The sequence below is a fragment of the Myroides odoratimimus genome (genome assembly GCF_004337635.1).
Taxonomy (GTDB): domain Bacteria; phylum Bacteroidota; class Bacteroidia; order Flavobacteriales; family Flavobacteriaceae; genus Flavobacterium; species Flavobacterium odoratimimum.
Genome location: NZ_CP037427.1, coordinates 403,700 through 461,370 on the forward strand (window position 1 = coordinate 403,700; position 57,671 = coordinate 461,370).

At 34.0% G+C, this 57,671-nt stretch carries 57 protein-coding genes, 6 tRNA genes and 1 pseudogene (2 of these 64 running past the window's edge); 17 read left to right on the forward strand and 47 right to left on the reverse strand.

The genetic code is table 11. The annotated features are described in order from the left end of the window. The 3 genes in view from nirK to E0Z07_RS01910 are tightly spaced (at most 17 nt apart) and all read left to right on the forward strand, a layout consistent with a single transcriptional unit that may run on beyond the window. Window positions 1-893 carry the 3' portion of a copper-containing nitrite reductase gene (nirK, locus tag E0Z07_RS01900; protein ID WP_006260290.1) on the forward strand. It extends 607 nt beyond the left edge of the window, so only the last 893 of its 1,500 coding nucleotides appear in the window; its start codon lies off the left edge, out of view; its stop codon occupies window positions 891-893. 1 nt (window position 894) lies between these two features. Continuing rightward, window positions 895-1,674 (forward strand): formylglycine-generating enzyme family protein, encoded by a 780-nt coding sequence (locus E0Z07_RS01905; protein ID WP_131540178.1) that lies wholly within the window; start codon window positions 895-897, stop codon window positions 1,672-1,674. Window positions 1,675-1,691: 17 nt separating this feature from the next. Further along, on the forward strand, window positions 1,692-2,315 hold the full coding sequence (locus E0Z07_RS01910; RefSeq protein ID WP_006260292.1) for an SCO family protein: 624 nt from the start codon (window positions 1,692-1,694) through the stop codon (window positions 2,313-2,315). 258 nt (window positions 2,316-2,573) lie between these two features. On the opposite strand, the gene E0Z07_RS01915 is transcribed toward E0Z07_RS01910, so the two are convergent. From E0Z07_RS01915 to E0Z07_RS01990, 16 genes are all read right to left on the reverse strand, one after another. After that, window positions 2,574-3,026, reverse strand: coding sequence for a CopD family protein (locus E0Z07_RS01915; protein WP_006262007.1), 453 nt, complete (start codon window positions 3,024-3,026; stop codon window positions 2,574-2,576). Then, window positions 3,023-4,225, reverse strand: a complete 1,203-nt coding sequence (locus E0Z07_RS01920; protein WP_006262008.1) for a hypothetical protein — start codon at window positions 4,223-4,225, stop codon at window positions 3,023-3,025. The genes E0Z07_RS01915 and E0Z07_RS01920 overlap by 4 nt, the downstream gene beginning before the upstream one ends. Before the next feature lie 64 nt (window positions 4,226-4,289). After that, window positions 4,290-5,003, reverse strand: a complete 714-nt coding sequence (gene ric, locus E0Z07_RS01925; RefSeq protein WP_006262009.1) for an iron-sulfur cluster repair di-iron protein — start codon at window positions 5,001-5,003, stop codon at window positions 4,290-4,292. Further along, window positions 4,993-7,239 (reverse strand): nitric-oxide reductase large subunit, encoded by a 2,247-nt coding sequence (locus tag E0Z07_RS01930; RefSeq protein WP_006262010.1) that lies wholly within the window; start codon window positions 7,237-7,239, stop codon window positions 4,993-4,995. The genes ric and E0Z07_RS01930 overlap by 11 nt, the downstream gene beginning before the upstream one ends. A 70-nt stretch (window positions 7,240-7,309) precedes the next feature. Continuing rightward, window positions 7,310-7,744, reverse strand: coding sequence for an RrF2 family transcriptional regulator (locus E0Z07_RS01935; RefSeq protein ID WP_006262011.1), 435 nt, complete (start codon window positions 7,742-7,744; stop codon window positions 7,310-7,312). 138 nt (window positions 7,745-7,882) lie between these two features. Continuing rightward, window positions 7,883-8,194 (reverse strand): DUF721 domain-containing protein, encoded by a 312-nt coding sequence (locus E0Z07_RS01940; protein ID WP_006260299.1) that lies wholly within the window; start codon window positions 8,192-8,194, stop codon window positions 7,883-7,885. 8 nt (window positions 8,195-8,202) lie between these two features. After that, entirely contained in the window at window positions 8,203-8,631 is a 429-nt protein-coding gene (locus tag E0Z07_RS01945; protein ID WP_006260300.1) for a hypothetical protein, read from the reverse strand. Between the two features lie 11 nt (window positions 8,632-8,642). Then, window positions 8,643-9,596, reverse strand: a complete 954-nt coding sequence (gene ftsY / locus E0Z07_RS01950) for a signal recognition particle-docking protein FtsY (protein ID WP_025124486.1) — start codon at window positions 9,594-9,596, stop codon at window positions 8,643-8,645. A 215-nt stretch (window positions 9,597-9,811) separates the two neighbouring features. Then, on the reverse strand, window positions 9,812-9,964 hold the full coding sequence (locus E0Z07_RS01955; protein WP_006260302.1) for a DUF4295 domain-containing protein: 153 nt from the start codon (window positions 9,962-9,964) through the stop codon (window positions 9,812-9,814). A gap of 9 nt (window positions 9,965-9,973) precedes the next feature. Beyond that, on the reverse strand, window positions 9,974-10,156 hold the full coding sequence (gene rpmG / locus E0Z07_RS01960; protein ID WP_006260303.1) for a 50S ribosomal protein L33: 183 nt from the start codon (window positions 10,154-10,156) through the stop codon (window positions 9,974-9,976). Between the two features lie 26 nt (window positions 10,157-10,182). After that, the gene (rpmB, locus tag E0Z07_RS01965; RefSeq protein ID WP_006260304.1) at window positions 10,183-10,419 is read right to left on the reverse strand and encodes a 50S ribosomal protein L28; all 237 of its coding nucleotides are present in this window, start codon (window positions 10,417-10,419) and stop codon (window positions 10,183-10,185) included. A gap of 81 nt (window positions 10,420-10,500) precedes the next feature. Beyond that, complete coding sequence (locus E0Z07_RS01970) at window positions 10,501-11,745, reverse strand: CinA family nicotinamide mononucleotide deamidase-related protein (RefSeq protein ID WP_006260305.1); 1,245 nt, start codon at window positions 11,743-11,745, stop codon at window positions 10,501-10,503. Between the two features lie 8 nt (window positions 11,746-11,753). Continuing rightward, window positions 11,754-12,098, reverse strand: coding sequence for a hypothetical protein (locus E0Z07_RS01975; RefSeq protein ID WP_006260306.1), 345 nt, complete (start codon window positions 12,096-12,098; stop codon window positions 11,754-11,756). A gap of 4 nt (window positions 12,099-12,102) precedes the next feature. Further along, the gene (locus tag E0Z07_RS01980; RefSeq protein ID WP_006260307.1) at window positions 12,103-12,714 is read right to left on the reverse strand and encodes a fumarylacetoacetate hydrolase family protein; all 612 of its coding nucleotides are present in this window, start codon (window positions 12,712-12,714) and stop codon (window positions 12,103-12,105) included. A 10-nt stretch (window positions 12,715-12,724) separates the two neighbouring features. Continuing rightward, window positions 12,725-13,498 carry a 3'-5' exonuclease gene (locus E0Z07_RS01985; protein ID WP_006260308.1) on the reverse strand — a complete coding sequence of 258 codons (774 nt, stop codon included), beginning with the start codon at window positions 13,496-13,498 and terminating at the stop codon, window positions 12,725-12,727. A gap of 211 nt (window positions 13,499-13,709) precedes the next feature. Then, the gene (locus E0Z07_RS01990) at window positions 13,710-14,741 is read right to left on the reverse strand and encodes a cytochrome-c peroxidase (protein WP_006260309.1); all 1,032 of its coding nucleotides are present in this window, start codon (window positions 14,739-14,741) and stop codon (window positions 13,710-13,712) included. A gap of 231 nt (window positions 14,742-14,972) precedes the next feature. On the opposite strand from E0Z07_RS01990, the gene E0Z07_RS01995 reads away from it, so the two are divergent. Next, window positions 14,973-15,422, forward strand: a complete 450-nt coding sequence (locus tag E0Z07_RS01995) for a hypothetical protein (RefSeq protein WP_006262012.1) — start codon at window positions 14,973-14,975, stop codon at window positions 15,420-15,422. A 189-nt stretch (window positions 15,423-15,611) separates the two neighbouring features. Here the strand turns inward: E0Z07_RS01995 and E0Z07_RS02000 are convergent, their stop codons facing one another. From E0Z07_RS02000 to E0Z07_RS02015, 4 genes are all read right to left on the reverse strand, one after another. Then, on the reverse strand, window positions 15,612-16,049 hold the full coding sequence (locus E0Z07_RS02000; protein WP_115283947.1) for an acyl-CoA thioesterase: 438 nt from the start codon (window positions 16,047-16,049) through the stop codon (window positions 15,612-15,614). A 118-nt stretch (window positions 16,050-16,167) separates the two neighbouring features. After that, window positions 16,168-17,187 (reverse strand): DUF4421 family protein, encoded by a 1,020-nt coding sequence (locus tag E0Z07_RS02005; protein WP_006262013.1) that lies wholly within the window; start codon window positions 17,185-17,187, stop codon window positions 16,168-16,170. Between the two features lie 95 nt (window positions 17,188-17,282). Further along, a complete protein-coding gene (locus tag E0Z07_RS02010; protein ID WP_006262014.1) occupies window positions 17,283-17,537 on the reverse strand; it encodes a hypothetical protein in 255 nt (84 codons plus the stop codon). Window positions 17,538-17,604: 67 nt separating this feature from the next. After that, entirely contained in the window at window positions 17,605-17,970 is a 366-nt protein-coding gene (locus E0Z07_RS02015; protein ID WP_262711045.1) for a transposase, read from the reverse strand. Window positions 17,971-18,110: 140 nt separating this feature from the next. On the opposite strand from E0Z07_RS02015, the gene istA (E0Z07_RS02020) reads away from it, so the two are divergent. Beyond that, window positions 18,111-19,658, forward strand: a complete 1,548-nt coding sequence (istA, locus tag E0Z07_RS02020) for an IS21 family transposase (RefSeq protein ID WP_131540179.1) — start codon at window positions 18,111-18,113, stop codon at window positions 19,656-19,658. A gap of 25 nt (window positions 19,659-19,683) precedes the next feature. After that, window positions 19,684-20,436 (forward strand): IS21-like element helper ATPase IstB, encoded by a 753-nt coding sequence (gene istB, locus E0Z07_RS02025; RefSeq protein ID WP_006260107.1) that lies wholly within the window; start codon window positions 19,684-19,686, stop codon window positions 20,434-20,436. A gap of 21 nt (window positions 20,437-20,457) precedes the next feature. On the opposite strand, the gene E0Z07_RS02030 is transcribed toward istB (E0Z07_RS02025), so the two are convergent. From E0Z07_RS02030 to istA (E0Z07_RS02075), 10 genes are all read right to left on the reverse strand, one after another. Continuing rightward, window positions 20,458-20,931 (reverse strand): hypothetical protein, encoded by a 474-nt coding sequence (locus E0Z07_RS02030; protein ID WP_233446005.1) that lies wholly within the window; start codon window positions 20,929-20,931, stop codon window positions 20,458-20,460. A gap of 127 nt (window positions 20,932-21,058) precedes the next feature. After that, window positions 21,059-21,421 carry a VOC family protein gene (locus E0Z07_RS02035; RefSeq protein WP_006267007.1) on the reverse strand — a complete coding sequence of 121 codons (363 nt, stop codon included), beginning with the start codon at window positions 21,419-21,421 and terminating at the stop codon, window positions 21,059-21,061. Between the two features lie 30 nt (window positions 21,422-21,451). Beyond that, complete coding sequence (locus tag E0Z07_RS02040; RefSeq protein WP_006262023.1) at window positions 21,452-22,084, reverse strand: ATP-binding cassette domain-containing protein; 633 nt, start codon at window positions 22,082-22,084, stop codon at window positions 21,452-21,454. Further along, window positions 22,065-22,970, reverse strand: a complete 906-nt coding sequence (locus E0Z07_RS02045) for a hypothetical protein (protein WP_006262024.1) — start codon at window positions 22,968-22,970, stop codon at window positions 22,065-22,067. Before E0Z07_RS02045 ends, E0Z07_RS02040 begins: the two co-directional genes overlap by 20 nt. A gap of 148 nt (window positions 22,971-23,118) precedes the next feature. Further along, window positions 23,119-23,655, reverse strand: coding sequence for a hypothetical protein (locus tag E0Z07_RS02050; protein ID WP_006262025.1), 537 nt, complete (start codon window positions 23,653-23,655; stop codon window positions 23,119-23,121). A 61-nt stretch (window positions 23,656-23,716) separates the two neighbouring features. Continuing rightward, window positions 23,717-24,550 (reverse strand): tetratricopeptide repeat protein, encoded by an 834-nt coding sequence (locus E0Z07_RS02055; protein WP_006262026.1) that lies wholly within the window; start codon window positions 24,548-24,550, stop codon window positions 23,717-23,719. Between the two features lie 49 nt (window positions 24,551-24,599). Further along, window positions 24,600-24,839: a hypothetical protein gene (locus E0Z07_RS02060; protein ID WP_006262027.1), complete on the reverse strand. Its 240-nt coding sequence runs from the start codon at window positions 24,837-24,839 to the stop codon at window positions 24,600-24,602. Window positions 24,840-24,983: 144 nt separating this feature from the next. Then, window positions 24,984-26,474, reverse strand: coding sequence for a Fic family protein (locus E0Z07_RS02065; RefSeq protein WP_006262028.1), 1,491 nt, complete (start codon window positions 26,472-26,474; stop codon window positions 24,984-24,986). Window positions 26,475-26,818: 344 nt separating this feature from the next. After that, a complete protein-coding gene (gene istB, locus E0Z07_RS02070; protein WP_006260107.1) occupies window positions 26,819-27,571 on the reverse strand; it encodes an IS21-like element helper ATPase IstB in 753 nt (250 codons plus the stop codon). Window positions 27,572-27,596: 25 nt separating this feature from the next. Continuing rightward, window positions 27,597-29,144, reverse strand: a complete 1,548-nt coding sequence (gene istA / locus E0Z07_RS02075) for an IS21 family transposase (RefSeq protein WP_131540179.1) — start codon at window positions 29,142-29,144, stop codon at window positions 27,597-27,599. A gap of 150 nt (window positions 29,145-29,294) precedes the next feature. Between istA (E0Z07_RS02075) and E0Z07_RS02080 the strand changes: the two are divergent. The 3 genes and pseudogenes from E0Z07_RS02080 to E0Z07_RS02090 form a co-directional block, all read left to right on the forward strand. Next, window positions 29,295-29,660: pseudogene (locus E0Z07_RS02080) on the forward strand (helix-turn-helix transcriptional regulator); the annotation flags it as partial. A 69-nt stretch (window positions 29,661-29,729) separates the two neighbouring features. After that, window positions 29,730-30,251: a hypothetical protein gene (locus E0Z07_RS02085; protein ID WP_006262039.1), complete on the forward strand. Its 522-nt coding sequence runs from the start codon at window positions 29,730-29,732 to the stop codon at window positions 30,249-30,251. A gap of 161 nt (window positions 30,252-30,412) precedes the next feature. Next, on the forward strand, window positions 30,413-30,934 hold the full coding sequence (locus E0Z07_RS02090) for a DUF2004 domain-containing protein (protein ID WP_006262040.1): 522 nt from the start codon (window positions 30,413-30,415) through the stop codon (window positions 30,932-30,934). 92 nt (window positions 30,935-31,026) lie between these two features. Here E0Z07_RS02090 and E0Z07_RS02095 read toward each other — a convergent pair whose 3' ends face one another. The 11 genes from E0Z07_RS02095 to proS form a co-directional block, all read right to left on the reverse strand. Next, window positions 31,027-31,728, reverse strand: coding sequence for a Dph6-related ATP pyrophosphatase (locus tag E0Z07_RS02095; RefSeq protein ID WP_006262041.1), 702 nt, complete (start codon window positions 31,726-31,728; stop codon window positions 31,027-31,029). Between the two features lie 84 nt (window positions 31,729-31,812). Further along, a complete protein-coding gene (locus E0Z07_RS02100; RefSeq protein WP_006262042.1) occupies window positions 31,813-33,123 on the reverse strand; it encodes a dihydrolipoamide acetyltransferase family protein in 1,311 nt (436 codons plus the stop codon). A 368-nt stretch (window positions 33,124-33,491) separates the two neighbouring features. Continuing rightward, window positions 33,492-35,291: a translational GTPase TypA gene (gene typA, locus E0Z07_RS02105; protein WP_131540180.1), complete on the reverse strand. Its 1,800-nt coding sequence runs from the start codon at window positions 35,289-35,291 to the stop codon at window positions 33,492-33,494. A gap of 137 nt (window positions 35,292-35,428) precedes the next feature. Then, window positions 35,429-35,680 carry a 30S ribosomal protein S20 gene (gene rpsT, locus E0Z07_RS02110; protein ID WP_006260350.1) on the reverse strand — a complete coding sequence of 84 codons (252 nt, stop codon included), beginning with the start codon at window positions 35,678-35,680 and terminating at the stop codon, window positions 35,429-35,431. Window positions 35,681-35,720: 40 nt separating this feature from the next. Next, a tRNA-Glu gene (locus E0Z07_RS02115) sits at window positions 35,721-35,792 on the reverse strand. 40 nt (window positions 35,793-35,832) lie between these two features. Continuing rightward, window positions 35,833-35,904, reverse strand: a tRNA-Glu gene (locus E0Z07_RS02120). 37 nt (window positions 35,905-35,941) lie between these two features. Next, a tRNA-Glu gene (locus E0Z07_RS02125) sits at window positions 35,942-36,013 on the reverse strand. Between the two features lie 38 nt (window positions 36,014-36,051). Continuing rightward, window positions 36,052-36,123 (reverse strand) — tRNA-Glu (locus E0Z07_RS02130). Between the two features lie 38 nt (window positions 36,124-36,161). After that, window positions 36,162-36,233, reverse strand: a tRNA-Glu gene (locus E0Z07_RS02135). Between the two features lie 38 nt (window positions 36,234-36,271). Continuing rightward, window positions 36,272-36,343: transfer RNA gene (locus E0Z07_RS02140), tRNA-Glu, on the reverse strand. Window positions 36,344-36,418: 75 nt separating this feature from the next. Then, window positions 36,419-37,894 carry a proline--tRNA ligase gene (proS, locus tag E0Z07_RS02145; protein ID WP_006260351.1) on the reverse strand — a complete coding sequence of 492 codons (1,476 nt, stop codon included), beginning with the start codon at window positions 37,892-37,894 and terminating at the stop codon, window positions 36,419-36,421. A 103-nt stretch (window positions 37,895-37,997) separates the two neighbouring features. On the opposite strand from proS, the gene E0Z07_RS02150 reads away from it, so the two are divergent. From E0Z07_RS02150 to E0Z07_RS02170, 5 genes are all read left to right on the forward strand, one after another. Then, entirely contained in the window at window positions 37,998-39,035 is a 1,038-nt protein-coding gene (locus E0Z07_RS02150) for a hypothetical protein (RefSeq protein ID WP_006262043.1), read from the forward strand. A gap of 25 nt (window positions 39,036-39,060) precedes the next feature. Continuing rightward, the gene (locus E0Z07_RS02155; RefSeq protein ID WP_006262044.1) at window positions 39,061-40,596 is read left to right on the forward strand and encodes an OmpP1/FadL family transporter; all 1,536 of its coding nucleotides are present in this window, start codon (window positions 39,061-39,063) and stop codon (window positions 40,594-40,596) included. A 109-nt stretch (window positions 40,597-40,705) separates the two neighbouring features. Beyond that, entirely contained in the window at window positions 40,706-41,557 is an 852-nt protein-coding gene (locus E0Z07_RS02160; RefSeq protein WP_006262045.1) for a membrane protein, read from the forward strand. 807 nt (window positions 41,558-42,364) lie between these two features. Next, window positions 42,365-43,678, forward strand: coding sequence for a 30S ribosomal protein S12 methylthiotransferase RimO (gene rimO / locus E0Z07_RS02165; RefSeq protein WP_006260355.1), 1,314 nt, complete (start codon window positions 42,365-42,367; stop codon window positions 43,676-43,678). A 198-nt stretch (window positions 43,679-43,876) separates the two neighbouring features. Beyond that, window positions 43,877-44,623 carry a glycerophosphodiester phosphodiesterase gene (locus E0Z07_RS02170; RefSeq protein ID WP_006262046.1) on the forward strand — a complete coding sequence of 249 codons (747 nt, stop codon included), beginning with the start codon at window positions 43,877-43,879 and terminating at the stop codon, window positions 44,621-44,623. 79 nt (window positions 44,624-44,702) lie between these two features. Here the strand turns inward: E0Z07_RS02170 and E0Z07_RS02175 are convergent, their stop codons facing one another. The 3 genes from E0Z07_RS02175 to E0Z07_RS02185 all read right to left on the reverse strand — a co-directional run bounded on the left by E0Z07_RS02175 (window position 44,703) and on the right by E0Z07_RS02185 (window position 52,025). Beyond that, complete coding sequence (locus E0Z07_RS02175; protein ID WP_006260357.1) at window positions 44,703-46,172, reverse strand: SLC13 family permease; 1,470 nt, start codon at window positions 46,170-46,172, stop codon at window positions 44,703-44,705. 147 nt (window positions 46,173-46,319) lie between these two features. Further along, entirely contained in the window at window positions 46,320-49,520 is a 3,201-nt protein-coding gene (locus E0Z07_RS02180; protein ID WP_006260358.1) for a TonB-dependent receptor, read from the reverse strand. A 144-nt stretch (window positions 49,521-49,664) separates the two neighbouring features. After that, the gene (locus tag E0Z07_RS02185) at window positions 49,665-52,025 is read right to left on the reverse strand and encodes an outer membrane beta-barrel family protein (RefSeq protein WP_006262047.1); all 2,361 of its coding nucleotides are present in this window, start codon (window positions 52,023-52,025) and stop codon (window positions 49,665-49,667) included. Window positions 52,026-52,151: 126 nt separating this feature from the next. On the opposite strand from E0Z07_RS02185, the gene E0Z07_RS02190 reads away from it, so the two are divergent. Then, window positions 52,152-53,480 (forward strand): sensor histidine kinase, encoded by a 1,329-nt coding sequence (locus tag E0Z07_RS02190; RefSeq protein WP_006262048.1) that lies wholly within the window; start codon window positions 52,152-52,154, stop codon window positions 53,478-53,480. After that, window positions 53,473-54,150 (forward strand): response regulator transcription factor, encoded by a 678-nt coding sequence (locus tag E0Z07_RS02195; RefSeq protein WP_006262049.1) that lies wholly within the window; start codon window positions 53,473-53,475, stop codon window positions 54,148-54,150. Before E0Z07_RS02190 ends, E0Z07_RS02195 begins: the two co-directional genes overlap by 8 nt. A 69-nt stretch (window positions 54,151-54,219) precedes the next feature. Here E0Z07_RS02195 and E0Z07_RS02200 read toward each other — a convergent pair whose 3' ends face one another. Both E0Z07_RS02200 and def read right to left on the reverse strand, forming a co-directional pair. Further along, window positions 54,220-55,083 carry a tetratricopeptide repeat protein gene (locus E0Z07_RS02200; RefSeq protein ID WP_006262050.1) on the reverse strand — a complete coding sequence of 288 codons (864 nt, stop codon included), beginning with the start codon at window positions 55,081-55,083 and terminating at the stop codon, window positions 54,220-54,222. Then, entirely contained in the window at window positions 55,046-55,636 is a 591-nt protein-coding gene (def, locus tag E0Z07_RS02205; protein ID WP_006260363.1) for a peptide deformylase, read from the reverse strand. The genes E0Z07_RS02200 and def overlap by 38 nt, the downstream gene beginning before the upstream one ends. Before the next feature lie 179 nt (window positions 55,637-55,815). Between def and E0Z07_RS02210 the strand changes: the two genes are divergently transcribed. Continuing rightward, complete coding sequence (locus E0Z07_RS02210; protein WP_006260485.1) at window positions 55,816-57,264, forward strand: IS1182 family transposase; 1,449 nt, start codon at window positions 55,816-55,818, stop codon at window positions 57,262-57,264. A gap of 215 nt (window positions 57,265-57,479) precedes the next feature. Here E0Z07_RS02210 and E0Z07_RS02215 read toward each other — a convergent pair whose 3' ends face one another. Continuing rightward, window positions 57,480-57,671, reverse strand: the end of a protein-coding gene (locus tag E0Z07_RS02215) for an AsmA family protein (RefSeq protein WP_006262052.1). Its footprint extends 3,045 nt past the window's final position; only the last 192 of its 3,237 coding nucleotides appear in the window; the start codon falls outside the window, past its right edge — the gene reads right to left on this strand; the stop codon is at window positions 57,480-57,482.

Here is a 57,671-nt window from a genome sequence, read left to right on the forward strand (position 1 = left end):
GTGGACTACCTCCTGTAGACAAAGAGTACTATGTGATGCAAGGGGACTTCTATACAAAAGGGAACTATGGAGAGAAAGGACTACAACCATTCGACATGAATAAAGCATTAAAAGAACAGCCTGATTATGTAGTATTCAATGGACATGTAAACGGATTGGTCAATGAAAACGCAATCACTGCTAAAGTAGGAGAAACAGTAAGATTATATGTAGGTAATGGTGGACCTAACTTAGTGAGTTCTTTCCACGTAATCGGAGAGATCTTCGATAGAGTACATGTAGAAGGAGCTGATCTAATCAACGAAAACGTACAGACTACACTTATACCAGCAGGAGGTGCGGCGATAGTAGAATTTAAAGTAAATACACCTGGTACATTTGTATTAGTAGACCACTCTATCTTTAGAGCCTTTAATAAAGGAGCTCTGGGAATGCTTAAAGTAGAAGGAGACGAAAATCAGAAAGTATTTGCAGGTAAAATAAAAGAAGGAATATACTTACCTGAAGGAGGTACTATACAAAATATGCCTAAAGAACCAGCTAAAAAAGAGGTAATAGAAAACAAAACGCTTGCACAACAAATAGCTGATGGTAAGAGTGTATTTACTAGAACATGTTTTGCTTGTCACCAATCTGAAGGACAGGGTATAGAGAAAATATTCCCTCCTCTAGCAAAATCTGATTACTTAAATGCAGATGTGAATAGAGCGATAAAAACAGTTATAAACGGACTACAAGGAGAGATTACAGTTAACAAAGTAAAATATAACTCTATCATGACAAGTCAAAACTTAAGTGACCAAGAGATTGCTGACGTACTGACTTATGTGTACAATAGTTGGGGAAATAATAAAACTGTAGTGAGCCCTCAAATGGTTCAAAAAAATAGATAAAATGTTTTTTCTTGATAAATCAAACTTCATTGTGTGTCTTCTGAGCATAGTAACCTTAACAGGAATATATGCTCAGAAAATGACACCGATGGTCACTATCAAAAGTGGAACTTTTGTTCCACTTTACGGTAGTACAGAAGACGGCTATGTAAAAGTAGCTTCTTTCAAAATGGATCAATACGCTGTGACCAATGAACAGTATGTAGAGTTCTTAAAGAAAAACTCAAATTACCAACGCTCACAGATCAAAGCATTATTTGCTAATAAAAGTTATTTATCTCATTGGAAAAGTGATTTAGACTATGGCGACTTAAAACCTAATGCTCCTGTGACCAATGTATCTTGGTTCGCAGCTAAAAAATACTGTGAACTACAAGGCAAAAGATTACCTACTATGGATGAATGGGAATATGTAGCTATGGCTGATGCTAAGAATATGGATGCTCGCCAAAAAGAAGAATACAATAAGTATATCCTCGCTTGGTACGAGACTCCTAAGACTTATGTCAATCCTGTAGGGAGCACCTTTAAAAATTACTGGGGTGTATATGATATGCATGGCTTAATATGGGAGTGGGTAGCAGACTATAATTCAATCTTCTTGTCTGGAGAAAGTCGCAAAGACAAGGGCAATGACGAGAACTTATTCTGTGGAAGTGCTTCTATTAATGCTTCTGACCTGATGGACTATGCTGCCTTTATGCGATACGGTTTTAGAGGTAGTCTTAGAGCTAACTTTACAACAAAAAACTTAGGTTTTAGATGTGCACAAAACCCTTAAAAAAAAAGAACATCATTATGAAAAAGACATTGATAGCATTACTAAGCTGCTCTACTTTACTACTAACTAGTTGTAAAGAGACTAAAGCTACAGAAGAACAACCTCAAGCTACAGAACAGACAACAGAGTCACAAGAGATTTCTGATTTGTCTATTTACAATCTACCTTCTACCTGGACTACACAAGATGGTAAGGATATTGAGTTAAAAGACTTACAGGGCAATGTATTAGTCATGGTCATGATTTATACTTCTTGTAAAGCTGCATGTCCTCGATTAGTAGCTGATATGCGTAATATCGAGGAAAGAGTAAAAGGTAAAAACGCAGATAAGGTAAAATATGTATTAGTCAGCATTGACCCACAAGTAGATACTCCTGAACGTCTAAAAGCATTTGCTAAAGAGAATCAAATGGATGGTCCTCAATGGGTATTCTTACGTTCTACTGAAGAAGACACAAGAGAATTTGCAGCTACTCTAGCTGTGAATTACAAAAAGATCTCTCCAATAGACTTCTCTCACTCTAATATCATTAGTGTATTTAATACCAAAGGAGAATTAGATTATCAACAAGAGGGGCTCGGTATAGACTATGCCCCTACTGTAAAAGAAATAGAGCGACAACTCGCTTTAATCAAATAAGAAAGTTAGTTATTAATTTGATAATATACTGCTCTGCTTCATAATAGAAGTAGAGCAGTATTTTTTTTGTACATAAAGTGCCTTTAATTCTAGTTACTTATTTAAGAATATAAAATAGTACCAATAATAAAAAGCTATTACTTGATCATTTCAAAAGTATAATCAAACAATAGCTTTATATATAATAATACTAACAGGTATTTTAATAGTTAAGCAAATAACCCCAACAATACCTTTCACTTATAAATTCATTCCTCTTTATATCCCTCCATATCTAATAAAACTACCTAATATAAGCATCACAATACTAATAGCCGTAACAGATAAAATATGGAATGTCATTAAAGGAAGTTTCTTAATATCAGTCTTTAGACGAGGCAATACGTAAAACTGAGCACTTAGTGCAAATAATGCGATAGTGAATAGACATGCTAATTTTAAAGAAACAACACGTTCTATTGGAGTTTCAAAAGCAAACCAACTCGCTAACTTTACATTGTAGATATAGGCCATACGCACACCTGTTAGCAACATCACAAATAAAGCTGGCATACCAAACCACTCATACCTACTCTCAAAGTTAAATAACTTCTCTACTGACTTCTCTTTCCATACTTGAGGTAATATCACTACACTTAATAAGATATGTCCTCCTACCCATATAGTAGCCCCTAATAGGTGTAATATTAATAAAAGGTGTAATTCATTCATGACTTTCCAATTTTAATGTATGAGAATAATAAAAACAAGATACTGATGGGAAGTAATACAGATGCCCAAAATAAGAGCACAGGTGTATTGGCTATCCAAACAACTCCGATAAAACCTTGTAATCCTTGTATAAACAAAATTATTTCTGTCAATACAAAACCAACTACTAAGAATAGTATTCCTGTCTTTAACCAAGTATTTACAACTATTCTTTTTTCTTGAACCATTAACCAAATTCCAAAACCACTCAAGACTCCTAACATATTCAAATGGATAAAACCAATGATCCAACTGCGCAAAGCTTGTAATTGAATAGCTATTGATTCTGATATAGCTAATAACTGTGTACCTATTCGCATTATAAGGCATATTCCTGCTAATACTAATAAAAGCCACACAAAGACATTTTCATTGTTATTTCGTTGCTTAAATACTTTAAAAAAGGGTTTTATTAAATATCCTACTGAATACAATTGCAATAAAACGCCTACAGCATTTAAGTAATGTAGTATAGGTAATTCTACATACCAACTCACAGGTAAAGCATAAGTGAGTATTACAGATACTATCCAAGTATAATAAAAAGGTTTAAACTTAGATAAAGAGTATCCCTTAAACACAATGCCAAACAATAAGGCTAAAAAGGCAGTTAAGAACCATCCGTCAAACTGAAAATGTAAGAAGAACTGTATGCATATCTGATAGAATGCACTAGCCTTCCCCATCATGCCTACTGCTGGTCCTAAGCACCAAACTCCTATGGTAGAAAATGCCATAAAGAACAAAGAGGTTTTTAGTAATGTACCTTGCTGTGTCTCTGAGGCAGTGTTGTTCTTCCATAAATGAATGACAAATACATAAGAACAAATAATGTGTAAAGTAGAAAAAGCAATAGAGGCTACGGCATATCCCATAAAAGGAAATGTCAGTGCCATTCCAAGCACAGCTAATTGAGTCATCCAAAAAAGTCGGGCATAAAACTTCTCTTCTTTAAGCGTTTTTTTTCCAAACTGTTGAACAAACAATACATAAACCAATAAATACAACCATCCTAATAAAGCAATATGAGAGTGTGTATGTAAAATATACAAAAATGTCACTCCTTCTATCGGGTAGACGAACATACTTCTTAGCAAAAATCCTAATAGGGCTGCTGTAAGAAAGTTGACCAAAGGAATGATGTAATAGACTGGTTTCATAAGCTGTTATACAAGAAGTGCCTTAAACTTAAAGGTAAGGCACTTCTATGAAATTTGAAAAAGATTACTCGAATTTTTGTTCTAATACTATTGCACTTGGAAACAAAATATTATTTTCTAAGTGAATGTGTTTATGTAGGTCATCTTCGAACTCTTTTAGCATAGCGTAAGTAACCTTATATGTATTACATCCATCTGCTGGTGGTGTATAATTATTAGACAACTCTGCTATTTTTCGGAAACGTTCACCTTCCCCATCATGTTCATGCATCATCATGGCAACTGGATTTTGTACTGTACCAAAATGAGGTGTTTCTAAAGGTTGTCCTGAGATAGTTGAAGACACCATCTTACGAATAAATGGAAATAGAACAAGCTCTTCTTTTTTTAAGTGTTGGCTTAACTCCGCTGCACATCCAATAAACAATTCATTTATTTCAATTAACTCTGGGTGTCTATCTCCATGTACACTACTCAGTTTATTTAAAAATTGTAATAATACTGGGATCTTCTCCTCTACATATCGATGGTGTGTCTTCTCAATATAATCAGCTAACAAATCTAAAGGCCAATGTCTAAAATCGATATTATTCTCTGCTTGTTGTGTCAATAATCGTTCTAACTCTCCAATTAACTCTTCTCTATTGACTGATTTCTTTTCACATACCTCTTCAATAGTACGTCCTCCTTTACAACAAAAATCAATTCCATATCTATTGAATATTGCTGCTGTTCTAAAATCTTCTGCTACAAATGAGCCTACTGTTCTATTTATCATGATTGCTTTTTTTTAATGTTAATTTGAATACGAATAAAACGATAGCGAAAATACCTACTGTAAAGATTACGTCACCGATGGTACGTAGCCATTTCAGCGTATTCATAGCTGGTAGCTGCATAAGTTCGCTAGAACGCGCATACCACATACCGTGTTGAATACTTTCAATCGCTTGCCAAATACCGATAGGTAATAAACTTAAAAGTGCCATTAATAATAACCCTAAGTTCAATCCCCAGAAGCCTATTTTCAATAACTTCTCATTCCATTTAATATCTCTATATATACTTCTTAATACGAATAGCATAAGTCCAATTCCCAACATTCCATATACTCCAAATAAAGCAGTATGTGCGTGAAGAGGTGTTGTATTAAGTCCTTGTACATAATACAGTGCTATCGGTGGATTAATAATAAAGCCAAATACACCTGCTCCTAAGAAGTTCCAGAATGCCACTGCTATCATAAAGTATATAGGCCATTTATAATCCTGTAACCATCCTTTATGTGTAGATATTTTATAGTTCTCATAAGCTTCATAACCTATCAAAGTCAAAGGCACCACTTCTAAAGCACTGAACGTTGCTCCTAATGCCATTACTGCTGTTGGCGTTCCAGAGAAATATAAATGATGGAATGTACCTATAATCCCTCCAGACATAAATACAACAGTAGAGAACAATGCGCCATTAGTAGCTGTCTTGGTTTTAATCAACCCCATTCGTACGAATAAGAACGCTAAAACAACAGTTGCAAACACTTCAAAGAAGCCCTCTACCCATAAATGCACTACCCACCATCTCCAATATTCTGCTATTGCCAAGTTAGTTTGTCTTCCCCACATTAGCCCTGCTCCATAGAATAAAGCAATTGCACCACATGAGATTAAGAAAAGTATAATCAAATTGCGATGGCTTCCTTTTTCTTTCAATACAGGTAACAACGGTCTAATCATTAAAGCTAACCATACAAATAAGCCTACAAATAAGAAGATCTGCCAGAAACGACCTAAGTCTACATATTCATATCCTTGATGTCCGAACCAGAAGTTCTGTACTAAGTTTAGTTTTTGCATAATACCAAACCACTGACCAATCATAGACCCCAACACAATAATCAATAAGGCTATAAATAGGAAGTTCACTCCGAATACTTGAAACTTAGGATCCTTGCCTCCTACTGCAGGTGCAATATATAATCCTGTTCCTAACCAAGCAGTAGCTATCCAAAAAATAGCCAATTGGGTATGCCATGTACGCGTTACTGAATAAGGTAGAATTTGATCTAATGGAATACCATATAAACCTTGTCCTTCTACTCCATAATGAGCTGTTACAATTCCTAATCCTACTTGTAATAGCATCAATAAACATACTACCCAGAAATATTTCTTCAAGATAGTCATACTCTTAGTTACAGTTCCGTTTGATACAGGATCTTCCACTGGCACCATGTCTTCTTCCTCTTGCTTAGAGGCTACGTGATAATAAACTAATACCCCTACTGCAAAAATCAATAAGATAACACTCACTCCAGACCAAGCGATAAGAGGTGTAGTAGCTACGTTACCTACTAACTCTTCCGCAGGCCAGTTATGTGTATAACTAACATCATTATCTGGTCTATTAGTTACAGTAGCCCATGTAGCCCAAAAGAAGAAAGCATTCATTTGTTTCAATCTTGTTGGATCAGTTAGCGCATTATTAGGTATTGCATAATCTTTACGCAGTTGCGTAAATTCAGGGTCATCTGTAAATAACTTAGTATAATACTCCTGAAGATGTAAACGAGCTTTATTTCGTTCCTCTGTAATCGTCAAAACACCAGTTGCTTTGTCATAAGTATTAGCTCTAATATTAGCTTGTAAATGTGCTTTTAAATAAGCCTGTTCTTCTAATGAACTATTTTCATAAGACTTATTATACTTCTCTTGAGCATAATACTCCAATAAATACAATGCTTCTCTATGCAGAAAATCAGCAGTCCAATCAGGAGCAACATAAGCTCCATGTCCCCATACAGAGCCAACTTCTTGGCCTCCTATACTCTGCCAGACATTCTGACCGTCTTTTATATCACTAGCAGTTAATACAATTTCACCATTAGTTGTTCTAACTTCGATGGGTACTGGTGGTGCTTCTTGATAAATTTCAATACCGAAATAACCGAGTACCCCAAATGAGAATAACATTACTATCGTAAATGCTATCCATAACTTTCTTTGTCTATTTTTCATACTTTTAAATAGAAGACTTTTTTATCCTTTATTGTTTTGTAAAAAAAGGGAAGTTACTCCCCACGTATAATTACAACTTCAAGAAAGTATCACCAGACTTGGTACCATTGGCTAACTCTCGCAAAGTAGTAGTTTCTAACATATTTCTCAACCCTTCTCGGATTGCTTTAAATTTAAAGTGAACAGGACATGGGTGCGTCTCAGAACACTGAGCTAACCCTAATCCACATCCCTTGTAGATAGAATCACCATCGATCACATTCACCACCTCACATAGCTTAATATTGTCTAAGCTTGCTATCGGAATTTCAAATCCTCCTCCTACTCCCTTAACCGATTCAATCACTCCACTCTTAGATAGCTTTTGAAGTATCTTAGCTGTAAAAGCTTCTGGAGCATCTATCTCTTTTGCTATTTCTTTAAAGCCTACACGCTCCCCTTTCAGTGAAGATACTGAGATAAAAACAACTGAACGAATAGCGTATTCACAAGCTTTAGAAAACATATCATTTATTTTAATAGTACAAATATAAAACAATTCTACATATAAAAGACAATAAAGTCCTTTATATGTAAAATAAAAAAGCAATATTAATCTAATAGACTAATATTGCTTCCTATATAGATAATTATACATTATAACTTATCTAAAAATTATTTCTTTTATTACCTCTCTCCCTAGCTCCTCATTTATCATTCTAATTATCTTACTCTTTCCATAAGTTAATTCTTCGCGTACAATAGGAGAAGACAAAGCTACATAAAGTACATCACGTTTTAAAAGTATATCTAATGTATAATTAGCTATTCCTGGTCCTAATAGATTCTTCCAAGCGGCACGAACATCAAGATTATCAATTCCTTTATCTAAGTTATTCTCCTTTATAAAAATCTTTAAAAGATCCTGAATACTACTCTCTTCTCGTAATCGTTTATTTACATCATACTTCTTCAATGCCTAAATTATTTTAAAGTAAAAGGTACCGCCTTTTTATAATAGTAGATAATATCATTTTCGTTTTTTACAACAAACTCATCCTCATCCAATTCTACTAACTCTTCCTTCCATTCAGCAAACTCAGTCTTATACATTAACCAAGTCTTACCTGCCTCATTAACTATAGTTAGGTTTTCTTGCACCTCATTCGTTAAATACTCACCATTCACCTGTGGCATTACTTTCTGACGAAAACCAACTCCTTTATCATTTATCTCAAAGAAATCAATAGAAGAATTAATGGTATAATCTTTCACCTCACCATCTGGCAATTTTGCTTTCTCTATTTCCCAATAACCATTAATTACCTTTAAGTCCTCAGGTGTAAATTCTTTCCCACAGCTTGCTACTAAAAAAAGTATACCTATGAAAAACACTTTATATAATCTACTCATAACTATTACTTCTATTTAAAAAATGAATCAACAAATTCAAATTTATTAAACACTTGCAAATCTTCGATTCCTTCTCCTACACCTATATACTTAACAGGTATTTGGAATTGATCAGATATACCAATAACTACACCACCTTTAGCAGTTCCATCTAATTTAGTTACAGCCAAACAGTTTACTTCTGTTGCTGCTGTGAATTGCTTAGCTTGTTCAAAGGCATTTTGTCCTGTAGAACCATCTAATACCAACATCACATCATGAGGAGCATCTGGAATAACTTTCTGCATAACACGTTTAACTTTAGTAAGCTCATTCATTAAGTTTACTTTATTATGTAAACGACCGGCTGTATCTATAATTACAACATCAGCGTTCTGAGTTACTGCAGACTGCAAAGTATCAAAAGCAACAGAAGCTGGATCACTTCCCATTTGTTGTCTTACAATTGGCACACCTACTCTATCTGCCCACACTTGTAATTGATCAATAGCAGCTGCTCTAAATGTATCTGCAGCACCTAATACAACATTCAATCCTGCTTTCTTAAATTGATAAGCTAACTTTCCTATCGTTGTTGTCTTTCCAGCACCATTTACTCCTACTACCATCAATACATAAGGCTTTTTATCTTTTGGAATTTCAAACTCTGTTGCTTCACCAGATTGAGTCTCTGATAACAATCCTGCTATCTCATCTCTAAGAATCTGATTTAACTCATCTGTTCCAACATATTTATCTCTCGAAACACGCTCTTCAATACGCTCAATAATTTTCAATGTAGTATTAACACCTACATCAGATGACACAAGTATTTCTTCTAGATTATCAAGTACATCATCATCTACTTTTGACTTACCAGCAACTGCTTTAGTCAGTTTTGAGAAAAAAGAAGATTTAGACTTTTCTAAACCTTTATCTAAAGTTTCCTTCTTTTCCGAAGAAAATAACTTCTTAAAAAAACTCATATTACTTTTATTAACTACTGCAAATATAAAGAATAAAAAGTGAATCAATTTACCCAAATCACAGGATAAAAAAATAAACAACTTTTGTTCTTTTTATTATAAATGAAAAAAGCATCCATAAAAGGTGCTTTCAAATAAAACTTGGTATCATAAATATATACACAAAAAAAGCTGCCTATAATAGACAGCTTTTCTAGATCTTTATAATGGTAAAATTACTTCTTGTTTAAGAAATCATCCACAAAGTCAGGAGCCATAACAGCTTCAACGAATGTGTAAGCTCCAGTTTTAGGAGATTTAACCATTTTAATTGCTTTCGTCAACTTTTTAGAAGATGTTCTTAAAGTCGCTACGGTTTTCTTTGCCATGACTAATAATTATTTAATTTCTTTGTGAACTGTTACTTTCTTCATGATAGGATTAAATTTCTTAATCTCTAATCTATCAGGTGTGTTTTTCTTATTCTTAGTCGTGATGTATCTTGAAGTTCCTGGTAAACCAGATGCTTTGTGTTCAGTACATTCTAAGATTACTTGAATTCTGTTCCCTTTCTTTGCCATCGTATTCTATTTTTTAATGGTATGAATTATTTTACTAATCCTTTTGCTTTTGCATCTTTCAATACAGCAGTAATACCTTTTTTGTTAATTGTTTTTAATGCAGACGTTGATAATTTCAATGTTACCCATCTGTCTTCTTCAGCAATGTAGAAACGTTTTTTAACTAAGTTCACAGAAAACTTTCTCTTAGTTTTATTCATCGCGTGAGAAACGTTGTTTCCAACCATTGCTCTTTTACCAGTAATTTCACAAACTCTTGACATTATTTCTTATCTTTTATTTCAATATTCAAAATCAGGGTGCAAAGTAACGAAAAAGAAAATTATCTTACAAATTCTTTTAGGTTATTTTTTTAATATTTCATTATATATCAATTCTAAACCCTTTGCTATAGCACTGTTTATAACCTTTTCTCTTGGTTGGCCTAATTCATATTTTTTTGTAAACACTCCTATAGGCGTTGCGATTCCTATACATACAGTTCCTACCTCGACATCAGAATCTCCCTTAGATGGTCCAGCATTTCCAGTAGTAGCAATTGCATAGTCACTATTAAATTTTAATCGTGCTTGCTCAGCCATTTCCATAGCTACTTCTTCACTAACTACTGTATATTTATTTATTGTATCTTGATTAACTCCTAGTATATTTACTTTACTCTCGGTTGCATAACATACCATTCCTCCTTTAAAGTAAGCAGAAGAGCCTGGTTTAGCATTAAACATAACAGCTAACCGTCCACCTGTACAACTTTCTGCAAAAGAAATAGTTTTATTTCTAATTTGCAACTCTTTTATAATAATTTCAGGAAAGTCAATATCCTCATAAGCTCGAATATATGCTTTCACAGACTCAGGCATTCTATCAATTTGCATCTCAATGCTTTGAGACAAGAAATCTTGATTAGAACCTCTACTTGACAGACGTAATCTTACTTTACCAGGGCTTGGTAAATAAGCTAATTTTATATCTGACGGTAAATTATTCTCCCAATCTTCAAGATATTCTGCTAACAAACTTTCTCCAATACCATAAGTAATTATCGTTTTATGGATATTAAATACCCCCTTAAAGTGATCTTTAATATAAGGAACTAATTGCTCACTAAATATTGTTTTCATTTCAAGAGGAACTCCTGGAAAAGAAACAAAAGTAGTGTTGTTTTTTTGCATTAACATACCTGGAGCAGTCCCTACAGTATTAAATAAAACAGTAGAAGTAGAAGGCACTAAAGCTTGCTGTTTATTAACCTCTGAAATAGGCCTTTTAAAGTAATTCTCTATAAGTGTCGTCACATGAGCTAAAACTTGCTCATCTATGACTAGATGATCCTCAAAAAAGTCACAAAACACTTTTTTAGTCACATCATCCTTAGTCGGTCCTAATCCTCCTGTCATTATAACTAAATCCACCTGTCCCATTTGAGAAGACATAGCCTTCTCTATTGATTCTTTTTTATCAGAAATAGTTATAATTTCTGATACTTCGAATCCTAACAAATCAAGTTCCTTTGCTAAATACACAGAATTAGTATCTACAATCTGACCGATGAGAATCTCATCTCCTATAGTGATTATACTTGCTTTCATACTATTTTCTATAAGCTAAAGTCTTTCTGTATCTCTTTACGAGCTTTCTTTACTCTCTCTTTAAAGATTTTAAAAGTCTCCTTTACAGCTTTAGTCTTTCCTTTTTCTTTAGTCCATTCTTCTATTAGAGAAGCCTCTTCGATAGCCTGTTCCATTCCTAAAAACTCTAATGAAGGCATCAATATATTCATACTTTCTGCTACATTGCCATAGTTCTTATCATTGATTCCAAGCTTTATTTTTTTGACCAAATCTTTAGATTCTTCAACAAAAACGATTAAGCCAGCTTTCACTAACGCTTGGTCATCGTTATAAGTCTGTAATATAGGTCCTAAATCATAATGAAGTGCCATACGCTTATTTTACATTTAAACGGAATAACTTTTTACCTGCTAGAGTTCCTTCTAGCACATCTCCTTCATTTACTTTCCCTACTCCTTTTGGAGTACCTGTGAAGATTAAATCTCCTTTCTTCAGAGTAAAATATTTAGACACTTCTGCTATAGTCTCATCTATGTTCCAAATCATCTGTGCAGTACTAGCCTCCTGAACTGTATTGCCGTTTTGTATTAATGAGAATGTAGTATCATAAAGGTTTTCTAATTCTTGCTTATCAATAAACTCTCCTAACATAGCAGATCCATCAAAAGCTTTTGCCTTCTCCCAAGGCAATCCTTTTTCTTTTAATTTACTCTGCATATCTCTAGCAGTAAAATCAATTCCTACAGTAACCTCATCATAATATTTATGAGCAAACTTAGGTTCAATATGCTTACCTACTTTAGTAATTTTCACCACTACTTCTACTTCATAATGAATATCATCAGAAAACTCAGGAATAGCAAATGGACACTCTCTACCTAATAAAGCAGAATCAGGTTTAATAAATAATACAGGCTCTGAAGGTCTTTCATTGTTTAGCTCTTCAATATGCTCTACATAATTTCTTCCTATACAAACTATCTTCATAAAGATGTAATTACAACTTATTATTTAATTTTCTCAATTTCAGACCAGTCAATACTTTCTTAGTATACAATGGAAAATCTGCATTCTGAATCCAACCATAGTACCCAGGCTCATTCTCCAAAACATCGTCTACTAATGCTCCTTTGTGCTTTCCAAAAGTAAATATTTCTTTACCTTCTTCATTTAATGCAATAAACCCAGCGAAGTCAACACTTTTCTTACGAGTAGTAAACTCAGACAACGACTTCATATCATTCTCTAAGTCCTCATATCTATCTAATTGTGCTTTTAATATCTCATAAGTCGCATTTGTATCTGCCGTTGCTGAGTGTGCATTATCTAAATTCTCATTACAATAAAAACGATAAGCAGCACTTAATGTACGCTCTTCCTTTTTATGGAAGATTGTCTGGATATCTACTGACACTCTATTTCCCATTTCAAAATCCACTCCTGCTCTCAATAATTCTTCTGCTAATAGTGGGATATCAAAACGATCTGAATTAAACCCAGCTAAGTCAGAATCTTTAATCATATTGTACACTAGCGGAGCTAATTCTTTAAACGTTGGCTCATTCGCTACCTTCTCATCAGTAATACCATGTATAGCTGTAGACTGCGCAGGTATAGCTCTTTCTGGATTTACTAACCAAGTCTTGCTTTCTTTATTTCCATTTGGAAACACTTTTAATATCGATATTTCTACAACTCTGTCTCTTGCTACGTCTATACCTGTTGTCTCTAAATCAAAGAAACAAATTGGTCTATGTAATTTCAACTCCATTATTCTATTTTTATTTAATTACAAATATAATAAATGTAAACTTTAGCATATTAAAAACCAATACTAACTTTTTTAACATTAATAACTAATATCGACATATTTACTTTTTATTATCTTCATGAATATATAACAATTATCACAAATAATAAAGGCTATTCTTAAACAGAATAGCCTTTAAATAAAACATTTAAAATAACATATCTAACCAAATCTATGACTCAAAAGGTGATTTCTTCACCTCATCATCTATATCACTAGACAAACTTCCTAAGAACACTGTAATATCATCTATTTGCTCTTGACTTAATTTTACATTAGTTTGTAAACTAGCCATAATACGCACAGCCTCTTTCAAATCCTTCACAGAACCATCGTGAAAATAAGGTCCTGTATGCTCTATATTTCTCAATCCAGGTACTTTAAATAAATATTTCTCTGTATCTTTTTTACTTAAATCAGCTAGCCCATTATCTATCTTAGCTGATTTAGTTTCTTGCCAATAATCACCGTACACTCCGAATTTTTGGAACATCTGCCCTCCTAACGCTACTCCATTATGACAAGTAATACATCCCACAGAAATAAATGTTTCTAATCCTTTTTGCTCTTGTGCTGTTAATGCAGCTACATCTCCATCTAAGAACTTATCAAATCTACTCTCTGGCATTAATGTACGTTCAAATGCACCAATGGCATTAGTAATATTTTTAAATGTGATAGGTTCTTTATCCGATTTATACACAGCTGCAAACTTCTCCTTATACATATCGATTTTACGCAACCTATCTTCTAATTCTTTTTCATTTTTAATATTGTGCTCTACTGGATTTAGAATAGGCCCTCCAGCCTGCTCTTCAACATCTTTTGCTCTTCCATCCCAAAATTGCATATTATGCAAAGCTGCATGAAAAACAGTAGGTGAATTACGCCCCCCTAAAGACCCATCATCTCCAGGAGAAAAGGCTAAATTATCTACCCCATAGGTATTTAAGTTATGGCATGAATTACAGCTGATATTTCCATCTTTAGAAAGATTCGTATCAAAATACAAATATTTTCCTAAGGCTACTTTCTCTGGATCTAAATTTGTATTCTCTACAGAAGAAATAGGTTGAAAATAAGTTGAGGCTTTAGTTAATAATTCTGATTTGTTTTCTTCTTTATGATCTGAACTACTTGTTTGTTCCTTTTTACAACTGACAAATGCCAATAATACAGTCAATAAAACTAGATGCTTTTTCATATTTAATACTACTTTGATTTATGATATCAAGTTACTTAGTATAAAGAAGAAGAAGAATGACATATATCACCTTACACCACTACTTCTGGTTTTACTATTTATTCAACTTTAAACCCTTAAATCAACCATAAACTTAAAAATAACTATCGAAAAACAAACATAACATAATATTTATTTTGTTTTATTAAATATTTACTCTATTTTGGCTATAACCAACAACGATAAAATACTATGAAAACAATTTATTCTCTTCTTATCTCTTTCTCTTTAGCGATAATTTGTACAAGTTGTCACACCACAGAAACAATAGTATCTTCACCCTATAAACTAAAGAATGAAAAAACAGTAGTCTATTCCGCTAAAACCTTTATGTTTAAAAATTACTTTTTCACCTATGAGAACGGTGAAGCTACTTTAGTATATCAACAAGATGCTAAACTAAATGAAAAGACAGAGCCTGTATATTTAACACTAAGAGAAAATAAAGAAAACACTAGATTTCAGGAATTCACAGATAAGACTAAACAAATTACTGTAAAAATTATTAGTGATTATGAAGTAAGGTTACAGTTAGACAAAGCCCGATATACATTATATACTTCTAATCATTTAAAAGAAGTAAATGCCGATACTCAACGTATATTAGCAGATATTGCTTTATGGAAAAATGAACGTTATTAATATTATATAGCCTTCAAGGAATCAAAAGGTTTTCTACTAAGTGTAAAATAAGCTAGACTATTATAATATCTAATAAACAGAGAGGAACTATTCAATGGATAGTTCCTCTCTGTTTATTACCACCTATTTTAAAAACTACCGTTATCAAATACTATTAAAAATAGCTCCTATATTATCTTTTCTAAATATTTATAAACTTGGTTCATAAACAGAAACTTCCTCTCTTAGCCAAGTCGGAATCTCTATTGTTTTTTTCTCTTTAATATCGATCATCACCTGTGTACTCGTACCTATCGCATGCAAGATTAGATCTCTATTCTCCCCTTCACTAACAATAGCGTATTCAATCTCAAAACTCTTAACTCCCATTTTTGATATTCTTACACCAATTCTCGGGTGTCTTACATCTAACTTAATCTCTTTAATATAATTACAAGAAATATTAGCGATAACAAACATGTGCTTAAACCAGTCCCACGTTTTACTTGCCTGATTCATATAATACCCTCTACCGATTTGGAAGTAGTCTATATAGATTACATTATTAACATGTCCTAAGGCGTCCATATCACTCCATCTTATTTCTAATGGGTGGTAAAACCTAAAATCATTACTATTAAATTCCATATTTACTCATCTAAAGTTAGAGATTCAAGATATAAAAAACATATTAAACCACAACTCTACTTTCTTCATAATATCTAAACTCTAAGCAAAAAGTTTTTATTTCAGAAGTGTATTGATGTTATTCTTCATTTATGGTATTGTTCACATCATTACTTTTACTTCCAAATATGGCTTCTTTCCAATTGTAATCCTTTTTTAGAAAGCTGATTTCTCTCTTTAAATCAAATCGTTTGATAACAGTAAGATTAAATGTACTTGTCAATAGTCCTGTTTGATAATCCTTTTTCATATTTAGAAATAAACCATTCGCTATAGCAGATGCACTAATTATCCATTCTTTCCCAATATAACCAAGAGAAAAACGCCCTACTACAGAAGGATTAACTGTAAAAATTCTTTTATTCGTTAATAAGTTTTCTTCTATTGCTCCATTCACACCAAATGTAAATGCGCCTGCTACCAATACTTTTTTATACGGTACCCAGTTATACCCATACCCTATATTAGGACCAAAATGATATGTACGTTTATCATAATCTTGCAACTCTTCAGAAAAAACCGGAATATTCCGTAGTGATGAATAAAACACCCCTCCTCCTAATAATAAAGAACCTGCAGATTTTACTTGTACTTTATTAAAGTCGTAAGCAGCACCTAAAGAATACTTTTCATTATTCCATACGTATTGAAACAAGGCTCCATACATATGAATTTTAAAATCTGGAAATATATCATCCTCTGTTGGGGTATCATCTTTATGATCTCCTGTATAACGATAAAATCCTTTATTTCGTTTGTAATATAAATCAATCAGAAATTTATCTCCATAATGATGATATTGAAAATCTGTTGCTTTTGTTTTCCCTTTTTCTTTTTCTCTCATAAAAGAAAAACCATGACTAAAACTAAATGAAGAACTACCCCATAAAAAACCTACCCCTATACTCACAGGTTTATTAGACTCAAAAGTCTGTGTGCTTTTTTTATCTTCTAAAGTATAGTCTAACGCTAATACATCCTTACCAAAAGCAAACTTAACACCATAAGACTTTATATGATCTCTTACATAAGTAGAATCAACCTGTGCAACAACAGACATTGACAACGAAAAAAATACTAATACTATTAAATACCTCACTATAACTGACAATTAATTATCTCAAAACAATATTAATAAAAAAACCTCTAGTCTTATAACTAGAGGTTTATTAAGTTTTTAATAGACTAAAAGATTTAGTTTACATCATAGTAGTCATATACATGATATTCGTTAAATGCAATTTCTTCATCACATTCTAAAGTTGAATAATGCTTCTCACCAGCATCAAATAGAACAAGATTTAAACGTTTAAATAATAAATTCAACATTTCTTTCTGTCCTTCTTCATCCAACTCTAAGGTCATTTTTACAATGTGCTCTTTACTTTCTGTGCTTTTTTGTTTATCTACACAGATTAGAGTTGCTTTAAAGTCACTAATACCTGTCAAAGATATTCCGGATCAGTGACAAAAGTTGGGGACTAGGCAAAAAGGGATCAGTGACAAAAGTTGGGGACTAGGCAAAAAGTCTAGTTAATCTAAAAAGAAAAAACTTCTTATCCCTAACACCTCTATACATCATACGGAAGTATTTAATTTTGGCATTAAATGATTCCGCAGAAGCATTTGTACTTCTATTAATAAAGTAATTGATGATTTCGTTATAGTGTACATTAAACGTCTTTAAAACAGTACTAAAGTGTTTGAGTGAAGCTTTTTCAATATCATTAAACCAATGAGAAAGCTTAGTCATAGCTATTTCTTTATCTATTTGTAGATTATATATCTGTCTAAGGTTATTAGCAAGTAGATAGGCTTGTTTAATCTCTGGGTATAATTCAAATAGTATCTTAGCTCTTTCTTGTTGGTCAGATTGGAGAATCCAGTGAAATTGACCACCTAATTCCGTTAAAAGTGATCACTTAATTCCGGTGGAAAGTGACCACCTAATTCCGGTGAAATTGACCACCTAAAAAACCAAGTTAAAACATGTCTAAATATCTTAGCTAAAATGCAAGAGATATGGCTAATAAAAAGATCGACATGTTACAATTAAAACAACTACTACGTCTATATACTCAAGGAGTAAGTAAACTTCAAATAAGTTCCCAATTAGGTCTTTCACGTAATACTGTTAAGAAATATATTCCTCTCTTTACGACTTCAAAATTCACTTATGAAGAGATAAAAGAATTAAATGATACAGATATAGAAGATTTATTTGACACTAAAGAATTGGATTCTGATGAAAAAGAAGCAATCTTGTATAAATATTTCCCTTACTTTACTAAAGAACTACTTAAAACGGGAGTAACAAGACATATCTTGTGGCAAGAGTACCTTTTGAAACATCCTGAAGGTTATCGTTATTCTCAATTTTGCTATCATTTGCGAACTTGGCAGAAAAAAACATCTCCTTCTTTACACATGCAACACAAAGCTGGAGATAAGATGTTTGTTGATTACACAGGGAAAAAGTTGTCTATTATTGATAAATCTACAGGAGAAATAACTTCTGTAGAAGTATTTATTTCTATTCTTGGTTCAAGTAGAATGACTTATGTAGAAGCCAGTCTAACTCAAAATACAGAAGATTTTATATCAAGTCTCACCAATTCCTTACATTTTTATCAAGGAGTCCCACTTGCCATTGTACCTGACAACTTAAAAGCAGCTGTAACTAAAAGTGATAAATACGAACCTAAAATAGCTCATAATCTTCAAGACTTTGCTCTACATTATAACACAACTATTTTACCCGCAAGAAGTTATAAGCCAAAGGATAAAGCCTTAGTAGAGAATGCAGTAAAAACAGTCTATACTCGTGTATTTGCTCCTCTTAGAAATAGAGAGTTCTTTAGTTTGCAAGAACTAAATCAAGCAATAGCAGAATTGTTAGAACAGCATAATGAAAAACTACTTTCACGAGAAAGAGTTTCAAGAAAAACGTTGTTTAAAGAAATTGAACAACCTGTTTTACAATCACTACCAGCACACAGGTATGAATTAAAATATGCTATAAAAGCAACTGTTCAAAAAATTAGTCACATCTACCTAAATAAAGATAAACACTACTATAGTGTTCCTTTCCATTATATTGGTAAAAAGGTAAATATTCTTTATAGCAAAGATATTGTTGATATATATCACAATCAAAGACTTATCGCTTCACACAATAGAGAATTAGGAAAGTATCGGTATACTACTGTAAAGGAACATATGCCTTCATCTCACCAATATATCACAGATTGGAATCCTACACAGTTTTTGAAATGGGGACAAGAAATAGGAGAATCTACACAAAAATATTTAGCAATGATATTAGATAAGCGACAGCACCCAGAACAATCATATAAGTCTTGTGCTGGAATTTTAAGCTTAGGTAAACGCTTTTCTAATATTCGATTAGAAAAAGCCTGTACACGGGGTTTAGAATACGAAAGATATAGTTATAAAATGATCAAAAGCATTTTAGAAAAGGGATTAGATGCTATTGAAGAACAACCATTAAACAAAGAAAGAGAAGTTCCTACTCATCAGAATATCAGAGGAGCAGCTTATTATCAATAGAACAATAATATTAAATTATAGAAACATGAATCAAACAACTTTAGAAAAATTAAAGTATTTAAAACTTTATGGAATGCATAGAGCATTCGCATCAACACTACAACTTCCTACTTCGGATTATACAAATGATCAACTTATTGCTTATTTAACTGATAGTGAATATGATGATAGGGAGAACAGAAAGATAGAAAGACTAATAAATACAGCTAAATTTAGATACAAAGCTTATATACAGGATATTAATATAGATTCATCCAGAAATATTGATAGGAATATGATTGATCGATTAGCTGCTTGTCAATTTATAAAACAGCAACAAAACGTATTAATTACTGGTAGTACAGGAGTAGGAAAAAGTTATATTGCTTCTGCAATTGGTTATCAAGCTTGTATGTTAGGATATAAAGTCATGTACTTTAGTATCAATAAACTATTCTCTAAATTAAAGATGGCTAAAGGAGATGGTTCTTTTTCTAAGGAAATAGATCGAATTGAAAAACAAGACCTAATTATATTAGATGATTTTGGATTACAACCCTTAGACAATCTTAAAAGACAAGATTTTATGGAAATTATTGAAGATCGCCATGGTAAGAGATCTACAATTATAGCTTCACAACTTCCCATTGAAACATGGCATGATATAATTGGAGAACAAACTATAGCTGACGCTATTTTAGATAGAATGGTACATAATTCTATTAGAATTGAACTTCATGGGGAGTCTTTAAGAAGTAAAAATACATTAGCAAAAATTCAACAAAACTCTATTAAATAACTATACTTATTTTTTGTATTTTTAACTGAAATATAAAACATGTTTTTGACTTGATTTTAGGTGGTCACTTTCCACCGGAATAACATGGTCACTTTCTCCGGAATCTACACTAGGTATTCCCAGCCCTTTTTTCTTAAAATAATCATATCCCACTATATAAATATAGATTAATACTAAAGGGATACCTACCCATAGATTAATTCCTAAAAGAGATGTAGCTCCTATAAACATAATTCCTAAACCAATATAATGCATCGGAATCCAATATAGTGTATGATCATTTTCTCTCTTATAATACTGTTGGTCTTCTGGATCAAAATATATCTCTATCTTATTCCATTTACTTCCTAAGTACCAAGTAAGCAGCCCTCCTAATGAAATACTCAAAGGAAGTATCTCCGCTCTATACTCATGTAGAGGAATTAGAAAACCAATTCCTAAACTTAATAAGGGAAATAACAAGGCTAATATTCCCCTTCCTGCCCACACTATCATAAAAATCTATTTGCAATTAAACACATTATCCAATCCGTTATCTCGATAGTAAAACACTCTTAAACAACTGAATTAGAGTGCAAATGTATAGCAAAATCACAAAACAACTTTATCCCTTTTGGATACTTTATATCGTTGTACACAACTCTATTAAGAAACCATTATGATCTAAAACATACCCTACCGTCTGTCCCCAAGGCTTTACTGTTACAGGCTCATATACTGTGCCTCCCGCTTGTTCTACCTTTTGGATAGCTAAGGGTACATCATCCACAACAAAGCCTAACTCGATCCCAAAAGGTTTCTCTTTACTCACCTGTTGATACCCTTTACTCAAATTACTACTTGCCAACCCTACTTGTGCAAAAGCAATCGTAGTATCTCCTGACACAAGCTCTGCATAATCAGCCTCTGGAGTGATGAACTTACGCACAAACCCAAATGCCTCTTCATAAAACTTTACAGTAGTCTCTACATCTACCACATACATAATGGTATAACTATATTTTATCATTTCTTTCTATTTAAAAAATTCTTCTTCTATTTCTTTAAACTCCTCTTGCTCATAGCGTTTGATACCTTTATCCTTTATCATAAAAATAGCTTGACAATGTTTATATAACACATCTGCTATATGAGAAGAAATAAATACAATACTCTCTTGAGACAAATGCTCTAGATACTTCATCAAATAATAATTAGCCTCTATATCTAGCCCATTAAAAGGTTCGTCTAGTATATACATCTTATACTCTTTCTGAAGTACAGCATTGAGATAGACCTTTTTCCTCATCCCTGTAGAGAATTCCTTGATTAACTTATCAGAAGGCAAGTCAAACAACAATTGATTCCCCAGTCCTTTTTGTTGTATTAAATGTTGGTAAAAAGTATAAAACTCCTCTGCTGTTAACTCATCATATACAGCAGGTTCGGCACTGCACCAGCCTACTTCTTGCAGAGAAAGAACCTTGTCTTTTAATTCAACAGTACCTTTATATTTTTCTAAACCAAGCATACATTTAAACAGCGTAGTCTTTCCCTCTCCATTTTTCCCCATTACTCCATAAATACCTGGTTTATCTATAGTAAACTGAATGTCTTTTAGAACAAGATGATTACCATAGCTCTTTTCTTTAATATTTACTTTCAACATTCTTTATCTGATTTAATTGACGAATTGCTCGTTTATACAAAAAAGGCATTGCTAATAATGGTAAACCTATTCCTATAAAGCAACTTGCTATAAACAATTGATGTTTTAATTCACTCTTATAAAAACGATACTTTAATACCGTATTACACATTGGTAAAACTAAAACTAATACTCCCCAAAACACATAATTCCAATCAAATGACAATACTAAAACCAATAGTAAAACAGGTATTATAACTAATAAAGAATTAAACATCTGAACTTTTACCTGTTGCTCTAAATACTCTCCCCCACTTAATACGCTTGTCATAATCTCTGTTTCCCTTTCTCTTTCAAAAGTCGGTATCATTGTTAAGATTCCTGCTAAGATAAAACTCCCTATAACCAAGTTTTCATTACTGTGATTCACTCCCATTACACTAAACAAAATCACTATAGGCAATATCCACAACAATTTAAACTTCCTAAAACTAATCCTCCAAAAAGGATCTACTAAAGAAAAAGGATACTTAACCACGGTTGATTGTTTTTTTGGAATAAAAGATAAGAGGTAGTATAATACGACTACACTTCCTAATCCTATATATTCTTGGTTTGCTATCAGCACAACTAAAAAAGGAAAACTATACAACAGATATTCAAACCACAGTACTATCCGATAATGCTTATATACTTTTAATAATTCTATATCTGTTCTACTCATATGATATAGAATAGCATCTAGAAACACAAAATAAAATATACCTTTTACTATGGCGTAATTAAAATAGGCTAATACAGCAGTACCTATATAAAGCCCACAGATCAACGTCATAGCTATATAGTCTCCTTTAGACACATATTTTCTAAATCGTATATCTAGTAAATACTTCAAGAGAGTTAGCATATCTTTTTAATTTATACTACAAGATAAGTATTAAAAACGTTCTATTCGTTACGAACAAAAACAAAAAAGTCAAAGCATATGCTTTGACTTCTATATATTATTTAAATAATCCTCTGTTAACCATAAACTGATAACTGTAAACCAACTCCTATCCCTCAAAGTCACCACAATCATGAACATCAAAAGACTCTAATAAGCTCTTTAAAGTATAAAAGCCTGCAGGTCTATACAGTTCTTGATCGATTACTTGTCCTTTTACAGTTAATTGATACACAGGATAATCATCTACTCTTTCAAAAACGAACTCATTTAATGGAGTATGTATGGTTATCGTCTTATCCTTCTCCTCTATTTTAGTAATCTTATAAGAGATCTGCGTTTGTAAATCACATGCGTTCATCAAGTTTATCATCTCTCCGTCTATAATAATATTAGCAACATCACAAGCGTAGCAACTACCTCCAAACTCTAATCCATACTTCTTAGTCACTTCTTTAGCCTCTTTATCACTAATCTCCATCGGAACTAATAGCTCACTTTGCAACTGCTTTACTTGCTCGTTTTCAGGAACAGACACGGTCATCTCCGTACCAGCCTGTTCTACAGCTTTCTTCTCAATTGTATTATTCTGTTTGCAGCTCATCGTTATAGCTACTATACATATCAGCATTAATGCTCTTTTCATACCTTCTATATTTTCAGCAAATGTAGATATTATTACAAATAATAAGCATCCCTAAAAACAACTAATTTGCATACTGTCGTTTTATCTGATAAGGATATAATTCATAAATAGCATTCGCTTCATTGATAGAGTATCCCATCTTATTATATTCCACGAATAACTTAAATGTATCATTTGCTACATTATCGTTTAGCTTATCTTGACAAAGAGCTTTATAATAATAGGCATCCGAAAACTCTTTATACTCCTTAATTGCCTTATCAAAATAGTCAATTGCATCTTGATACAATTCTTGTTCATACTTGACAATCCCTAAATAGAACAAATCAACGTGGTGTATATCTTGAAACATTTCTTTCTGCTTCTCTACTGCTCTTAAAAAGTATTGTTCTGCTGTGTCAAATTCATTCAATTGTAAATAAGACAATCCGATATAAAAGGTATATGTATGATCCATTTCATACCTATCTCCCCAACGAGTTAGACATTCTTCAAAATCTGCAATTGCATCTTTATAAGTCTTAAGAAATACACACTTAATAAAAGCCCTATAAGGCAAATAACGCTTCACATCATAGCGTACAGCTTTATCTAGGTACTCCATACCTACCTCATACTTCCTATTTTTAAAATAAGGCATTGCTTTCTGTTGCCATAGATAAGCTATTGTGCTATCCTGCTTCAGCCCTTCATCTAAATTGGTTTGCCACTTATTCATATCTAAGTAGTAATTATACTGATGGGCTCCATTAGTAGCATATTGAGCTATAATACCATCCTGCTTTATTGCTTGCGCCTCACTAAGTTGGCGTTCTTCAATATATTTATTCTTCTCTTTAGATGATTGACATCCTACTAATACAAATAATCCAAAGACGATAAAAAGGTATTTCATAACTATCTACATCTAAATTAGTTATTTAAAAATACGCTATTTTAATTACTTATTCTTCTTTCTGCATGATTTCTATCTTATACATAATCAAATCTATCGCTTCATTTCTCCAGACAATATCTCCATACTCTACGATAGCCTCACTATCTATAAAAATCCCTGTAGGACTACTCCAACATAACCATGCTATCATTTCTTCTCTTGTCCACGTAGACAATTCTTCTTTTATCTCCACTGGAGACATACTACAAATCCTATAATTAGGATGTAAGTGAGCTTCTATATCCATAACTAAGTATTTTAAAACTAAACACTTACTCATCATCAAAGAACATTCCAAATCAATGAATAATATCAAAATAATTATCTTATTCCCACAAAAAAAGCACTGTCATAAACAGTGCTTCTCTTCTACTATATCTTCTAAAAATACTTATATCTCATTGATTTTTTTGACAATCAACTCACAAGTATAATCGCTAATTACTTTAATATCCTGAACTTCTAATTGCTGATCGTACTCTTTCTCGAATACTGTACCATTGCCTAAGTCTATCACATAAGTCAATTCAGTAAACACACAAGCTAAACCTACTTCTATAGTTTCTGCTCCTTCTATTAGTTTGAATCCATCTAAACGGATAACAGATTGTATTCCTTCTGCTCTATCCCATACAATACTTGGGTTGTCTAAATCTATTTCATTAGAACTTTCCTCTTCTACTTCATTCTCTTCTGATACCTCATCTTCAGTAGCAACACTTTCTTCCTCTACTACCACTTCTTCCTCACTAGTCATAGACTCTTCTTCTACTACTTCCTCTTCATTAATAATAGACTCCTCTTCTTGGTGCTCTATAGTATCAGAAAGTAATTCTTCCTCCACTAATTCTTCTATCTCTTCTTCTGAAACATCTAAAGTATACTGACCTATAATCTCATCAAATAAGTCTCCAAAACTCTCCATTACATTATTTTCTACTTCTGTAAATAAAGGACGTATCGAATGTGTAAATACAGACTCTAACCATGCAGCTGATTTAACCTTACTCTGCTCTTCCTCTTTCGCTTTTAATTGACGCTTAAGCATCTCTATTTGGTTGTAGAACTTCTCAGATTCTTCAATAGACTTCCCTTCTTGAATATCCACCACCATCTGTTGAGAACGAAGAATTTGTTGACCTATATGACCAAACAAATCATCTTTAGCTCCCTCATAGCATAATACATCTGCAAGGTATTGTTCATACGCTTTGTTCTCCTTATCTGTAATCCAAAACGGAGTATATACGAATGCAATCAAAATCTGATTACTCAGCATACGTGCGATAACTCTATTCCCTTTATCAAAAGGACTAATCTTCAAGAAATCAACATGAAAGTTTAATGCCACATCGATAGGGTGTGGTGCATATTTCTTCCCTTTCAGTATATAATCAATAGCCTCATTCGTACGATTGATCAGCTCCTTCATCTCTGCTTTGACCTCTGTCACTCCTATATAAGGATATTTATCCCCCTTATAAGTAACCATCTCATTAGGAGATTGCTTCCATTGTCCTATCGTTAGTTTCTTCTCTGCATCTTCTTCATACATCAGCTTAGCGTGGAGCTCTTTGATATACTTCTCAGACAGATGCACTTCTACTAATCCTCCACCTAACATATCTTTTAAGACCTCATCATGCTTCTTGATTTCCATCAAATCACGAAGAGGTTTATTCTCCACATTCACCATTCCCGCAATCATGCTGCGTATCTCTTCTTTAGTCAGTGTATTTCCCTCTGTACCGTTAGAGTAATAGTTACACTCTAATCTATACTTCTCTGACAGCGTTACAAATTGCTCACTATTCAATCCTCCTAGTGCCTCTACTTGTTGCTGTAAGTTATCTATCTTTATTTTTACCTCTGTATAAGTCATCTTCACTGATTAATTTAAATCTATATACCTGATTCTATTTATCTTATAAAATCCAACGTATATAACCTCGCTATTTCTAATCTCACACCCTTTATTTAGCACAAAATACAAATAGCTAAACAGCCCTCTAAGTCCTATTGTTTACTACAAAAACAACCTTCCTATGAACTGTTTCTTTTCGGCAGGCGAAGTTAAGAATTATCCCTCATCCTAAAAAATCATGTAGTATACTATTTGTAGATTCCGGAGAAAGTGACCATGTTATTCCGGTGGAAAGTGACCACCTAAAATCAAGTCAAAAACATGTTTTATATTTCAGTTAAAAATACAAAAAATAAGTATAGTTATTTAATAGAGTTTTGTTGAATTTTTGCTAATGTATTTTTACTTCTTAAAGACTCCCCATGAAGTTCAATTCTAATAGAATTATGTACCATTCTATCTAAAATAGCGTCAGCTATAGTTTGTTCTCCAATTATATCATGCCATGTTTCAATGGGAAGTTGTGAAGCTATAATTGTAGATCTCTTACCATGGCGATCTTCAATAATTTCCATAAAATCTTGTCTTTTAAGATTGTCTAAGGGTTGTAATCCAAAATCATCTAATATAATTAGGTCTTGTTTTTCAATTCGATCTATTTCCTTAGAAAAAGAACCATCTCCTTTAGCCATCTTTAATTTAGAGAATAGTTTATTGATACTAAAGTACATGACTTTATATCCTAACATACAAGCTTGATAACCAATTGCAGAAGCAATATAACTTTTTCCTACTCCTGTACTACCAGTAATTAATACGTTTTGTTGCTGTTTTATAAATTGACAAGCAGCTAATCGATCAATCATATTCCTATCAATATTTCTGGATGAATCTATATTAATATCCTGTATATAAGCTTTGTATCTAAATTTAGCTGTATTTATTAGTCTTTCTATCTTTCTGTTCTCCCTATCATCATATTCACTATCAGTTAAATAAGCAATAAGTTGATCATTTGTATAATCCGAAGTAGGAAGTTGTAGTGTTGATGCGAATGCTCTATGCATTCCATAAAGTTTTAAATACTTTAATTTTTCTAAAGTTGTTTGATTCATGTTTCTATAATTTAATATTATTGTTCTATTGATAATAAGCTGCTCCTCTGATATTCTGATGAGTAGGAACTTCTCTTTCTTTGTTTAATGGTTGTTCTTCAATAGCATCTAATCCCTTTTCTAAAATGCTTTTGATCATTTTATAACTATATCTTTCGTATTCTAAACCCCGTGTACAGGCTTTTTCTAATCGAATATTAGAAAAGCGTTTACCTAAGCTTAAAATTCCAGCACAAGACTTATATGATTGTTCTGGGTGCTGTCGCTTATCTAATATCATTGCTAAATATTTTTGTGTAGATTCTCCTATTTCTTGTCCCCATTTCAAAAACTGTGTAGGATTCCAATCTGTGATATATTGGTGAGATGAAGGCATATGTTCCTTTACAGTAGTATACCGATACTTTCCTAATTCTCTATTGTGTGAAGCGATAAGTCTTTGATTGTGATATATATCAACAATATCTTTGCTATAAAGAATATTTACCTTTTTACCAATATAATGGAAAGGAACACTATAGTAGTGTTTATCTTTATTTAGGTAGATGTGACTAATTTTTTGAACAGTTGCTTTTATAGCATATTTTAATTCATACCTGTGTGCTGGTAGTGATTGTAAAACAGGTTGTTCAATTTCTTTAAACAACGTTTTTCTTGAAACTCTTTCTCGTGAAAGTAGTTTTTCATTATGCTGTTCTAACAATTCTGCTATTGCTTGATTTAGTTCTTGCAAACTAAAGAACTCTCTATTTCTAAGAGGAGCAAATACACGAGTATAGACTGTTTTTACTGCATTCTCTACTAAGGCTTTATCCTTTGGCTTATAACTTCTTGCGGGTAAAATAGTTGTGTTATAATGTAGAGCAAAGTCTTGAAGATTATGAGCTATTTTAGGTTCGTATTTATCACTTTTAGTTACAGCTGCTTTTAAGTTGTCAGGTACAATGGCAAGTGGGACTCCTTGATAAAAATGTAAGGAATTGGTGAGACTTGATATAAAATCTTCTGTATTTTGAGTTAGACTGGCTTCTACATAAGTCATTCTACTTGAACCAAGAATAGAAATAAATACTTCTACAGAAGTTATTTCTCCTGTAGATTTATCAATAATAGACAACTTTTTCCCTGTGTAATCAACAAACATCTTATCTCCAGCTTTGTGTTGCATGTGTAAAGAAGGAGATGTTTTTTTCTGCCAAGTTCGCAAATGATAGCAAAATTGAGAATAACGATAACCTTCAGGATGTTTCAAAAGGTACTCTTGCCACAAGATATGTCTTGTTACTCCCGTTTTAAGTAGTTCTTTAGTAAAGTAAGGGAAATATTTATACAAGATTGCTTCTTTTTCATCAGAATCCAATTCTTTAGTGTCAAATAAATCTTCTATATCTGTATCATTTAATTCTTTTATCTCTTCATAAGTGAATTTTGAAGTCGTAAAGAGAGGAATATATTTCTTAACAGTATTACGTGAAAGACCTAATTGGGAACTTATTTGAAGTTTACTTACTCCTTGAGTATATAGACGTAGTAGTTGTTTTAATTGTAACATGTCGATCTTTTTATTAGCCATATCTCTTGCATTTTAGCTAAGATATTTAGACATGTTTTAACTTGGTTTTTTAGGTGGTCAATTTCACCGGAATTAGGTGGTCACTTTCCACCGGAATTAAGTGATCACTTTTAACGGAATTAGGTGGTCAATTTCACTGGATTCTCCACCTTAGCAAACGAACCTTATAAAGAATATAAAGGAGTAGACTTTGACCGATATTACAACGATACCCTTGGGGTAACTAAAACGGAGCAAGACCGAGCGCAGAAGGTTATCCTCTGGGTGAATGCCTATAATGTTCCTTACGTAAAGACCAAACCACTACACCACTCTCAGCAAGTGTTAGAGGAAGATGAGACAGGTATGAAGATACGTATAGATGTAGTACTCAACTTCGAACTCGAAAGAGAAATACTCGGCTTCGGTGAAACGTTGAAAGTAATCGCACCTAAAATACTACAAAAACGAATTATGAAGCGAGTGATGAAAATGAACGAGCAGTATGTACCAACAAATGAGAAAGAAGAAATATAAAGCTATGTTGTACTTCCTAAAATAAGTACCTTCGTTTTTTATTTTACAATATACCAAACCCCATACCTAATGGACAAACAACAAATAGAAGAAATATTCAATATGACTTTTGCAGGGTTAGCCCTATTCTATCGCGACTGTGAACTAAGTCAAGAGTTAATCGATAAATACCATATTGGGCAGATTATACAAGAACGCGGTTTCACAGATGCTACTTATAAAGGAGGCGGACTTACTACGAACTTGCGTTACCTTATCGCCTCTGCTCATGCTAAAGATGTAGCAGCTCTTGTACCTCAGATGGAAGAATATGGATTAGTAATGATACAGTCAGGTGCTTACTTTAAAGTATTGGATATTCACACTATTGATAACAAAACACAAATTGTATTACTGCATATTGCTGAAGAAACCAAAGAGTTCTTTGCAACTAACTCTTCTAATATAGAAGAGCAGATTGTACAGAAAGCAAGAGAAGGATTTGAACTTAAACTACACACTCAACCTATCCCTTGCTTACAAACAGAAGAATGGATAGACAGAACAGCTCTTCCTATGGGAATGAGTGATACAGGAGAATTCTTTATATAATAATTCTCTTATTAAAATATACTGAGAGCTTAGGTAATTCATATTATCTAGGCTTTTTACTTTAATACTCATTCATTTCAAAAAATAATAATCGCAAATGATTATGAATCACTCACATAAAATCATGTAACTTTGTATTCTCAAAAAAGAAAGCACTTCCTATGACCAAAAGAATATTATTGTTTATAATTATTATAGGTTCAATATTAGGTATTTTCTTATTTATACATCATAATAACACCTCTCCTGATCATTCTTATTTTAAAAGAATAGTAGTCCAACAAGATACAATAAACATCAATATTGACTTTAATAGGATTCAACTCAATGAAGAAGATTTTATAGAAGCTATCCCTACATTTAACAATAGAAACAAAGAATATCTACAACAAGATTATAATTCTGACACAAGTCTTGTACAAGAATACATCACCTTTCATTTAGAAGAATTACAGAGAGAAGAGCTAGCGTCATTGGGGATAAATAACCTATCCAAAGAAGACAATACTATCTTATATCAAAAACTCAAACTAGTTCATATTTGGTTGTATCCAGTAGATGAGCTAAACAAGAAGTATTATTTAGTATTTGACTACAGTATTGGTAAAGAATACGCAGATGCCGTAATTGGGATAAGAACAGACTTACAGGGTCATTTGATAGATATTAATTGGGAAAGTTAAATCCTTATATTAATGCTCTAATAAATACCACTATTTACTAAATTCAATAGAAGCTTAGAAGCCTCATCTCTACCATACAAGAATAAACAGAGTTACAAAATATCTAAAAACCAAAAGCCATAGTGTAATATTTCCTTTTGATGACATTGTTTAGGGGCATCATAGGTCTTATAGACCATCTCACCTACTTCAAAAGGAACAGGCTTTTTAAACATTGGCCCGTCATAGACAAAGGTATGAAACTCGCCATTCTCTCCACAAGGATCAACTCCATCAGGCAAATCTTCTATAAACTGCTTATCTATCGTACGTCCAACAAAGCTTTTGTCGAGATATTGCTCATTGACACAAACGACAATTGTTTTCAAACCACAGTCTACCATTTCGTGAATTAATGCTGTTGTATCTCTATTCCACAGTGGAAATACGCCTGTGATTCCTAACCTTGCTAGCTGTGCCTCTCTAAACGTTTTTAAGTCTTCTAAGAGAATATCTCCATAAATACTATCCAATATACCTACACGCTTATACTGTTCCAATTGAGTCATTATAATAGCTTCATACTCTTGTAGAGAGAGCTTTTCATGAAGGTGTACTATATCTAAAGAGATTCCTATGCACTCTGCTTGTCGTGTTAATACTTCTTCTCTTATCCCATGCATAGATACCCGCCCGAAATGTTCATTGACAGTCGTCATTAGACGCATTACTTCTAACTCATTACTTTGTTGTATCTGATATAAGGCATAAGCAGCATCCTTCCCACTACTCCAGTTTAAAAAAGCACTCTTCATTCTTTTGTTGTTTTTGGTCCAAACAAGATATAAAAAAAACGGTCTCACTACTGTGAAACCGTTCTATATTTATTTTATCAAGAATTATATCTCTCTATTAGGATCGAATGCTTCTAATATTTGAGCCACTCTCTGTACGAACTGTCCTCCTAATGCTCCATCTACTACTCTATGGTCATAGCTGTGAGATAAGAACATCTTCTGACGGATACCGATAAAGTCTCCTTCTGGAGTTTCGATAACAGCAGGTACTTTACGGATAGCTCCTAATGCAAGGATACCTACCTCAGGTTGGTTGATAATTGGCGTACCAAATACACTTCCAAAAGTACCAACGTTAGTTACTGTATATGTACTACCTTGAGTATCGTCTGGTTTTAATTTACCAGCTTTAGCACGATTACCTAAGTCATTAACCGCTTTAGCCATACCTACTAAGTTTAACTGATCAGCATTTTTAATTACTGGTACAATTAAGTTTCCGTTTGGTAATGCAGCAGCCATACCTAAGTTAATATTTTTCTTCTTAATGATATAATCACCTTCTACAGAGATATTCATTCCAGGGAAGTCTTTTAATGCCTTCGCTACAGCCTCCATAAAGATAGGTGTGAACGTAAGTTTCTCTCCTTCTCTCTTTTCGAATGAATTCTTCACTTTATTTCTCCAGTTCACGATATTCGTCACATCTACTTCGATGAATGACTGTACGTGAGCAGAAGTCTGTACAGACTTCACCATATATCCTGAGATCAGCTTACGCATACGGTCCATCTCTACGATTTCGTCAGCACCGTTTACAGATACTGGAGCTGCTTTAGAAGCAGTTTGAGCTGCTGGAGCAGGAGTAGCCTTTGGCGCTTCTACTTTTACAGCTGCAGTTTGAGGTTGGTTTCCTCTATTTTTAATATAATCTAAGATATCATTCTTAGTTACTCTTCCATCTTTACCAGTACCCGCTATTGCTTCTAATTCAGCTACAGATACCCCTTCTTCCTTAGCTATATTTTTAACTAATGGAGAAAAGAACTTATCAGAGTCTGAAAAATCAACAGGCGTAGCTACTGTATCTTGTGCTACTGCTACAGTCTCCGCTACAGCTTTTGCCTCTGCAGGTGCACTGCTTGCTGCAGGAGCTGATGCAGGAACATCACCTTCTGTTTCTATGATTGCGATTGTTTGTCCTACTTGAACAACATCATCTACTTGGAATAAAATCTCTACTAAAGTTCCTTCAACCTCTGATGGAACTTCACTATCAACTTTGTCTGTAGCAATTTCTAATACTGTTTCATCAGCGTCAATATGATCCCCTACATTCTTCAACCAGTTTGTAATTGTTGCCTCTGCAACACTCTCTCCCATTTTGGGTAATTTCAATTCGAACTTTGCCATATTTATAACCTAAGGTTGTGTTTTCTTATACAAATTACAAATTTAATAATATTTCAGACTTTTTACAGCCATTTATAAAATTATCATTCTATCAAAAACTATACTTCTCTATCCTTATTTCTCTCATTACATCTATTTAAATAATCCATTTTTACATATTTTCTTTTGAATTTTATTCCAAACTACGCAATTCATTTTTTTAAATAAAAATGTCGTATTAAGTCAAAAAAGCTCTTCTCATAAGGATACTTCGTGAAATATACAAAAAAACAAAGCACCAAAAACTTTCTTCAATATTAAAACTTTGCAAAATAAAAAAGCCGACCATTTCTGGTCGGCTTTAGCTTTATATAAAATAATATCTATTATTATTTGATAGTATTACGTTTACGATCTGTCTCTTTTAAGAAGATTTTTCTTAAACGTAATGACTTAGGAGTCACCTCAACGTATTCATCTTTTTGGATGTACTCTAATGCTTCCTCTAATGAGAATTTGATAGCTGGAACAATTCTAGCTTTATCATCAGCACCTGAAGAACGTACGTTAGATAGTTTTTTCGTTTTAGTAACGTTAACAGTCATATCATCACTACGTGTATTCTCACCGATTACCTGTCCTTCATAGATATCCTCGTTAGGATCAACGAAGAATTTACCACGGTCTTGTAACTTATCGATAGAATAAGGAATAGCCTTACCATTCTCCATAGAAATTAATGAACCATTGTTACGTCCAGCGATTTCTCCTTTGTATGGTTGGTATTCTAAGAAACGGTGTGACATAATAGCCTCACCAGCAGTAGCTGTTAATAACTGGTTTCTTAAACCGATAATACCTCTAGAAGGGATTAAGAATTTAATAATCATACGATCACCTTTAGGCTCCATACTTAACATCTCACCTTTTTTCAAAGTAACATATTCTACAGCACGTCCAGATAAGTTCTCAGGAATATCAATAGTTAATTCTTCTATCGGCTCACATTTAACACCATCAACTTCTTTGATGATTACCTGTGGTTGTCCGATTTGTAATTCGTATCCTTCACGACGCATTGTCTCGATCAATACAGATAAGTGCAATACACCACGTCCGAATACCATAAATTTATCAGCACTATCCGTTTCGTTTACACGTAGAGCTAAGTTTTTCTCTAACTCTTTAGCTAAACGATCTTTGATGTGTCTAGATGTAACGTATTTACCTTCTTTACCGAAGAATGGAGAGTCATTAATAGTAAATAACATACTCATTGTTGGCTCATCGATAGTGATAGTTGGTAATGCTTCTGGGTTTTCGAAGTCAGCGATTACGTCACCGATTTCAAATCCTTCGATACCTACTACAGCACAGATATCACCTGCGTGTACTTCAGATACTTTTTTACGTCCTAATCCTTCAAAAGTATGAACCTCTTTAATTTTAGATTTAACAGTTTTACCGTCTCTCTTAATTAAAGAAACATTCATTCCCTCTTTTAAAATACCTCTATGTAAACGACCAATAGCAATACGTCCTGTAAATGTAGAGTAATCTAAAGATGTGATTAACATCTGAGGAGTACCTTCATTCATTTTAGCAGCTGGAATATGCTCTAAAACCATATCTAATAATGGCTCGAAAGAGTCTGTTGTTTTTTTCCAATCGTCAGACATCCAGTTGTTTTTAGCAGAACCATATACAGCTGGGAAATCCATCTGCCATTCTTCTGCTCCAAGTTCAAACATTAAGTCAAACACTTTCTCGTGTACTTCCTCTGGAGTACAGTTTTCTTTGTCTACTTTGTTAACAACCACACATGGTTTTAAACCTAAACTAATCGCCTTTTGAAGTACGAAACGAGTTTGAGGCATTGGTCCCTCAAAAGCATCTACAATCAAAAGAACACCATCAGCCATATTTAAAACACGTTCTACCTCTCCTCCGAAATCCGCGTGACCTGGAGTATCGATAATGTTAATTTTTGTTCCTTTATAGCTTACCGAAACGTTCTTAGAAGTAATAGTAATACCTCTTTCTCTTTCGATATCTTCGTTGTCTAAAATCAACTCTCCTGATGTTTCATTCTCACGAAATAATTGACAGTGGTGTAAAATTTTATCAACCATAGTAGTTTTACCGTGGTCAACGTGTGCTATAATAGCAATATTCCTAATTGGTGTCATATAGGGATTTTAAAATTAGAATTTCTTTCTCGCTGCAAATATATTCATTTAAAAATGAATAGTATCAACAAAAAAAGCTCTCAGTATTGAGAGCTTGATATTTTTTACTTACAAACCAAATCGTTGTCTCTATAATACTATAAAGCAGCAACGTGTTTTGTTAATTTTGATTTCAAGTTAGAAGCTTTGTTGTCATGAATGATATTTTTCTTAGCTAATTTATCAATCATAGAAACAACTACAGGTAATTTAGCAGCAGCATCTTTTTGATCTTCGATCAAACGTAAAGCTTTGATAGCATTACGAGTTGTTTTGTGCTGATATCTGTTTAATACTCTTTTCTTTTCGTTACTTCTAATTCTTTTTAAAGCTGACTTATGATTTGCCATTTCTTAAATATTTTATTAAGTCTATACTATTTTTCTCTTGTAGTCCGTAGGGGAATCGAACCCCTGTTACCAGGATGAAAACCTGGCGTCCTAACCCCTAGACGAACGGACCAATTAATTGTAATAAATAAAATTCTCAAAAAGAGAATCTGTAGTCCGTAGGGGAATCGAACCCCTGTTACCAGGATGAAAACCTGGCGTCCTAACCCCTAGACGAACGGACCAATAATTGTAATATATAAATCCCCAAAAGAAGATCTGTAGTCCGTAGGGGAATCGAACCCCTGTTACCAGGATGAAAACCTGGCGTCCTAACCCCTAGACGAACGGACCAATAATTATAATCTATAAACTCTCAAAAAGAGAATCTGTAGTCCGTAGGGGAATCGAACCCCTGTTACCAGGATGAAAACCTGGCGTCCTAACCCCTAGACGAACGGACCAATAATTATTTATATATTTTTTAGTCAAAGAACTTTTGTAGTCCGTAGGGGAATCGAACCCCTGTTACCAGGATGAAAACCTGGCGTCCTAACCCCTAGACGAACGGACCAATTTGCATTAGATAAATCCTCTTTAAAGAGAACTCTGTAGTCCGTAGGGGAATCGAACCCCTGTTACCAGGATGAAAACCTGGCGTCCTAACCCCTAGACGAACGGACCATTTGTTTCTCTAATGCGGATGCAAAACTACAATAAATTTTTTATCCCGCAAGAGAAAAACAAAAAAAAATGAAATTAATATGCTTTTGCAAATAATACTCTACCCTTAGAAGGCTTGCCTGTTAGCACACATATTCCCTCTTCCTCTTTTCTATCAATTGGAATACAGCGAATTGTAGCTTTTGTAAGGTCTTTGATCTTTTCTTCTGTCTCAACAGTACCATCCCAGTGTGCAGAAATAAATCCTCCCTTACCTTCTAGCACTTCTTTAAATTCTTCAAAAGAATTCACCTCAGTGATATGCTCAGCTCTATAATCGTAAGCTTTCTTAAATAAGTTACTTTGGATAGTCTCTAATAGATCTTGGATATATTCTACGATACCCTCTTTAGACACCACCTCTTTAGTAAGCGTATCACGACGTGCAACTTCGAAAGTTCCATTCTCTAGATCTTTAGGCCCTACAGCTACACGCACAGGCACTCCTTTTAGTTCGTACTCAGCAAATTTCCATCCTGGCTTATATGCTGTACGATCATCAAATTTGAAAGAAATATTTAATTTCTTAAATCTATCTGTAATCTTTTTCACTTCCTCACGAATAGCATCTAACTGCTCGTCAGTTTTATGAATAGGTACGATAACTACTTGTATAGGTGCTAAGTTTGGTGGCAATACTAAACCATTGTCATCAGAGTGAGTCATGATTAATGCTCCCATCAGACGAGTACTCACTCCCCATGATGTAGCCCATACGTGCTCTTGTTTCCCTTCTTGTGAAGTAAACTTAACATCAAATGCCTTAGCAAAGTTTTGTCCTAAGAAATGTGATGTACCCGCTTGTAATGCTTTACCATCTTGCATTAGTGCCTCAATACAGTAAGTCTCAATAGCTCCTGCGAAACGCTCATTCTCTGTTTTGAATCCTTTTACTACCGGAATAGCCATAAAGTTCTCTGCAAAGTCTGCATATACGTCTAACATTTGTTCTGCCTCTGCCACAGCTTCTTTCTCAGTAGCATGCGCAGTATGACCTTCTTGCCATAAAAACTCAGCTGTTCTTAAGAATAGACGAGTTCTCATTTCCCAACGAACTACGTTCGCCCATTGATTCACTAAGATTGGTAAGTCACGGTATGACTCAATCCACTTTCTATATGTATCCCAAATAATTGTTTCTGATGTAGGACGTACGATTAACTCCTCCTCTAACTTAGCATCTGGATCTACCTCTATCGTTTTTCCGTCTTCTCCTGTTTTTAATCGGTAATGAGTTACAACTGCACACTCCTTAGCAAATCCATCTACGTGACTTGCCTCCTTACTAAAATAAGATTTGGGGATAAACAAGGGGAAATAAGCATTTTGGTGACCAGTTTCTTTAAATTTCTTGTCTAACTCTGCTTGCATCTTCTCCCAGATAGCATACCCGTAAGGCTTGATAACCATACATCCACGTACACCTGAATTCTCTGCCAAATCTGCTTTGACAACTAATTCATTGTACCATTTAGAGTAGTCCTCACTTCTTTTAGTAATATTCTTGCTCATTTTTAATATATTAGCAGTTAAAATTGTTTAACTCTTAATTAACTATAATAATTCCACAAAACTAACTAAATTTGTTTTGACCGACAATTAAAAAAACAACGAAATGAAAACAATTATCCAAACTTCTAGATTATTAAGCAAATTAGGTATGTTTTTGCTTATAGGAGGATTAACTGTTTCTTGTGGTTCGTATTATAATACCTCTTATCACGATGGTATATATAGTCAAGGTGAGAATACTCAACAATATCGCAACAATCAAAATCCTGACGCTAATTACTATGCGGAGTATTTCAAGTCAAAAAGTGACGAGTTCGAATATTTCACTGATGTAAATCAATATACTTCACCTGTCAATGACAGTGTTATTCAGCACAAACCAAAACAAGCTGTCTCTTACGGCTCTTGGGGAACTGAACCTAGCAGCGTAAATATTAATTACTATAATAATAGTTACGGATACCCTTATTATGGATACGGTGGTTATGGTTATCCATACTATAGTAGTTATTGGGGGGGTTATTACGATCCATTTTACAGTCCATACTATTGGGGTGCTGGATTTGGTATGAGCTTTGGCTGGGGCTGGGGCGGTGGATACTACGGTCGTCCATGGGGTGGCTATTACGGGTATCCATATTACGGAGGATACTACTCACACAGACCTAATTACTATTATAATAATGTAGCGTATCCTAGAGGAGGTAGATCTAGCTACACTAGATCTTCGTATAACTCTAATAACGCTTACAGAGGAAATAGCAACTCTGCCTATACGAGAAGTAGCTACTCTGGAAGAAGTAGTAGTAACTACTCTAATAGCAGTAGATCGAGTTATAGCAGATCAAGCTACCAAACTAATAATAGAGGAAACAGCAACTCAGGTTATAACAATAACTCTAGAAGTTCTTACTCAAGATCTTCTTACGGTACTAGTTCATATAACAACGCTCGTTATAACAATAACTCTTCTAATAATAGCAATAGCAACTATAATAATAACTCCAGAAGTTCTTATTCACGTAGCAGCTACTCTACCCCTTCTTCTTCATACTCGCGCAGTAGTGGAAGTAGTTACAGTGGAGGATCTAGAAGCTCTTCTAGCGGTGGAGGTAGTTCACGCAATAGTTACAGTAGATAATATATAAGTAAACAAGACAGAAAAAATGAACAAGTATTTTTATACATTAGTAAGTTCTATCTTACTATCCGCAGCAGCCTATGCTCAAGAAACTGCACCTACAGATGTCATGAGATATAATCAATCAGATCTAAATGGCACAGCTCGTTTTAGAGGAATGAGTGGAGCTTTTGGTGCAGTAGGGGGAGATTTATCTGCCACGAATATTAACCCGGCAGGGGGAGCTATATTTAATTATAATACAGCAGCTTTCAGTTTATCTTATTTAGCTAGAAACAATAAAGCTAACTACTATGGTAATAATACGTCAAAAAACTATGATGGTCTAGACTTAGGTCAGATGGGAGCAGTATTTGTTTTTAACAACTACAATGACAACGCTACGATGAAAAAGTTCACGATAGGACTTAACTATGAGAGCACTAAGAATCTAAGAAACGACATCTTATTCAGAGGAACGAATACACACAATAGTTTAGGAGACTATTTCCTAAACATGGCTAATGGAGCTAAAGTACCCCATGGTATCGCACAACCAAATGGTAGCTCTGTAGAGCAAGACTATATGGATGCCGGTTACTATGGAGGGTTCGTAGGACAACAAACCTACTTAGCACACGAAGCATGGTTAATCAATAAAGGTACACAAGACGGGACATATACAGCGAACTATAATCAAAATAGTCAGTATAACCAAGCTAGAACATTTAGCAACAGCGGGTTCACAAACAAGTTTGCAGCTAACTTTGCAGCACAACTTGGGCAACGATTCTATGTAGGAGCTAACCTGAATATTCACGTAGTAGATTACACTCAGAGCAGCCTTGCTCAGGAGACTATCGCTACACCAGGAGGAAAAGGATCTATTCAGTCAATGAGTTACTTTAATGAAGTCTATACTTACGGGACAGGATTCTCATTTAATATAGGAGCTATTGGACAGATTACGGAATCTTTAAGAGCAGGTGTGGCATACGAGTCACCTACTTGGTACTCTCTTAAGGATGAATTAATCCAAGGGCTTTCTACATCTCGCGTAGGTGAGAATAACGCTGTAGTAGATCCTAGAGTAGTGAATGTATTCGATCGTTATAGACTGAGAACCCCTTCTAAATACACAGGGAGTTTAGCTTATATCTTTAAAGATAAAGGACTGATCAGTGTTGACTATACATTCAAAGATTATAGCAATAACGAGTTCAGACCTACAGGTAATGATACTTACTACGGCTTAAACCAAGGAATCAATACCATGATGACAGGAGCAAGTGAAGTACGTATCGGAGGGGAATACATTATCAAACAAGTAAGCTTAAGAGCAGGATATCGCTTCGAACAGAGTCCTTATAAGAAGGATTATAAAATGTATGGAGATCTAAATGGATACTCTGCAGGTATCGGATATACTTTCGGTAGTTCTCGTTTAGACTTATCTTACTCTAGAACTTCGCAGTCTTATAATACTTACTTAGTTGATACTACAGGTGTAAATCCTTATAAGCCTGCTAATATTAAAACGACAGATAACTTTGTAAGTTTGACATACAACATTAATTTCTAATTAGATTAGAAGTTTAAGTACTTAATCTCTTTATCGGATAAACTGATAAAGAGATTTTTTTATTATACCTTTGCAGTTCGATTTTTATAAAAATAATAATAAGCAAATAATGAAGTATATTTTTAAACTTTTCGCTGCAATATGCTTGCTTGCTACTGCTACAAGTTTTGCTCAAGAAGGTGTAACTACTCCTCTGCGTTATACAGATTCTAACAAAGGTAAATTCTACATTTACTGGGGAGGTAACCGCGGTACTTTCAGTAATTCTGACATTCGTTTTAGAGGTGATGACTATGACTTCATCTTACAGAATGTAGCAGCGTCTGACAAACCTAAAGGATGGCATATCGACTACCTAAACCCTACTCGTATGACTATTCCACAAACGAACTTAAGAGTAGGTTACTTTATCACTGATAAATATAATATCTCTTTAGGAGTTGATCACATGAAATATGTAATGGATCAAAACCAAACAGTAGGTATCTTAGGATACTACCCTGGTCAAGGTTCTTACGGAGAAACTATCCCTGGACACCCTAACCAAGTAAATCTAACTGAAGATTTCTTAATGTTCGAACACACAGACGGATTAAACTATATCAACGTAGAGTTAAACCGTGTGGATGACATCTCTAAACTTTTTGGAGTATGGAACACAGATAAAGTTCAGATCAACTTAACTGAAGGTGTTGGAGCTGGTATTGTATTCCCAAAAACAAACACTACTTTATTAGGTAAAGAAAGATATGACGAATTCCACGTTTCTGGATTTGGTCTATCAGCTAAAGCAGGTCTTAACGTGACTTTCTTTAAACACTTCTTCGTTCAAGCAGAGTTAAAAGGTGGATACATTGATATGTATGATGTACGTACTACAGCTAGCAAATCAGATAGAGCTATGCACAACTTCTGGTTCGGAGAAACAATCATCGTATTCGGTGGTATCTTTAGATTATAATAAAGACACATAAACAAACAATATACCGAGAGGCTATCATTTATTCGATAGCCTCTTTTTTATTCTCATTATTTACCACATATACCGTATAAACAGAACCTCAGCACTATTTGTTTATTTAGAACCCCTACTTTATCTCGTGATATAGTTCAAAACGAATGCTAAACCTATTCTTCTTCATTTTCTATTTTACTTCTATTTATTTATCCATTTCGACCCTTAAAAATCGTTTTATAGTAATTTATCCCCTTCATTTCACTCCTTTTTTTACTCAAAACCAGTTTTTTCCCTACTATCACTATCCTTTTCTTATAAAAAATTATATCTTTTTTTATACTCATATCGAGAACAAATAACAATAAAAACCTAAATATCAAATCATTACCAAAAAACACCCTTTTATTATCATTCAACCTTAACACCTCACTATCCTACTAAAAACAAGCCTTCATACCTATTCCTTCAACACTTCTTCAACATTTCCCCAAGATTGCTCTAGTTTAAAGCACTTTTCTTGAAGGAACATTGAAGAGGTGTTGTCGCAATATTGAAGGGGTAAATATTATTCTTAAGAAACAGGACTCTTCAAAATCTTTAGGTGTTTCGTAAACACCTAAAATTAAAAGACAACGATGGCGCTGTACAATCAAATCTTATCTCTTACATCGATTGATTTATATCCCTCATAAAATCAAGGTTCTAAAACAGAATGCTTATAATTAGACTACTAGATTCACATAATTATACTAAAGCGCTTAGTTTGTAGCTAAAAAAAATGTAATTTTGCAGTCCAATTTTTTTAAATCAATGAGAACCAAAACTTTAAAAAAGAATAAAATCAACGTAATTACTTTAGGTTGTTCAAAAAACGTTTACGATAGTGAAGTGTTAATGGGACAATTAAAAGCAAGTGGAAAAGAGGTAACACATGAGGCTGCTAATGATGAAGCTAATATTGTGGTGATCAACACTTGTGGTTTTATTAATAACGCAAAAGCGGAATCAGTAAACACAATCTTAGAATACGTAGAGAAAAAAGAGGAAGGTATTGTTGACAAGGTCTTCGTTACTGGATGTTTATCTGAGCGATACAGACCTGATTTAGAAGCTGAAATCCCTAATGTAGATCAATACTTCGGTACGACAGATTTACCTTTGTTATTAAAAGCATTAGGAGCTGACTATAAACACGAATTATTAGGAGAGCGTCTGACGACTACTCCTAAAAACTACGCTTACCTTAAAATCGCTGAAGGATGTGACCGTCCTTGTAGCTTCTGTGCTATCCCTTTAATGAGAGGAGCACACGTATCTCAACCTATCGAGAAATTAGTAAAAGAAGCTGAGGGATTAGCTAAAAACGGAGTAAAAGAGTTAATCTTGATCGCTCAAGATTTGACTTACTACGGATTAGATTTATACAAAAAGAGAAACTTAGCAGAGCTATTAGAGAACTTAGCGAAAGTAGAAGGTATCGAATGGATCCGTCTTCACTATGCATTCCCTACAGGATTCCCTATGGATGTATTAGAACTAATGAAGAGAGAACCTAAGATCTGTAACTACCTAGACATCCCTCTACAACATATCTCTGACAATATCTTAAAGTCTATGCGCCGTGGTACTACACAAGCGAAGACTACTAAGCTATTAAAAGAGTTTAGAGAAGCTGTACCAGGTATGGCTATTCGTACGACATTGATCGTAGGATACCCAGGAGAAACAGAAGAAGACTTCCAAATCTTAAAAGATTGGGTACAAGAAATGAAGTTTGAACGCTTAGGATGTTTTACTTACTCTCATGAAGAAAACACACATGCTTATTTACTAGAAGACGATGTTCCAGAGGAAGTAAAACAAGCTCGTGCAAACGAAATCATGGAAATCCAAGCACAAATCTCTTTTGATCTAAACCAAGAGAAGATAGGACAGACATTCCGTTGTATCATTGATAGAAAAGAAGGTACTGAGTTTATAGGACGTACTGAGTTCGATAGCCCAGACGTAGATAACGAGGTAAGAATAGACGCTACTAAACACTATCTGAAAATAGGTGAATATGCAGATATTCACATCGATAGTGCTTATGAGTTTGACTTATTCGGTACACCAGTAAAATAATATTTAAAAGCTGTTCTTCACTGAACAGCTTTTTTTGTACCTTTCTTTTAGAATCTAAAAAATTATTTAATCATACCGTCTCTGGCTTCTCTTCGATCAAGGCATTTATTTTAGTTTGTTTACACAACAATAATATTAAGGTAAAGTTGACAATACATAAAACATTCATCTTTGTCCTAATCAATTAAAACAGATACCATGAGATTTCAAAAGAGACTATTAGTTTTATGTTTAGCTATGAGTTCATTTGCATTTGCACAAGATAATAAAGTATTGCGTATCGCACATAGAGGTGCTATGGGACACGTAACGGAGAACACAGTAGAATCTGTTCTGAAAGCTGTAGAGATGAAATCTGATGCGATCGAAATAGACGTGTTTAAAGTAAAAGATGGAGCTCTAATGGTACACCATGATGATACCTTAGAACGACTAACAAACGGTAAAGGGAATATCGAACAATATACTCAAGCAGAACTACAAGCGCTACTAGTAGATGGTAAATATAAAATGCCTACACTAGAAGATATTATTGCTGCTATCAATAGAAAGGCAGTATTAAATATAGAACTAAAAGGAGCGAATACTGCAGAAGGTACATACGCTATCATCCAACAGTTCAAACAAAAAGGATGGACGAATGCAGACTTTATCATCTCTAGTTTTAAATGGGATGAATTAGAAAAAATAGCTGCTCTAGATCCTAATTTAGACATCGCTGTACTGACTTCTAAAGAGCCAGCTGATGCTATTGAATTTGCACATAAGATCAAGGCTGTAGCGATCAATCCTTACTTCAAAACATTGAATGAGAAAAACGTGAGTAAAATCAAACAAGCTAAGTTAAAAATATATCCATATACTGCGAATGAGGAGAAAGATATCCAACGTCTAAAAGACTTAAAAGTAGACGGTATCATCACCAACTTCCCAGAGAGAATATAATACATTTTGGTTAGGTTATTTTAAGCAGAAAGGCGTATTCAGTGTGAATACGCCTTTTATTTTATTCGTTATTTATACTTTATATTGCTTCAAAGAAACCTGTGAAATACTGTAAGAATAACACCCATAAGATGATAATCGTAGTACCTAATATCGCTCCAAATAATCCACCGAGTACGAAGTCCTTTTGCTTCAACATCCCTGTACCAAAGACAATGGCATTAGGCGGCGTAGATACTGGTAAGAATAATCCACACGAAGAACAAAGTCCTACTACTAACCCTACCGGTAATAACTGATCTGTAGGTAGTACAATAGCGGCAATATTAATCACAATAGTAGCTGTAGCAGTACTACTCATAATATTAGAAAACAACACTGTCACTACTGCGAAAATAATCATCATCACGATCATATTAAACTCCATCCCTGCTAAGAACTGAGAGTAATATGGTGCTAGTAGCTCTTTAATAGCCATCCCTAGAGATAACCCTCCCGCTACTAGCATCAAGGTATCCCAAGGCAATCTGCGCACGTCCTCTGCTGTGATAATCCCCAACATCGGCAAGAACATAATAGGCACCATCGCGGCTCCTGCTGTAGGTATATGTAATCTACTTCCTAACATCCACATCAATACTGTCACTCCTAAGATGATAATAACGGCTAGACGCTGTAAGCGCATACTATTCGTCATTTCTAAAGCTTTGTTTGCGAACGAAACATCTAATCCTTTTACCTTAGAAGTATACTTGCGTACTACAGCATACCAGAATGTCCCTAATAAAACTACGGCTGGTAAGAACCCTAATAACAACCACTGAGAAAACGTAACATCGAATCCTTTAGATTTCAATACGTTCACTACGATCAAGTTAGGAGGTGTTGATACCATACTCATCATCCCTGCAAAGGTAGCAGCAGCTGGAATACTGACTAAGATAGCCTTAGACATATTAGAGTCTTTCCCCTCTCTATCTATCAAGGGCATTACCGAAGCTAATACCATAGCTGCAGTCGCTGTATTCGAGATAATCAAGGATAGAACTGAAGTAACAATGATAATACCTAATACTAGCATATTAGGATTAGAGCCAAAAATAGAAATGGTCTTCTTAAACAACGACAAGTCAAGATTGGTCTTCCGCATTCCTTCACTCAAGAAGAAACCTCCTAAGAATATCCAGATCACACTGTCTGACCAGGTATCTGATATCTCCTGGGGCGAAATCGTGGCTCCCTGTATATTCCCCATGGTATAGACGAGAAAACCTATAATCATAATCCCTACCGCAAAGGGAGGAATGGCTTCTGTCGCCCAGAGTAATATAGAGAATATTAAAATAAACATGGTGTATTTCTGAGCTTCACTAAAAACATCTGGAGCTAAAAAATAAGTACCTAACAGTGCAGCGACTAAAGAAAAGAAGAAAATACCTACCCTCGTTTTGATATTCCACATATTCCACGAAGCCTCTATTAGAAGCTCACTGTAGAATCGGATACCCGTTCTAATCTTCCTAATCTTGTCAAAGTAATCAAATTCCATATTCTTGTATTTAACCTTTAAAATTACAACAAATTAGTACATCAAGCCACTTTTACTATTGTATAATAAAAACAAAAGTGGAACTCTGACGAGTCCCACTTTTAAGAATTAGTGCATTAACCTGATAATCTATTAACTATGAAAGCATTAATTAAAACTATATTTTAACCCTATTTGTATTTGGTATGGGTTTCCTCTATTGACAGGAGTCCCTTTTGTATTTACTCTATAATTAAATTGTTGTGTAGCTTGATCAAAACCTGGTAAAGCAGCTGTCTCTCCTTTCTTAGGTACACCTAAAGCATATAGAGACTGCGTTCTCATAGATTTATTCACTCCCCAATCTTTATTCAATAAGTTCGCTACGTTAAATACATCTGCTGATAGCTCAAACTTGTGTTTCCCTTTAACATGGAAAGTCTTCGCTATACGCAAATCAAATACACCATAGAAGCTATTCTTTCCTCCGTTTCTCTCTGCTATTTTACCATAGCTATCTTGGATATAATTTTTAAGGCTACTGCTTACTTCTGGATTATCCATAATCGCTTGTAATCCATCCTTAATATGCTGTGGAGTCTTAGGATCATTGATATCAAATACATACGCTAAGTCATTATTACCACTAACAAAATCTCCATTCGTATTACCTCCTGATAATAAGCTATATCTCGTTCCTCCAATACCAGAGAATCTCACTCCTACATTCACTCCGTAGAAACTAGGTGCATTACCATACACTACTAACTTATGTCTAAAGTGATTATCAGAATAGCTCATCTTGCTTAAATCTCTAGGGTCATCTGCTACTGGTAGTCCTAGTGTAGCCGAGTTAGCTACGTTTCCATTATAAGAAGTATTGTCCTTAGTAGAGTTCCAAGTATAACTCACTGCTATCTGTCCATCTCTGTAATAGTTATAATTCGTGTCAAATACTAAAGCATAGTTATTTACTTTTCCTTCACTTACTAACTCTAATACACGACCTAGTTGGTTTGATTTTCTACCTTGTTTCCAATCAGAAGCACCGTTCGCTAAAATAGTTTCTGCAGGGACGAATACACCTCTTCCTCCTTCATTGTCTAAAGTAAAGAATGGTTTATCCACCATATTTCTATCTTTATAGAAGTAGTTATTACGAGCTAAGTTCATATACCCTGTCACACTCACCTTAAATCTACTGCTGAAGAAGTGTGTATACGATAAGTTAGCCTTATACACCATCGGTACTTTTGCATCTTTTCCTGTGAAGTTGATTGTGCTTAACTGATGTTGAGTCAAAGAAGGTATTGTGTTTTTATCTTTTCTATAAGCTTCAAAGTCTGGAGTAGGTACATCAGCTCCCATTACATCCACAGTAGCTAGCTTACTTCCATCAAAAGTAAGGTTGTTAATCAATGCATAGTTATTCACATCCGAACCAAAGATACCTCCACCTAGACGGATATAGTCTGTATTGTTCTCATTGATATTCCAATCAAACTGAATACGTGGCTGTACAATCAAAGACTTAAAGTTATTGTCTGTTCTTAGTCCTAGCTCATCATATACTAACTGGTTAAACTTAGCTGTCGGATACTTCGCATAATCTAAACGAAGCCCTAAAGTCATATCTAAACCAGGATATAAAGAAGTCTTCATTTGTCCATAGATACCCGCATTTAATATATTCCCATCGACAGTAAGGTCATCTACTAAAGGTACTTCTCTATAATATCTATAAGGTCTTAGATTCTCAAAGCTATCCATAGACGAATATCCTAGAGCAGGATCATTATTAAAATGAAAACGTCCATTCACTTCACTACCGTATACCGATTTAGAGTTAGTCTGCATCACGTCAACACCGAAAGTATAGTTTACTTTATCTGTGTTATAGTATAAATTATTTACAACCTGAAAAACATTATTCGTAAACTTCTCTTGTGCAAAACGGTGTCCTCCCAACTGTATATTCGCTGAGCGCACACCTCCTCCAATATTAGAAGTTACGTTCTCCACAATAGCACGTGGTATATACCATCCTGGTAACTCTGCACTCTGATGACTATCCTGGAATGTATATAAGTACTGTACTTTTAACTCATTAGTCAGCTTAGGACTGATATTCGTTCTTAATGTAGCTAATAAACTGTTGTCAACACTCTTATCTGTACCATAAGATTCGTATAGATTAATCTGTGTGTTATCTCCTAATCCTAGTGGATTATAGTCATATGTAAGGTTATTTCTAACCGTCAATAAGTTGTTCTCGTTAATCTGCCAATCTAAACGTAAGAAGGCTGCATCAGAGTTTCTTCTCTTGTCAAATGTTCCGTACTGAGGATTATTAGACACACCATATTTATCACGAGCAATACCTACGAACTTATCTAAAGTCTGGTTAGTAATACCGTATCTATCCTCATCTGCTGGCCCATTAATATCTGCAATCACTAGTGATCGAGTGTCTAACTGGTGATCCCATGCTACAAAATAATGTAGTTTATCCTTAATAATCGGGCCACTTAAAGATAGTCCATATTGATAAGTAGAGTAATCTCTATCCCCTTTCTTATTTCCGTTGATATCATACGGGCTAGATAACCAATCTGCACGCATATAAGAGAACATCGAAGCTGAGAACTCATTGGTTCCAGATTTAGTCACTGCACTTACGGTTCCTCCTCCACTTCTCCCTAATGTCACATCATACTGATTCGTCACTACCTGAAACTCACGTACTGCCTCCATAGATACAGAATATGGAGCACCACTTCTACTAGTAGTCGCCCCTCCTGATGTAGGATTCTTAGCAGTAGTACCATCTATCGTAAAGTTAATAGAAGATCCTAGTTGTCCTCCTATAGACCCTCCATTCGATAAAGGTGATAAATCCGTTAGGTTAGCAAAATTACGTCCGTTAATAGGTAAATTCTTTATAGAGCTTGCTGTAAAAGTAGTCGCTGCCCCCAAAGACTCTTTCTGATTCTTTAAGCTCTTTCCATCAATAACGATTTCTTCTAAATGCTGATCATCTAATCCAATAACAATATCTACGAATACATTATCACCTTGGTTTACGTAGTACCCCGTTTTCTTTACTTCTCCACCAGTCTCATCCTGTGTAACAACAATATAAGGCCCCCCTAATGGAATTTCTTTAAAGACGAACTCCCCATTAGCATTCGTCTTAGTACGTGTTGTAAACCCTGTAGATGTATTTCTAATCATAACTTCTTTTCCCTGTTGGATCGCATTATCCTGTAATACGATCCCTTGGATAGAAGCTTGTGTGGTTTGAGCAAAAACTTGTGCACTAAATAAAGTCGCACATACCAAACCTGCTAATTGTAATTTTTTTTTCATTTACGTTACTACTAGTTGATTAATGAAGTCAAATCTATTCCTCCATTATTATCTCTTGATTTTTAGTACGTAAAGAAATTGTCATTTTTAAATTCAAGAATTCAAAGAGTTATTATGAAAGTGTTAACTCATAATCATCTTATACTAAAGTCTGTCTTTTTCTGTCATCTCTATTTCTTTAGAACTGTATTTCACCTTTTGGTTTCCTAAATTATACTTTAAAGAAACAGCAAAACCTTGTGTATCGCTATAGTCTTTAAAGTAGTTATTTTGATTCGCATAGTTAGTACTAATGATCTGTCTGTCACTACCAAAAATATTATACACATACAGATTAGCAGATAACTTATTCTTCAAGAACTCTCTACTCATGATAAAGTCTGTACGCTGATAACTACTTATTCTAAAAGTCCCCTGTACACCTGGTGTATAAAAACTATAAGTCAACATCGCTTTCCAATTACTCTTTTTTTCTAAAAGTGCAGAAGCATATAGTTGCCCTCCAAAACCGAATGCATCATTCTTATACAACTTCTTATCTAGACCATAAAAGTAATCTTCCTTATACTCTAATCTTAAATAGCTATTTAGAGTCAGCCACTCTCCTACTTTATACGGCGTGTTTAAACTCATCCCTGCTACCTGTCTCTTATCTATATTTGTATAGTGATATACTAATGTATTAGTAGCATCCTCTTGATATGATATTTCCATAGATGGATTCTGCTCTCTCTTATAGTACATCTCTAAACTCCACTCTTTATAATCATAACTCAGACTAAAATTATGACTGATCGTTGGTTTTAAATCAGGGTCTCCTTGAAAGTACGAAAACAGATTATAGTAACTCTTCGCTGGGTTCATCCAAGAATACGAAGGTCTGTCAATGCGCTTGCCATACGAAAAGCCCAAATGATGATCGTCTGTTACATCATACTTCACATAGGCTGTAGGAAATAACTTAAAGTATGACTGTGTGTCACTCCCTACCCCTGTGCTCTTCGTCTGAATGACTGTGTACTCTCCTCTCAATCCTGCTTTAATCTGCCATTTATCCCATTGCTTCGTAAATGAAGTATATCCTGCCCAGTTGATTTCTTGATAATCATAATCGTTACTCTTGTCTTTATTAGGATTCCCTGTTTTAGTATCAAAAAAGTCTAATGAATATAAAGCTTTGACAATACTATACTTTCCTCCTAACTCCCACTTCGTTGTTTCTTTATCTATCGTATAATCAATACCAGATACAGCTAATCGTGTACGCGAGTTATCTTTCGTTGCGAAAAAGCGTTCAGTTGGTACTTGATTTTTAAAGTTTAATTCAGTTCGTACATCTTGGTTATCTTTCTGGTTATCATACGTAAAATAAGAAGACCATAATAAGTTTTTCTCTTGACTAAACTTCTTGTCTAACATAAAATACCCTGTGTACGTATCCATATTAGCACGCTTCTTATTAAAAGTAGTATAGTTAGATTCTATAATCCCCTCTTTATTATAGATTAATGTAGGGATGACATAATCACCTTTGGTTTGCTCATTAATATAGCCATCCCCTCCTAATGTCAGTGTCAATGTACTATCTACCTTTACATCCATCTCCGCATTAAAACTATGTCTTCCTCTCATCTTATTCATACGAGTCAGGTCTGTACTCCAACGCTCTCCGGTCTCATAGATAACGTTGTCTTCATTATAGCGTACTCCTGATCCTTTTGTATAAGAATAATTTCCAGATAAATTCACTTTATCACCAGAGTAAAAATGTTGTGTACCTAAGGTGTTAACTGCATAGGTAGTTTGTTTAAAACGATCTGTTACACTCCCTTTATATCCTAAGTTTACGTTCTTTTTTAATTTAATGTTCAATACTGCTCCCCCCTGAGCATCATACTTAGCAGGAGGATTAGTAATAACTTCTACAGCCTCTACCTGTGTACCATCTGTAGATTCAAGCATCTCTTTTAACTGCTCTCCTGTCAGCATCACCTTTCTATCGTTAATCGTCACCAATATACTAGAGCTCCCACGGATACTTAGGTTATCTCCTATCGCATTGACCCCAGGTGTTTGTTTCAGAATATCCCACGCATTCGTAGTCGCTAATGGTGTGTCTTGCACATTAAATACTAATCTGTCTATCTCTCTTTTTATAGTAGGACGCTTAGCGGTAATCATTACTTCTTCTAAAATAGCATTATCTTCTGCTAACTCTACTACAGCTGAAGTGGTACCTAAAGCTATCGTCTGAGATTTAAATCCTACATAACTAAATTCTAATTGGGTAATCAATGTATTAGCGTCTAAATCATAAACACCTTGTTCATCTGTATACACAGACTGTACTATCTTGCCATCGGCATCTTTAGCTACAACAGTAACAAAAGCCAATAGTTCCTTTTTATTGTCTGTTACTTTTCCTTTGATCTGAGAGTTAGTTGTTTGTGCATTTACTAATACACTTAACAATAATATGCTCCATAAAATAAGTATGCGTACCATAATTTCATTAATTTTAAACAAAGGTGCTGTATTCAGAAAAAGAAGGCGGTTAATGAACGGTTAATGAACGGTTAACAGCAAAAGCCTCTTGATGTATTACTCTCTTTTTAAAGTATATTTGTGTATATGAAAAAGCTAAATTCTAAATATTACTTAATCATCTTTTGTTTGTTTTATATACTTCTTGTAGGGGTAATGATTTTTTATTTCATGCAAGCAGTTAAACTAAAACAAAAAGAAATAAGTAGTATCTCTCATCAAAAAATGGATGATTTACTAGAGGAGCATTTCTACAAAGAAATTAGCTTAACAAAAGAAAATTTACTGTATACTTCTTTTTTAGACCTACTGCAGCAAAAAACAACCTTAGAAAATATCAAAACAGACTTTACTTCTGTCCTAGACAAGAATAATGAATTGTTTACAAAAAAGATAGACAGTACGTTCTCTACCTTAGGATATGAAGTGGCTGCGAAAATAGTTATCAAACAAGTAGTCATACATGATAGCAAAGAGGAGTTATTAGATAAACCTTTTGTCCTTTTAGAAACAAAGCGAAAACTGAACGCTCCCCAAAGAATAAATACTTCTGAATGGGAAATTAATGAGACTAGTATAAAGGATGAAGGTGATACATGCACAGAATGTCCTGATAGTTATAAACTACATATCACTATTTACCAAGAAAGATTTATAGAGGTAACTAATTATTTAAGCTTAACACTAAGGCAGTTATTTCCCCTTTTAAGTGGTTCTATTCTAATCTGTGTTTTTATTCTCATATTATATTATACTACTTATAAAGCTATCAAAAGAAAGGAAAGAGAAATAACTAATCTCTACAATATGGTAGATAATGTCTCTCATGAGTTTAAACTACCTATCGCTACTCTAAAATATGGTTGTAAGAATCTGTCGAAAGAATATGAGTCTCCTACAGTGAACCTTCTACTCCGTCAAGTAGATCGATTAGACCGATTACAGAATAGCCTTAATCCTATCCTATCAGATGAAGAAGAAGGTTATAAAAAAGAAGATGCTTTAGTACTGATAGAGGATATCCAAAACCTGTATCCTGAAGTACTATTAGCTATAGAATGGAATGCTAAAGATGAACTAAATCTCTCTAAAACTAAAATAGAAACTGTACTTCTTAATCTATTAGAAAACAGTATTAAATATGGTGGAACAGAGATTAAATGTATTATCTCATCAGAAGCTAATCAGTATACTATCACAATTATAGATAACGGAATGGGTATCGCTAAGGATAAACAGAGTGATGTCTTCAAAAAATTCTATAGAGTACGAGAAGGCAATATCCATAATACCCAAGGACTAGGCATCGGCTTATACCAAGTACAACAAATAGTAAAATCACTTCACGGGAATATTAATATAAATAGTAAACTACAAGTAGGGACTACTTTTAAAATCACAATACCTTATGTATAAATTGTTATTAGTAGAGGATGATATTGATTATGGTACAGTTATCCAACAGTATTTAGGTATCTGTGGTTTTGAGGTAAAATGGTTCACTACTCCAGAAGAAGTTATAGAGACTGTAACACAAGAACACTTTGACTTAGCAATATTAGATATTATGCTCCCACAGAAAGATGGTTTTACCTTATCGAAAGAGATTAATACGGTATTACCAAACTTGCCTTTCTTATTCTTAACAGCAAAGAACCAAAGTATTGACCGCTTAATGGGGTTAAAGCTCGGTGCTGATGATTATATTTCTAAAACATGTGATCCTGAAGAACTAAAACTTAGAATAGAGAATATCCTAAAGCGAACTGCTGTACCAAAGACAGAACAGTACTTATTAGGCAGCTATACTTTTAATCCTATACAGCTAAAGCTGAGTCATCCCACTGAAACGATACGTCTGACAGAACGAGAAAGAGATTTATTACTTCTATTAATCAGTCATAATGGTGATATTATCTCTCGTGAAGAGATCTTACAGAAGCTTTGGCCATCTGCAGACTACTTTAATGGACGTAGTTTAGATGTATTCGTCACCCGCTTAAGAAAATACTTTCAACACGATGAATCAATAAGTATCCTGAGTTTAAGAGGAGTTGGTTTTGAAGTGAACTTATCCCTTAAATAAGCTTGGTACTACTCCGTAGTAGCAATATAAAAAGGGACTGCGAGTAAGATCACAATCCCTTTACTTATGCTATTTATCTTGAAAACGTTTGAGAAAAGTCTCGTTCAGTTTTCCTTTATCTTTGATTCTACTTAAAGCTTCTAAGGCTTTCGCTTTATAACTTTCATTCTTAGTCTCTTTAAATAATTCGTCTGAAGCAAGTGCATAATTAGCATTAAAGTCATCTAGCGTATTAAAAGTAGTTTGGCACTTATCTAAATATTCTAAACCTGCCTCATACTGAGTATCCGCTATAAAGAGGATTCCCTTCATTAAATATACTTCTTGTTGTCGTTGCTCCGTCCAGGTATTCTCTGTTATATACAACTCTTCTGCAATACTTAGCTTTTGCAATCCATTAGCTATATCTCCTAAAGAAGTAGCGGTAAGCCCTATTCCATAATAACCATCAGGGTCATTGGGAAAGTCCTTGATCAATTCTTCATACTTCTTTCTCGCTAAGCCAATATTTCCGACTCTTAAAGCTGCTTCTGCTAACTCTTCTTTAAATACTGAATTACTCTTACTAGCTAAACTATCAGCATAGTAATAATACGTTACTGCGGCTTCGTGCTTATCTTGTTTAGTTAAAGCTACTCCTGTAAAGAAATATGCATCACAAAGTGTTTTATCTCTTTCTATTAAACTAAAGAACACTTTACCTGCGATATTATAATACTTAGGTGAATTAAGAGCTTCTAAACCTACTTTATATAATCGTTCTACTTCCATATCATCAGATGGACAACTAAGCTCTAAATCATCATAAGAATACTTATAATCAACAGTCTGAGCATAAACACAGTTATATGTAAGACACCAAGTACTAATAAGTAGAAATACTACAATCTGTAGTTTATCTCTGGTAAACAATCTCACTGGTAGGAGATGCATTATAATATTCATTATTTTCTTGTTCTTTAATACGATCAGTAAACAACACTCCATTCAAATGATCAAATTCATGTTGTATAATGACAGCTGTAAAACCTTCTATCACTTCTTGGAAATGTTCTCCACTTAAATCATAGTAAGTAATCTGAATAGCTAAGCTTCTATATACTTCTCCATATTCATTAGCAATAGATAAACACCCTTCTTCTCCTCTTCTCAATATTTTAGAATACCATACAATCTCTGGATTAATAAAGAATTCGAATGGTTCTCCTTTTTTATCCATTCGTTGCACTAGAAAAACTCTTCTATTGATACCTACCTGAGGTGCTGCTATCCCTACTCCAGGTTTCTCTTCATTGCGAACAGTTTTATACATTCGCGCAATCAGATATTTTAAGTTCTCATCTGTTGGAAGTACTTCTTCACATCTCATTCTAAGTACTTGTTCTTCTACAGGACTATCTACCTGATAGACATGCATTGGTTCTTCTACAGTACTTTGTTGTATAAGAAGATTTTCTATATCGTTTAACTTGGTGTAAGTATTCATTTTATTTTGTTTTACAAGTCAAAAATATAACTTAAATCACATATAAATAAAAAAAGCCTCAGAATTAACGAGGGCACTGAAAAAGTCTTCTTTTTCGAAATAGAGGTAAAATAGAGGGCTTAAGCTCTTCTATTTTACCTCTTTGTTTTTTTAGCTTTGTACTGATCAAATAAAAAGCAATGGTAAGTCATCAAGAAACAATCTCTTTTAGTAAATATTCTGAGTTATACGATATGTTAGTTCCTAAGGATAATATGTTACGTCAGATAAATAATCTTGTCGATTTTACTTTTGTATATCAAGAACTATCAAGTAAGTATTGTGTCACCAATGGTAGAATGGCATATTCTCCTATTCGTTTGTTCAAGTACTTATTATTAAAAACAATCTTTGACATATCAGATCAAGATGTTGTAGAACGCTCGCAATACGACTTATCGTTTAAGTATTTCTTAGATATGTCAATCGAAGAAAAGGTAATAGAAGCTAGTACGCTAAGCAAGTTTAGAAAATTAAGGCTTCAGGATACTGATATGCTAAACTTGTTAATTGGTAAAACAGTAGAGTTAGCTATCGCAAAAGGGATTATAAAATCAGAGGCAATAATATTAGATGCAACACATACTAAGAGTCGCTCTAATGCAGTATCTGTTATAGAGTTTCTAAGATATCGTTCAAAGAATGTAAGAAAGGTTCTTTATGAAACAGATCCAACAGTAAAAGATCATTTACCTACTAAAAACACAGACGATAACGTAGAGAATGAGATGGCTTATTGTACAGAGTTAATCAACTACTTAGAAGACAAAGGATCTTTGAGTAGCTTACCTAAGGTAAGTGAGAAACTGAATGTTTTAAAAGAAGCGTTAGATGATGTAAAAGAACAACGAGATATATCTAAAGATCAAGATGCTCGTATAGGTCATAAGTCAAAAGAGGAATCATTCTTGGGATATAAAACTCATATTGCCATGAGTAAGGAGCGTGTTATCACAGCTGCAGTAGTCACTTCAGGAGAAAAGGGAGATGGTCCTTTGCTAACTACATTAGTAGAAGAATCTATTAAAAATGGAATGACAGTTAACACTGTTATAGGTGATCGTGCTTACTCCAGTAAAGACAATTTAATCTATGCTAAGAAGAATAATATTAGTGTAATCTCTAAACTAAATCCTGTAATTAGTCAAGGTACTCGTAAAAAAGAAGACCAATTTGACTTTAACAAAGATGCTGATATGTTCGTTTGTCCTGCAGGACATTTAGCCGTTAGAAAGGCTACTCAAGGCAAGAAAGGAGAAAATACTAATCAAGTTAAAACATACTATTTTGATGTTGAAAAGTGTAAACAATGTCCTTTAAAAGATGGTTGTTACAAACCTGGAGCCAAGACCAAATCATATTCGGTCTCTATATCAAGTCAAACACACTTAGACCAACTAGCCTTTGAAGACACTCCAGAATTTAAAGAAGAGGCTAAACATCGTTATAAGATAGAAGCTAAAAACGCAGAATTAAAGAATGCCCATGGATACGATACTGCTTTGTCGTACGGATTGTTGTCTATGCAAATGCAAGGGGCATTGGCTATTTTTGCCGTAAACTTAAAAAGAATACTGAAATTAATGTAGTAAGGATAGCTAGGTAGCATTTTGTCCTCTCAGAAAGAGAAATAAGGACTATTAAGCACTAGCTATATCTTTAAAAATAATCTTAAAAACAAAAGACGCTTTAAAAAAGGTTAGTTATAACCTCCTTTAAAAGCGTCTTTTTTTGCCTTATAGTGACTTGAACTCAAAAAAAGCCTTACTTTTTCAGTACTCTCGAGAATCTCTGAGCTTTTTACTTATGCCGACTTAGGAAGACTATCAGGGGCTTGTACTGGCAGTACCTCTGGTAGAGCAGGGATAGAATCATTCACTGATTTTACATCTGTACCTTCATCCTCATCTTCGTCATCATCTTTTGCTCCTTGTCCCAATACTTCACTTGCTTTATATCTACCTAACTTAATTTTAAAATCTTCTGCATTACCTGT

Bases quoted from the DNA above. Each gene is read 5' to 3' on its own strand.
- E0Z07_RS01905 (WP_131540178.1), top strand. From the start codon at position 895: ATGTTTTTTCTTGATAAATCAAACTTCATTGTGTGTCTTCTGAGCATA.
- E0Z07_RS01910 (WP_006260292.1), top strand. From the start codon at position 1,692: ATGAAAAAGACATTGATAGCATTACTAAGCTGCTCTACTTTACTACTA.
- E0Z07_RS01915 (WP_006262007.1), bottom strand. From the start codon at position 3,026: ATGAATGAATTACACCTTTTATTAATATTACACCTATTAGGGGCTACT.
- E0Z07_RS01920 (WP_006262008.1), bottom strand. From the start codon at position 4,225: ATGAAACCAGTCTATTACATCATTCCTTTGGTCAACTTTCTTACAGCA.
- ric (WP_006262009.1), bottom strand. From the start codon at position 5,003: ATGATAAATAGAACAGTAGGCTCATTTGTAGCAGAAGATTTTAGAACA.
- E0Z07_RS01930 (WP_006262010.1), bottom strand. From the start codon at position 7,239: ATGAAAAATAGACAAAGAAAGTTATGGATAGCATTTACGATAGTAATG.
- E0Z07_RS01935 (WP_006262011.1), bottom strand. From the start codon at position 7,744: ATGTTTTCTAAAGCTTGTGAATACGCTATTCGTTCAGTTGTTTTTATC.
- E0Z07_RS01945 (WP_006260300.1), bottom strand. From the start codon at position 8,631: ATGAGTAGATTATATAAAGTGTTTTTCATAGGTATACTTTTTTTAGTA.
- ftsY (WP_025124486.1), bottom strand. From the start codon at position 9,596: ATGAGTTTTTTTAAGAAGTTATTTTCTTCGGAAAAGAAGGAAACTTTA.
- E0Z07_RS01955 (WP_006260302.1), bottom strand. From the start codon at position 9,964: ATGGCAAAGAAAACCGTAGCGACTTTAAGAACATCTTCTAAAAAGTTG.
- rpmG (WP_006260303.1), bottom strand. From the start codon at position 10,156: ATGGCAAAGAAAGGGAACAGAATTCAAGTAATCTTAGAATGTACTGAA.
- rpmB (WP_006260304.1), bottom strand. From the start codon at position 10,419: ATGTCAAGAGTTTGTGAAATTACTGGTAAAAGAGCAATGGTTGGAAAC.
- E0Z07_RS01970 (WP_006260305.1), bottom strand. From the start codon at position 11,745: ATGAAAGCAAGTATAATCACTATAGGAGATGAGATTCTCATCGGTCAG.
- E0Z07_RS01975 (WP_006260306.1), bottom strand. From the start codon at position 12,098: ATGGCACTTCATTATGATTTAGGACCTATATTACAGACTTATAACGAT.
- E0Z07_RS01980 (WP_006260307.1), bottom strand. From the start codon at position 12,714: ATGAAGATAGTTTGTATAGGAAGAAATTATGTAGAGCATATTGAAGAG.
- E0Z07_RS01985 (WP_006260308.1), bottom strand. From the start codon at position 13,498: ATGGAGTTGAAATTACATAGACCAATTTGTTTCTTTGATTTAGAGACA.
- E0Z07_RS01990 (WP_006260309.1), bottom strand. From the start codon at position 14,741: ATGAAAAAGCATCTAGTTTTATTGACTGTATTATTGGCATTTGTCAGT.
- E0Z07_RS01995 (WP_006262012.1), top strand. From the start codon at position 14,973: ATGAAAACAATTTATTCTCTTCTTATCTCTTTCTCTTTAGCGATAATT.
- E0Z07_RS02000 (WP_115283947.1), bottom strand. From the start codon at position 16,049: ATGGAATTTAATAGTAATGATTTTAGGTTTTACCACCCATTAGAAATA.
- istA (WP_131540179.1), top strand. From the start codon at position 18,111: ATGGCTAATAAAAAGATCGACATGTTACAATTAAAACAACTACTACGT.
- istB (WP_006260107.1), top strand. From the start codon at position 19,684: ATGAATCAAACAACTTTAGAAAAATTAAAGTATTTAAAACTTTATGGA.
- E0Z07_RS02030 (WP_233446005.1), bottom strand. From the start codon at position 20,931: ATGATAGTGTGGGCAGGAAGGGGAATATTAGCCTTGTTATTTCCCTTA.
- E0Z07_RS02035 (WP_006267007.1), bottom strand. From the start codon at position 21,421: ATGTATGTGGTAGATGTAGAGACTACTGTAAAGTTTTATGAAGAGGCA.
- E0Z07_RS02040 (WP_006262023.1), bottom strand. From the start codon at position 22,084: ATGTTGAAAGTAAATATTAAAGAAAAGAGCTATGGTAATCATCTTGTT.
- E0Z07_RS02045 (WP_006262024.1), bottom strand. From the start codon at position 22,970: ATGCTAACTCTCTTGAAGTATTTACTAGATATACGATTTAGAAAATAT.
- E0Z07_RS02050 (WP_006262025.1), bottom strand. From the start codon at position 23,655: ATGAAAAGAGCATTAATGCTGATATGTATAGTAGCTATAACGATGAGC.
- E0Z07_RS02055 (WP_006262026.1), bottom strand. From the start codon at position 24,550: ATGAAATACCTTTTTATCGTCTTTGGATTATTTGTATTAGTAGGATGT.
- E0Z07_RS02060 (WP_006262027.1), bottom strand. From the start codon at position 24,839: ATGGATATAGAAGCTCACTTACATCCTAATTATAGGATTTGTAGTATG.
- E0Z07_RS02065 (WP_006262028.1), bottom strand. From the start codon at position 26,474: ATGACTTATACAGAGGTAAAAATAAAGATAGATAACTTACAGCAACAA.
- istB (WP_006260107.1), bottom strand. From the start codon at position 27,571: ATGAATCAAACAACTTTAGAAAAATTAAAGTATTTAAAACTTTATGGA.
- istA (WP_131540179.1), bottom strand. From the start codon at position 29,144: ATGGCTAATAAAAAGATCGACATGTTACAATTAAAACAACTACTACGT.
- E0Z07_RS02085 (WP_006262039.1), top strand. From the start codon at position 29,730: ATGGACAAACAACAAATAGAAGAAATATTCAATATGACTTTTGCAGGG.
- E0Z07_RS02090 (WP_006262040.1), top strand. From the start codon at position 30,413: ATGACCAAAAGAATATTATTGTTTATAATTATTATAGGTTCAATATTA.
- E0Z07_RS02095 (WP_006262041.1), bottom strand. From the start codon at position 31,728: ATGAAGAGTGCTTTTTTAAACTGGAGTAGTGGGAAGGATGCTGCTTAT.
- E0Z07_RS02100 (WP_006262042.1), bottom strand. From the start codon at position 33,123: ATGGCAAAGTTCGAATTGAAATTACCCAAAATGGGAGAGAGTGTTGCA.
- typA (WP_131540180.1), bottom strand. From the start codon at position 35,291: ATGACACCAATTAGGAATATTGCTATTATAGCACACGTTGACCACGGT.
- rpsT (WP_006260350.1), bottom strand. From the start codon at position 35,680: ATGGCAAATCATAAGTCAGCTTTAAAAAGAATTAGAAGTAACGAAAAG.
- proS (WP_006260351.1), bottom strand. From the start codon at position 37,894: ATGAGCAAGAATATTACTAAAAGAAGTGAGGACTACTCTAAATGGTAC.
- E0Z07_RS02150 (WP_006262043.1), top strand. From the start codon at position 37,998: ATGAAAACAATTATCCAAACTTCTAGATTATTAAGCAAATTAGGTATG.
- E0Z07_RS02155 (WP_006262044.1), top strand. From the start codon at position 39,061: ATGAACAAGTATTTTTATACATTAGTAAGTTCTATCTTACTATCCGCA.
- E0Z07_RS02160 (WP_006262045.1), top strand. From the start codon at position 40,706: ATGAAGTATATTTTTAAACTTTTCGCTGCAATATGCTTGCTTGCTACT.
- rimO (WP_006260355.1), top strand. From the start codon at position 42,365: ATGAGAACCAAAACTTTAAAAAAGAATAAAATCAACGTAATTACTTTA.
- E0Z07_RS02170 (WP_006262046.1), top strand. From the start codon at position 43,877: ATGAGATTTCAAAAGAGACTATTAGTTTTATGTTTAGCTATGAGTTCA.
- E0Z07_RS02175 (WP_006260357.1), bottom strand. From the start codon at position 46,172: ATGGAATTTGATTACTTTGACAAGATTAGGAAGATTAGAACGGGTATC.
- E0Z07_RS02180 (WP_006260358.1), bottom strand. From the start codon at position 49,520: ATGAAAAAAAAATTACAATTAGCAGGTTTGGTATGTGCGACTTTATTT.
- E0Z07_RS02185 (WP_006262047.1), bottom strand. From the start codon at position 52,025: ATGGTACGCATACTTATTTTATGGAGCATATTATTGTTAAGTGTATTA.
- E0Z07_RS02190 (WP_006262048.1), top strand. From the start codon at position 52,152: ATGAAAAAGCTAAATTCTAAATATTACTTAATCATCTTTTGTTTGTTT.
- E0Z07_RS02195 (WP_006262049.1), top strand. From the start codon at position 53,473: ATGTATAAATTGTTATTAGTAGAGGATGATATTGATTATGGTACAGTT.
- E0Z07_RS02200 (WP_006262050.1), bottom strand. From the start codon at position 55,083: ATGCATCTCCTACCAGTGAGATTGTTTACCAGAGATAAACTACAGATT.
- def (WP_006260363.1), bottom strand. From the start codon at position 55,636: ATGAATACTTACACCAAGTTAAACGATATAGAAAATCTTCTTATACAA.
- E0Z07_RS02210 (WP_006260485.1), top strand. From the start codon at position 55,816: ATGGTAAGTCATCAAGAAACAATCTCTTTTAGTAAATATTCTGAGTTA.